The 57,671-nt window shown below is 42.7% G+C and carries 52 protein-coding genes, 1 pseudogene and 1 riboswitch (1 of these 54 running past the window's edge); of the genes and pseudogenes, 38 read left to right on the forward strand and 15 right to left on the reverse strand.

Annotated elements, in window-relative coordinates; all coding sequences use genetic code 11:
- Positions 1–93, forward strand: a pseudogene (locus AWW72_RS19805) (SDR family NAD(P)-dependent oxidoreductase); the annotation flags it as partial.
- Positions 94–150: 57 nt separating this feature from the next.
- Here AWW72_RS19805 and AWW72_RS01695 read toward each other — a convergent pair.
- Together AWW72_RS01695 and AWW72_RS01700 are read right to left on the reverse strand one after the other, a co-directional pair.
- Positions 151–354, reverse strand: a complete 204-nt coding sequence (locus AWW72_RS01695) for a DUF3565 domain-containing protein (protein ID WP_062846242.1) — start codon at positions 352–354, stop codon at positions 151–153.
- Positions 355–807 carry a MarR family winged helix-turn-helix transcriptional regulator gene (locus AWW72_RS01700; RefSeq protein ID WP_062846243.1) on the reverse strand — a complete coding sequence of 151 codons (453 nt, stop codon included), beginning with the start codon at positions 805–807 and terminating at the stop codon, positions 355–357.
- Positions 808–985: 178 nt separating this feature from the next.
- Between AWW72_RS01700 and AWW72_RS01705 the strand changes: the two genes are divergently transcribed.
- The 9 genes from AWW72_RS01705 to lpxC all read left to right on the forward strand — a co-directional run bounded on the left by AWW72_RS01705 (position 986) and on the right by lpxC (position 10,942).
- Entirely contained in the window at positions 986–1,468 is a 483-nt protein-coding gene (locus tag AWW72_RS01705) for a glutathione peroxidase (RefSeq protein WP_062846244.1), read from the forward strand.
- Between the two features lie 224 nt (positions 1,469–1,692).
- The gene (gene gshB / locus AWW72_RS01710) at positions 1,693–2,637 is read left to right on the forward strand and encodes a glutathione synthase (protein ID WP_062846245.1); all 945 of its coding nucleotides are present in this window, start codon (positions 1,693–1,695) and stop codon (positions 2,635–2,637) included.
- Between the two features lie 226 nt (positions 2,638–2,863).
- Complete coding sequence (gene murG, locus AWW72_RS01715; protein ID WP_081410353.1) at positions 2,864–3,961, forward strand: undecaprenyldiphospho-muramoylpentapeptide beta-N-acetylglucosaminyltransferase; 1,098 nt, start codon at positions 2,864–2,866, stop codon at positions 3,959–3,961.
- Positions 3,962–3,974: 13 nt separating this feature from the next.
- On the forward strand, positions 3,975–5,420 hold the full coding sequence (gene murC, locus AWW72_RS01720; protein ID WP_062846246.1) for a UDP-N-acetylmuramate--L-alanine ligase: 1,446 nt from the start codon (positions 3,975–3,977) through the stop codon (positions 5,418–5,420).
- Positions 5,421–5,467: 47 nt separating this feature from the next.
- A complete protein-coding gene (locus tag AWW72_RS01725; protein WP_005260164.1) occupies positions 5,468–6,394 on the forward strand; it encodes a D-alanine--D-alanine ligase in 927 nt (308 codons plus the stop codon).
- Positions 6,395–6,400: 6 nt separating this feature from the next.
- Positions 6,401–7,258, forward strand: a complete 858-nt coding sequence (locus AWW72_RS01730; RefSeq protein WP_062846247.1) for a cell division protein FtsQ/DivIB — start codon at positions 6,401–6,403, stop codon at positions 7,256–7,258.
- A 61-nt stretch (positions 7,259–7,319) separates the two neighbouring features.
- Positions 7,320–8,582 carry a cell division protein FtsA gene (gene ftsA / locus AWW72_RS01735; RefSeq protein ID WP_004776251.1) on the forward strand — a complete coding sequence of 421 codons (1,263 nt, stop codon included), beginning with the start codon at positions 7,320–7,322 and terminating at the stop codon, positions 8,580–8,582.
- A gap of 164 nt (positions 8,583–8,746) precedes the next feature.
- On the forward strand, positions 8,747–9,928 hold the full coding sequence (gene ftsZ, locus AWW72_RS01740) for a cell division protein FtsZ (protein ID WP_004776250.1): 1,182 nt from the start codon (positions 8,747–8,749) through the stop codon (positions 9,926–9,928).
- Between the two features lie 111 nt (positions 9,929–10,039).
- Complete coding sequence (lpxC, locus tag AWW72_RS01745; protein WP_004776249.1) at positions 10,040–10,942, forward strand: UDP-3-O-acyl-N-acetylglucosamine deacetylase; 903 nt, start codon at positions 10,040–10,042, stop codon at positions 10,940–10,942.
- 98 nt (positions 10,943–11,040) lie between these two features.
- Here the strand turns inward: lpxC and AWW72_RS01750 are convergent, their stop codons facing one another.
- Entirely contained in the window at positions 11,041–11,481 is a 441-nt protein-coding gene (locus AWW72_RS01750) for a DciA family protein (RefSeq protein ID WP_062846248.1), read from the reverse strand.
- 105 nt (positions 11,482–11,586) lie between these two features.
- Between AWW72_RS01750 and AWW72_RS01755 the strand changes: the two genes are divergently transcribed.
- The 11 genes from AWW72_RS01755 (at position 11,587) to recJ (ending at position 25,339) form a co-directional block, all read left to right on the forward strand.
- Positions 11,587–12,288, forward strand: a complete 702-nt coding sequence (locus AWW72_RS01755; RefSeq protein ID WP_004776247.1) for a M23 family metallopeptidase — start codon at positions 11,587–11,589, stop codon at positions 12,286–12,288.
- A 204-nt stretch (positions 12,289–12,492) separates the two neighbouring features.
- Entirely contained in the window at positions 12,493–15,210 is a 2,718-nt protein-coding gene (gene aceE / locus AWW72_RS01760; protein ID WP_005260155.1) for a pyruvate dehydrogenase (acetyl-transferring), homodimeric type, read from the forward strand.
- 2 nt (positions 15,211–15,212) lie between these two features.
- Positions 15,213–17,177: a 2-oxo acid dehydrogenase subunit E2 gene (locus AWW72_RS01765; RefSeq protein WP_062846249.1), complete on the forward strand. Its 1,965-nt coding sequence runs from the start codon at positions 15,213–15,215 to the stop codon at positions 17,175–17,177.
- Positions 17,178–17,315: 138 nt separating this feature from the next.
- Complete coding sequence (locus AWW72_RS01770) at positions 17,316–17,603, forward strand: hypothetical protein (protein ID WP_062846250.1); 288 nt, start codon at positions 17,316–17,318, stop codon at positions 17,601–17,603.
- Positions 17,604–17,637: 34 nt separating this feature from the next.
- Positions 17,638–17,779: riboswitch (yybP-ykoY riboswitch) on the forward strand.
- 83 nt (positions 17,780–17,862) lie between these two features.
- Positions 17,863–18,438, forward strand: coding sequence for a TMEM165/GDT1 family protein (locus tag AWW72_RS01775; protein WP_062846251.1), 576 nt, complete (start codon positions 17,863–17,865; stop codon positions 18,436–18,438).
- Between the two features lie 163 nt (positions 18,439–18,601).
- Positions 18,602–19,408 carry an oxygen-binding di-iron domain-containing protein gene (locus AWW72_RS01780; RefSeq protein ID WP_062846252.1) on the forward strand — a complete coding sequence of 269 codons (807 nt, stop codon included), beginning with the start codon at positions 18,602–18,604 and terminating at the stop codon, positions 19,406–19,408.
- A 127-nt stretch (positions 19,409–19,535) separates the two neighbouring features.
- Positions 19,536–19,901, forward strand: coding sequence for a YkgJ family cysteine cluster protein (locus AWW72_RS01785; RefSeq protein ID WP_047430045.1), 366 nt, complete (start codon positions 19,536–19,538; stop codon positions 19,899–19,901).
- Between the two features lie 141 nt (positions 19,902–20,042).
- Positions 20,043–21,509 (forward strand): IMP dehydrogenase, encoded by a 1,467-nt coding sequence (guaB, locus tag AWW72_RS01790; protein WP_005260148.1) that lies wholly within the window; start codon positions 20,043–20,045, stop codon positions 21,507–21,509.
- A 128-nt stretch (positions 21,510–21,637) separates the two neighbouring features.
- Positions 21,638–22,975, forward strand: a complete 1,338-nt coding sequence (gene glmM, locus AWW72_RS01795; RefSeq protein WP_004776236.1) for a phosphoglucosamine mutase — start codon at positions 21,638–21,640, stop codon at positions 22,973–22,975.
- A gap of 12 nt (positions 22,976–22,987) precedes the next feature.
- Positions 22,988–23,638, forward strand: a complete 651-nt coding sequence (pdxH, locus tag AWW72_RS01800) for a pyridoxamine 5'-phosphate oxidase (RefSeq protein WP_062846253.1) — start codon at positions 22,988–22,990, stop codon at positions 23,636–23,638.
- Positions 23,639–25,339 carry a single-stranded-DNA-specific exonuclease RecJ gene (recJ, locus tag AWW72_RS01805; RefSeq protein ID WP_062846254.1) on the forward strand — a complete coding sequence of 567 codons (1,701 nt, stop codon included), beginning with the start codon at positions 23,639–23,641 and terminating at the stop codon, positions 25,337–25,339.
- Positions 25,340–25,385: 46 nt separating this feature from the next.
- Here the strand turns inward: recJ and AWW72_RS01810 are convergent, their stop codons facing one another.
- Positions 25,386–26,243 (reverse strand): putative porin, encoded by an 858-nt coding sequence (locus AWW72_RS01810; RefSeq protein WP_062846255.1) that lies wholly within the window; start codon positions 26,241–26,243, stop codon positions 25,386–25,388.
- Between the two features lie 199 nt (positions 26,244–26,442).
- On the reverse strand, positions 26,443–27,255 hold the full coding sequence (locus tag AWW72_RS01815; RefSeq protein WP_004776230.1) for a putative porin: 813 nt from the start codon (positions 27,253–27,255) through the stop codon (positions 26,443–26,445).
- 418 nt (positions 27,256–27,673) lie between these two features.
- On the opposite strand from AWW72_RS01815, the gene prfB reads away from it, so the two are divergent.
- The 5 genes from prfB to AWW72_RS01840 all read left to right on the forward strand — a co-directional run bounded on the left by prfB (position 27,674) and on the right by AWW72_RS01840 (position 32,460).
- Positions 27,674–28,769 (forward strand): peptide chain release factor 2 gene (gene prfB, locus AWW72_RS01820; protein WP_123775406.1). Its coding sequence is split into 2 segments (ribosomal slippage): positions 27,674–27,745 and positions 27,747–28,769, totalling 1,095 coding nucleotides; the frame shifts between segments, so codons are not numbered across the junction.
- A 162-nt stretch (positions 28,770–28,931) separates the two neighbouring features.
- A complete protein-coding gene (locus AWW72_RS01825) occupies positions 28,932–29,234 on the forward strand; it encodes an ArsR/SmtB family transcription factor (RefSeq protein ID WP_017196833.1) in 303 nt (100 codons plus the stop codon).
- 26 nt (positions 29,235–29,260) lie between these two features.
- A complete protein-coding gene (locus AWW72_RS01830) occupies positions 29,261–30,325 on the forward strand; it encodes an alkene reductase (protein WP_062846256.1) in 1,065 nt (354 codons plus the stop codon).
- A gap of 108 nt (positions 30,326–30,433) precedes the next feature.
- Positions 30,434–31,753: a 3-deoxy-D-manno-octulosonic acid transferase gene (locus AWW72_RS01835; protein WP_062846257.1), complete on the forward strand. Its 1,320-nt coding sequence runs from the start codon at positions 30,434–30,436 to the stop codon at positions 31,751–31,753.
- Positions 31,750–32,460, forward strand: a complete 711-nt coding sequence (locus AWW72_RS01840; protein ID WP_062846258.1) for a 16S rRNA (uracil(1498)-N(3))-methyltransferase — start codon at positions 31,750–31,752, stop codon at positions 32,458–32,460. Before AWW72_RS01835 ends, AWW72_RS01840 begins: the two co-directional genes overlap by 4 nt.
- Here AWW72_RS01840 and AWW72_RS01845 read toward each other — a convergent pair.
- Together AWW72_RS01845 and AWW72_RS01850 are read right to left on the reverse strand one after the other, a co-directional pair.
- The gene (locus tag AWW72_RS01845) at positions 32,440–33,420 is read right to left on the reverse strand and encodes a mechanosensitive ion channel family protein (protein ID WP_004776220.1); all 981 of its coding nucleotides are present in this window, start codon (positions 33,418–33,420) and stop codon (positions 32,440–32,442) included. The two genes, AWW72_RS01840 and AWW72_RS01845, sit on opposite strands and share 21 nt — an antisense overlap.
- Positions 33,421–33,545: 125 nt before the next feature.
- Complete coding sequence (locus AWW72_RS01850; protein WP_062846259.1) at positions 33,546–34,115, reverse strand: DUF805 domain-containing protein; 570 nt, start codon at positions 34,113–34,115, stop codon at positions 33,546–33,548.
- A gap of 329 nt (positions 34,116–34,444) precedes the next feature.
- On the opposite strand from AWW72_RS01850, the gene acs reads away from it, so the two are divergent.
- Positions 34,445–36,388 (forward strand): acetate--CoA ligase, encoded by a 1,944-nt coding sequence (acs, locus tag AWW72_RS01855; protein ID WP_062846260.1) that lies wholly within the window; start codon positions 34,445–34,447, stop codon positions 36,386–36,388.
- Between the two features lie 58 nt (positions 36,389–36,446).
- Here acs and AWW72_RS01860 read toward each other — a convergent pair whose 3' ends face one another.
- Positions 36,447–36,989, reverse strand: coding sequence for a cysteine hydrolase family protein (locus tag AWW72_RS01860; RefSeq protein ID WP_047430075.1), 543 nt, complete (start codon positions 36,987–36,989; stop codon positions 36,447–36,449).
- Positions 36,990–37,093: 104 nt separating this feature from the next.
- Here AWW72_RS01860 and AWW72_RS01865 point away from each other — a divergent pair, with 104 nt between their 5' ends.
- Positions 37,094–37,507 carry an Lrp/AsnC family transcriptional regulator gene (locus AWW72_RS01865; RefSeq protein ID WP_047430078.1) on the forward strand — a complete coding sequence of 138 codons (414 nt, stop codon included), beginning with the start codon at positions 37,094–37,096 and terminating at the stop codon, positions 37,505–37,507.
- A gap of 79 nt (positions 37,508–37,586) precedes the next feature.
- Here the strand turns inward: AWW72_RS01865 and sfnG are convergent, their stop codons facing one another.
- Both sfnG and msuE read right to left on the reverse strand, forming a co-directional pair.
- Positions 37,587–38,693: a dimethylsulfone monooxygenase SfnG gene (gene sfnG / locus AWW72_RS01870; RefSeq protein ID WP_062846261.1), complete on the reverse strand. Its 1,107-nt coding sequence runs from the start codon at positions 38,691–38,693 to the stop codon at positions 37,587–37,589.
- Between the two features lie 26 nt (positions 38,694–38,719).
- Complete coding sequence (gene msuE / locus AWW72_RS01875; RefSeq protein ID WP_005260136.1) at positions 38,720–39,460, reverse strand: FMN reductase; 741 nt, start codon at positions 39,458–39,460, stop codon at positions 38,720–38,722.
- Positions 39,461–39,812: 352 nt separating this feature from the next.
- On the opposite strand from msuE, the gene AWW72_RS01880 reads away from it, so the two are divergent.
- Positions 39,813–40,463 carry a response regulator gene (locus AWW72_RS01880; protein ID WP_004776208.1) on the forward strand — a complete coding sequence of 217 codons (651 nt, stop codon included), beginning with the start codon at positions 39,813–39,815 and terminating at the stop codon, positions 40,461–40,463.
- A gap of 121 nt (positions 40,464–40,584) precedes the next feature.
- Here the strand turns inward: AWW72_RS01880 and omp33-36 are convergent, their stop codons facing one another.
- Entirely contained in the window at positions 40,585–41,505 is a 921-nt protein-coding gene (omp33-36, locus tag AWW72_RS01885) for a porin Omp33-36 (protein ID WP_062846316.1), read from the reverse strand.
- A gap of 732 nt (positions 41,506–42,237) precedes the next feature.
- Between omp33-36 and blaOXA the strand changes: the two genes are divergently transcribed.
- Positions 42,238–43,074, forward strand: a complete 837-nt coding sequence (gene blaOXA / locus AWW72_RS01890; protein WP_062846262.1) for an OXA-294 family class D beta-lactamase — start codon at positions 42,238–42,240, stop codon at positions 43,072–43,074.
- 532 nt (positions 43,075–43,606) lie between these two features.
- Positions 43,607–45,328 (forward strand): GGDEF domain-containing protein, encoded by a 1,722-nt coding sequence (locus AWW72_RS01895; RefSeq protein ID WP_062846263.1) that lies wholly within the window; start codon positions 43,607–43,609, stop codon positions 45,326–45,328.
- A gap of 17 nt (positions 45,329–45,345) precedes the next feature.
- Here AWW72_RS01895 and AWW72_RS01900 read toward each other — a convergent pair whose 3' ends face one another.
- A complete protein-coding gene (locus tag AWW72_RS01900; protein ID WP_062846264.1) occupies positions 45,346–46,188 on the reverse strand; it encodes an AbiJ-NTD4 domain-containing protein in 843 nt (280 codons plus the stop codon).
- A gap of 126 nt (positions 46,189–46,314) precedes the next feature.
- Entirely contained in the window at positions 46,315–49,146 is a 2,832-nt protein-coding gene (gene uvrA, locus AWW72_RS01905; protein ID WP_062846265.1) for an excinuclease ABC subunit UvrA, read from the reverse strand.
- Between the two features lie 244 nt (positions 49,147–49,390).
- On the opposite strand from uvrA, the gene AWW72_RS01910 reads away from it, so the two are divergent.
- The 3 genes from AWW72_RS01910 (at position 49,391) to AWW72_RS01920 (ending at position 51,398) form a co-directional block, all read left to right on the forward strand.
- The gene (locus AWW72_RS01910) at positions 49,391–49,993 is read left to right on the forward strand and encodes a TetR/AcrR family transcriptional regulator (RefSeq protein ID WP_062846266.1); all 603 of its coding nucleotides are present in this window, start codon (positions 49,391–49,393) and stop codon (positions 49,991–49,993) included.
- A gap of 3 nt (positions 49,994–49,996) precedes the next feature.
- Positions 49,997–50,974, forward strand: coding sequence for a zinc-binding dehydrogenase (locus AWW72_RS01915; RefSeq protein ID WP_005260121.1), 978 nt, complete (start codon positions 49,997–49,999; stop codon positions 50,972–50,974).
- Positions 50,975–51,044: 70 nt separating this feature from the next.
- Complete coding sequence (locus tag AWW72_RS01920; RefSeq protein WP_005260113.1) at positions 51,045–51,398, forward strand: DUF1304 domain-containing protein; 354 nt, start codon at positions 51,045–51,047, stop codon at positions 51,396–51,398.
- A 152-nt stretch (positions 51,399–51,550) separates the two neighbouring features.
- Here the strand turns inward: AWW72_RS01920 and tenA are convergent, their stop codons facing one another.
- Complete coding sequence (gene tenA, locus AWW72_RS01925) at positions 51,551–52,225, reverse strand: thiaminase II (RefSeq protein ID WP_062846267.1); 675 nt, start codon at positions 52,223–52,225, stop codon at positions 51,551–51,553.
- A 172-nt stretch (positions 52,226–52,397) separates the two neighbouring features.
- Between tenA and AWW72_RS01930 the strand changes: the two genes are divergently transcribed.
- The 4 genes from AWW72_RS01930 to AWW72_RS01945 all read left to right on the forward strand — a co-directional run bounded on the left by AWW72_RS01930 (position 52,398) and on the right by AWW72_RS01945 (position 57,487).
- Entirely contained in the window at positions 52,398–53,480 is a 1,083-nt protein-coding gene (locus tag AWW72_RS01930) for a DUF475 domain-containing protein (protein WP_062846268.1), read from the forward strand.
- Positions 53,481–53,638: 158 nt separating this feature from the next.
- Positions 53,639–55,000 (forward strand): MFS transporter, encoded by a 1,362-nt coding sequence (locus tag AWW72_RS01935; protein WP_062846269.1) that lies wholly within the window; start codon positions 53,639–53,641, stop codon positions 54,998–55,000.
- A 51-nt stretch (positions 55,001–55,051) separates the two neighbouring features.
- Positions 55,052–55,627 (forward strand): single-stranded DNA-binding protein, encoded by a 576-nt coding sequence (gene ssb / locus AWW72_RS01940; RefSeq protein WP_004776192.1) that lies wholly within the window; start codon positions 55,052–55,054, stop codon positions 55,625–55,627.
- A 423-nt stretch (positions 55,628–56,050) separates the two neighbouring features.
- Positions 56,051–57,487 (forward strand): amino acid permease, encoded by a 1,437-nt coding sequence (locus tag AWW72_RS01945; RefSeq protein WP_062846270.1) that lies wholly within the window; start codon positions 56,051–56,053, stop codon positions 57,485–57,487.
- 64 nt (positions 57,488–57,551) lie between these two features.
- Here the strand turns inward: AWW72_RS01945 and pdxR are convergent, their stop codons facing one another.
- On the reverse strand, positions 57,552–57,671 hold the end of the coding sequence (gene pdxR, locus AWW72_RS01950; protein WP_062846271.1) for a MocR-like pyridoxine biosynthesis transcription factor PdxR. Its footprint extends 1,380 nt past the window's final position; 120 of the gene's 1,500 nt are visible here — the last part of the coding sequence; its start codon lies beyond the right edge, outside the window; it ends in the stop codon at positions 57,552–57,554.

Genomic DNA, 57,671 nt, shown 5'->3' on the forward strand with positions numbered 1-57,671 from the left:
AAATTGACAGTGTATACACCAGGTAAATGGGCAATCATTATGATGATTATCCGTAATTTACCTTTCTTCTTATTTAGAAAAATGGATATCTAAACTAGAAAGATAATTAAAAAGCTCAATCATATATTGGGCTTTTTTAGTTATCTTGGTTTAAAAGCACTCACCATTTATCCCCTCACATTTCTTGCATTCCAACATCACTCCTAATTTCTCATGGCGCCCTTGTTCGGTTAACACCCAAGGACGATTTTGCCACGGTGGATCATGGCGGACATGCTGACCATGCCCACAGGCGAGATCAGCAACATAATGTCCTTCTTCATCGAGATGAAAACCCACAATCGCTTGCTGCATTTAACTTTCCATAGACTCGAGTTTCGCTTGTTCCAAACCCTTTAAAAAACGATGGCATAAGTTATGAATCGCCAGCAGATCATTCTGCTCCATGCCTAAAGCGCAGGCGAGTTTAAACGGAATTGCGATAATCTCATCTTTTGTCGCCAGCGCTTTTTCCAGCAAAATCACTTTTTTCATTCGCTCGTCTTCTTTGACTGCGACACGTTTTAAAAACTGTTTTTCTTCTAGTTTTTTAATAATGGGTGTCAGCGTTCCAGAATCAAAAAAAGTCTTTTGTCCAATCTCTGACAACATCACATTGTCCTGTTCATACAAAGCCAGCAACACAATAAATTGTGGATAGGTCAGATCGTATTCCTGAAGCAACGGACGATACTGGCGAATCATGGCATTGGTCGCGGAATACATGGCAAAACACACTTGGTTATCCAAAAATGAAACTTCAGCCATGATGTTTTTTGCTCGACTTGATTGTTGAACATTCAGTATAAATTGGATTGTTTAAAAAGTACATTGCACATAATTAACTTGTACACAATATAATTGTGTGCAATATTAAATAAGCAAGCTGAATGATTCAGCAATATATTTCGAGTAATTCCACCATTGGATAAATGAGAGAACACCTATGAGCAAAATTTATGATTTTCAGGCTGAACTGTTAGAAGGCGAGCAAAAGAAGCTTTCTGATTATCAAGGTAAAGTGTTATTAGTCGTGAATACGGCGAGCCAATGTGGTCTCACGCCACAATTTGAAGGTTTGGAAAAGTTATATCAGGACTATCAACAACAAGGACTGGTGATTTTGGGTTTCCCATGTAACCAATTTGCCAATCAAGATCCATCCAGTAATGAAGAAATCGGCAGCTTCTGTCAGCGTAATTATGGCGTGTCATTTCCAATGTTTGCCAAGATTGATGTGAATGGCCCAACAGCACATCCCTTGTATCAATATTTAACTTCTGAAGCCAAGGGGATTCTGGGGAGTGAAAGTATTAAATGGAACTTCACCAAATTCCTGATTAATCAAAATGGTGAGGTAGTAAAACGCTACTCGCCGATCACCAAACCTGAAAAAATTGCCAAAGATATTCAAAAACTTTTGGCTTAAGTTGAATTTAAAATTTGATGTTTTACAAATTACTGGCGATCGATTCATTTGCCAGTAATTTTTTAATTTCTTATCCATAAGAAAATCGTTTATTCAAATAAATCGAATCTAGTGATTTGAATAAATTGGAATTTTTTAGATTTAATAATTACATAACTTGTTTAAACATCATCAGTAAACTTCGTTATACTTTTTGCCAAGATTAAAAATACGAGCGTCAGATTATGCGTGTACTTGTAGTGATGGACCCGATTGAAACTGTGAATCTTAAAAAGGATTCAACCATGGCGATGTTATGGGCGGCCAGCCGTCGCGGACATGAATTGGGTTATGCATTACAGCACGATTTATATATCGACCAAGGCAAGGCTTTTGGTCTGATCTCTCCTTTGAAAGTATTCGAAGATTACAATCATTATTACGAGTTGGGTGAGAAGCGCAAAGAGTCGTTAGCGGATTACGATGTAGTATTAATGCGTAAAGACCCACCGTTTGACATGAACTTTGTCTATACCACCTATATTCTGGAGCAGGCAGAGCGAGAAGGGACGTGGATTATCAATAAGCCGCAATCGCTACGTGACTGTAATGAAAAGCTGTTTGCTACCCAGTTCCCAGAACTACAAGTCCCAACTTTAGTGACGTCTCAACAAAGCCTGATTCGTGAATTTATTAAAGAACATGGCGATGTGATTGTGAAACCACTTGATGGAATGGGCGGCATGGGCATTTTCCGTTTGTATCAAGATGGGGTAAACATCGGTTCGACTCTGGAAATGCTCACAGAAATGGGTACACGTCCGATCATGGCACAACGTTATATTCCTGAAATTGTAGAAGGTGATAAGCGTATCTTGATGGTCAATGGTGAACCGATTCCATATTGTCTGGCACGTATTCCACAAAATGGTGAAGTGCGCGGTAATCTGGCGGCAGGTGGTTTAGGACAGGCTCGTCCACTGACTGAAAATGATAAATTGATTGCAGCAAAAGTTGGCCCATTCTTACGTGAAAAAGGTTTGGTTTTCGTTGGTCTGGATGTGATCGGTAATTATGTGACTGAAATTAATGTGACCAGTCCAACCTGTATCCGCGAGATTGACGCACAATTCGGTACCTCGATTGCAGATGATTTATTTGCCGTACTGGAAGCTGGGCTTAAAAATTAAATAATTCTTATTTTTTGACCAAAATGCCCGTTTGTATTTACTCAAATTTTGGATGCAAATGGGCTTTTAGATATCGGCAGTCTCTTGTTTTTAACAAAGAATCGAAAAAAGCTCAGCTTTCTGTTGTAAACAAGTGAAATTCGCTTTTCGTGAATGAAGCTTTAGGATTAAAATAACGCTCGAAAACAATAGACGATAACCTTTTTTTGAGTTGAAGAATTAAACCGTGACCAATTCACCACAGAACAAACCCAAACATGTCATGATGATGGCCGCTGGTACAGGTGGACATGTTTTTCCTGCGCTTGCTGTTGCCAAACTACTGCAACAAGAAGGCTGTCAGGTCTCTTGGTTGGCGACGCCGACGGGAATGGAAAACCGGTTACTCAAAGATCAAAATATTCCAATTTATCAGATCGATATTCAAGGTGTACGTGGCAATGGTCTGTTACGTAAGCTCAGTGCACCATTTAAAATTCTAAAAGCAACCTTAAGCGCAATGCGCTATATGAAACAGCTTAAAATTGACGCTGTCGCTGGTTTCGGCGGTTATGTTGCAGGGCCAGGTGGTTTGGCTGCACGTTTGCTGGGTATTCCTGTGTTGATCCATGAACAGAATGCGATTGCAGGTTTTACCAATACCCAACTGGCACGTATCGCGAAAACCGTATGTCAGGCTTTTCCAGATACTTTCCCAAGTAGTGATAAAGTGGTGACCACAGGAAATCCTGTGCGTGCTGAAATCACTGCGATTTTGAATCCATCATGGCGTTACCAAACCCGTGAACAGGAACAATTGCCACTGAATATTTTAATTGTGGGCGGTTCATTAGGGGCGCAAGCGTTAAATGAGCGTTTGCCAGAAGCATTAAAGAAAGTCAGTGTACCGCTGAATGTATTTCATCAATGTGGTCAAAATAAGCAAGATGCGACGCGTGCACTTTATCAAGGTGCATCTGAGCAATTAAATATTCAGGTTGAGCCATTTATTCATGATATGGCCAAAGCGTATAGTGAAGCTGATTTAATTATTTGCCGCGCTGGCGCGTTGACTGTGACTGAAGTTGCAACAGCGGGTCTGGCAGCGGTTTTTGTTCCTTTACCTATTGCGGTGGATGACCACCAGACTGCAAATGCTAAGTTTTTGGCAAATGCAGGTGCTGCAAAAATTTGCCAACAAGCAGAAATGACACCTGCTGTTTTAGATGAGTTATTTGCCAGTTTGCTCAATCGCCAGCTACTCTCTGAAATGGCAATTAAAGCACGTCAACAAGCACAACCGAATGCGACGCAGCATGTGGTTGATCTGATTAAAAAATTGTAATTCGAGTTTATCTATGTCTCCTACAAATCCAAACCAAGCCAAAAAGCTGATTAAAGTGCCAGAAATGCGCCGTATTAAAAATATCCACTTTGTTGGTATTGGCGGTGCGGGGATGTGTGGTATTGCTGAAGTGTTGAGTAACCAAGGTTATAAGATTTCAGGTTCAGATATTAAAGCGTCGAAAACGACAGCTCAACTCGAAGCAAATGGCATCAAGGTGTTTATCGGCCACTCGGCAGACAATATTAAAAATGCCAATGTACTGGTGGTATCGACTGCGATTGATCCTGAAAATCCAGAGATTAAAGCTGCAATTGAACAACGTACGCCGATTGTGCGCCGTGCGGAAATGTTAGGTGAGTTGATGCGTTATCGTCATGGTATCGCGGTTGCGGGAACGCATGGTAAAACGACAACGACAAGTTTATTGACCACCATGTTGGCGGAAGAAAACCTTGATCCAACTTATGTGATCGGTGGTTTGCTGAATAGCACAGGGGTCAATGCTGCGCTGGGTGAAAGCCGTTTTATCGTGGCAGAAGCGGATGAGTCGGATGCTTCATTCTTGTATTTGCAGCCAATGGCCGCCATTGTGACCAATATCGATGCAGATCACATGGATACCTATGAAGGTAGCTTCGATAAGTTAAAAGATACGTTTATCCAGTTCTTGCATAACCTGCCATTCTACGGGTTGGCAGTTGTCTGTGGTGATGACGCCAATATTCGCGAGATTTTACCGCGTGTAGGCCGTCCAGTATTAACTTACGGTTTCGATGAAGGCAACGATATCCGTGCAGTTGATGTGGCTCAGGAAGGCATGCGTTCGCACTTTACCGTATTGCGTAAAGACCGTGAGCCATTACGTGTCACTATCAACCAGCCTGGCTTACATAATGTCCTAAATGCGCTTGCTGCAATTGGTGTGGCAACCGATGAAGGCGTTTCTGATGGTGCGATTTGCCGTGCCTTAGAAGGCTTTAGCGGTGTTGGTCGTCGCTTCCAGGTTCAAGGTGAATATGAAGTTGGCGAGGGCATGGTGAAATTGGTGGATGACTATGGTCACCATCCAAAAGAAGTTGAAGCAACCATTAAGGCTGCACGTGCCAGCCATCCAGATCGTCGTTTGGTGATGTTGTTCCAGCCGCACCGTTTTAGCCGTACGCGTGACTGTTTTGATGACTTTGTGGATGTATTATCACAAGTCGATCAATTGTTATTGTTAGAGGTTTATTCAGCAGGCGAAAAACCAATTGTGGGCGCTGATAGCCGTGCTTTGGCGCGTAGTATTCGTCTGCGTGGTGAAGTGGAACCGATTCTGGTTGATCCAGTGGAAGGGAATTTACCAAGCGTTTTACAAAAAGTGTTACAAGCTAATGACCTGTTATTAACACAAGGCGCGGGTAACGTGGGTGCAATTTCGGTAGAATTGGCTCAGCATCGTTTGTATGCCCAATAATTTTGTTTTTTGAATATTAAAAGTTTTACAGTTTTAAGGATATAAACGTGTCAAATGCTGCGAAATTCGGCAAAGTTGCTGTGTTATTTGGTGGGAAATCGGCTGAGCGTGCGGTGTCATTGGACAGCGGTCAGGCCGTTTTAGATGCATTGTTGCGTTCGGGTGTGCAGGCAGAAGCATTTGATCCGCAAGATCGTAGTGTGACTGAGCTGGTGGGTTACGATCGTGCTTTTATCGTATTGCATGGTCGTGGCGGTGAAGATGGCCAAATTCAGGGTGTACTGGAATGGTTGAATATTCCATATACTGGTACTGGCGTGCAAGGTTCTGCAATTGGTATGGATAAAGTCAAAACCAAGCAAATCTGGCAAGGCAGTGATTTGCCGACTGCGCCTTACCGCATTATCACCAAAGATACCGATCTTGATCCGGTGATTGCTGAATTGGGTCTGCCAGTCATTATCAAACCTGTACATGAAGGCTCAAGTGTCGGCATGAGTAAGGTTGAGAAAGCAGAAGACTTTGCAGCGGCCATTGAAAAAGCGACCCAGCATGATGCTGTGGTTATGGCAGAAAAATGGATTACAGGTCGTGAATTTACGATTTCATTCCTGAATGGTCAGCCTTTGCCAGTGATCCGTTTACAACCACCGGCAGATGTTGCTTTTTATGACTATGAAGCAAAATACCAACGTAATGATGTGGAATATGGTATCCCTTGCGGCCTAACTGAAGCGGAAGAGAAGAGCTTGCAAGCATTGTGCTTACGCGCTTTCCAAGCCGTGGGTGCAGAAGGTTGGGGCCGTATTGATGCGATGCAGGACGAACAGGGTAATTTCTGGTTATTGGAAGTTAATACCGTTCCAGGCATGACCAGCCACTCTCTCGTACCAAAAGCAGCGCAAGCCGTTGGTTATAATTTTGATCAGCTCTGTGTTGCGATTTTAGAGCAAACTTTAGCAAAGTCGGCTTAATTATTTATGGCTCAACTTCCTGCATCTATGCGTCGCAAAACGCGACCAGCCATTAGCTCGATTCACGAGAAACCGCCTACGCCTAAACAAAAGATGGTGAATGCGGGGGGCTGGGCATTACTTGTTATTGCATTCGCTGTACTGGCATTAGGTCTGTTTGGTTTATATAAAGTCATGACGGATGCCAAAGTTGCAGAGTTGCAGGTGGTGGGAACCAATTCTGAAGTTGAAAATCAGCAATTAGTTAAATACCTAAATCCTGTCATTAAAGATAATTATTTCACTTCGGATTTAGAGCAGATTCGGGATCAGGCGTTAAAAGTATCTTGGGTTGATCGTGTAGTGGTATCACGAGCTTGGCCAAATGCAATTCGGGTGCGGGTGATGCCGCGTCATGCGATTGCACGTTGGGGAACAGGGCGTTTGCTTAGTGATAATGGTGAAGTGTTTAGTGAGGCTGTTCCTCGAGCACATCCAAATTTGCCACTGTTACATGGGCCAGCCAGCCAATCCAAAATGATGATGCGTCGCTATAATGAAATTAACCAATTATTTCATCCAGCGAATTTAAGATTAAAAGAACTGTATTTAACTGAGCGTATGACCTGGTTTATGCAGTTTGATTCAGGTTTACGGATTATCGTGGATCAGGATCAAACCATGAACAAGCTCCAGCGCTTAAGCCATTTGGCACAAACAGATCTAAAACCTGTATGGTCGAAAATCACGGCAATTGACCTGCGTTACCGGAATGGTTTGGCCATTCAATGGAAAAATGCAGCTCCGCCAAAGATTGTCAACGGTCAGTTAGTTGTAACGATTGATGACACAAGCCTTGCAGGGGCAATTCAGGCAAAGCCATAATACGTGGCTTAAAATAAAGGGCAGTGGTCCTAAACAACACTAAAGATATGGTATTGAAGTAATGAGTGAAGCTGTTCCCTCAGTTGTTGCGATTGATATTGGGACTCATAAAGTCTCAGTTTTGATTGGTAAGGTCCATGCACCGGATAAGATACAGGTCATTGGCATGGCAACTGCTCGCAACCGAGGCATGGTTAAAGGCAAGATTGTCAGCTTGGACAAGGTCATTGCTGCGATTAAAAATGCAGTATCCGAAGCAGAGGATATGGCAGAGTGCCGTATTCATAGTGCATGGGTGTCTATCCCGAGTACTGAATTACAAAGTTTTTATGCATCAGGTCGTACCCCTGTAGCCAACCACGATCATATTATTACGACAAATGAAGTGGTGCGCGCATTAGAGTTGGCCAAAGCCAGCCATTTATCACCTGATTATTATCTTGCCAGCGCTGTTCCATTAGGCTTTGAGCTCGGTGATTCGGCTGAGTGGGTGCAAAATCCTGTGAATATGTCTGCACATAGCATGACAGGTCATTATCAGTTGATGATGATGCCAATCAGCACCATGCAAAACCTTGATCGTGCCATGAAAGGGGCGAATATCGGGGTGGAGAAAATGGTGGTGTCTTGCTTGGCAACGGCTGAAGCAAGTTTGCTAAAAGACGAAAAAGAATATGGTGTATGTCTGGTTGATATCGGTGCAGGCATTACCAATATTGCAGTATATCTGGATGGTCGATTGGCTTTAGCACGTACCTTGCCACGTGGTGGTGAGAATGTGACCCGTGATATTGCAGCTGTTTTACAAACCACGACTGAAGAAGCTGAACGCATCAAGATTTTACATGGTTGCGTCGATCTTAGTGTAGTAAAACCAGATCATATGATTCAGGTACAAGGCATTGATGGCACACAAACCATCAGTCGTATTGAACTTGCAGAAATCATCATTGCGCGTTATGAAGAAATCTTTAGCTTAATTCGTGAAGAACTGGAGCATAGTGGTGCGATTCATGGTTTATATCATGGTGTGGTACTGACTGGCGATGCGTGTCAAATTGAAGGTATGGTGAATTTGGCGCGTCGTACGTTAGGCGTATCTGCGCATCTGGGTAACCCTCCATTGCAAGTGTATGCGGATGATCAGCACTTACCAGCATTGCGTCGTTCAATGTACGCTACTGCGGCAGGTCTGTTGATGTTTAGCCAGAGTGATTTGCAAGATACGGTTGAAGAACCAGAAGAGGCCAGCGATCGTAGTTTTGTTGATCGGGTTGCCAATGGTTGGAATGCATTAAATAGCAAATTAAAGGCCATCTTTTAAGTTGTAGTTATTTTTGAGAAAATTTGTTAGGAAGTTGTTCTAAATCACCCACTGTACTTGACAATCTGGTGATTATTGAACAGCATCCTAAACATCAGTTGTTTAAAAATCAGGGCAGTAACGGGCTGAAGTAACTGCCATTAATATTAGGAAATCTAAAGGTCATGGCCTCATTTGAATTTATAGAAGATGAACTAGACAATGGCAACGGTCAAGCCCGTTTCACAGTATTTGGTGTGGGTGGTGGTGGCGGTAATGCCGTTCAACACATGGCACAGTCAGATATTCAAGGTGTAAAGTTCGTTTGTGCAAATACAGATAAACAAGCACTGGACAGCATGAACGCGCCATTCAAAATTCAATTGGGTGAACAAAGTACGCGTGGTTTAGGCGCTGGTGCGAATCCAGAAGTGGGTCAAATCGCAGCCGAAGAAAGCCGTGATGTGATCCGTCAGCATCTTGAAGGGACTGATATGGTCTTCGTAACCGCTGGTATGGGTGGTGGTACGGGTACAGGTGCTGCACCAGTTGTTGCTGAAGTTGCTAAAGAAATGGGTATCCTGACTGTTGGTGTGGTGACAACCCCATTCAACTTTGAAGGCCGTCGCCGTCAAAAGTCTGCTGAAAAAGGTATTGATGCCTTAGAAGCACATGTTGATTCATTGATTATTATTCCGAACCAGCGCTTACTCAGCGTATATGGCGATATCTCAATGAAAGATGCCTATAAAAAGGCAGATGATGTATTGTTGAACGCAGTTCGCAGTATTTTTGACCTTGTGGTCAATCGTGGTCACATTAACCTCGACTTCGCTGACTTGAAAACAGCGATGAGTACACGTGGTTATGCAATGATGGGTGCTGGTTTAGGCCGTGGAGAAGATCGTGCCCGTCAGGCAGCTGAACAGGCGATCCGTAGCCCATTGCTTGATAATGTGAATATTATCAACGCGAAAGGTGTGTTGATTAACATCACTGGTGGCGATGATATTACCTTGCGTGAAACCGAGATCATTACAGATGTCGTGAACCAGATTGTCGATCTTGATGAAGGTGAAATTTTCTACGGTACGGTATTCGATCCAGATGCGCGTGATGAACTTCGTGTTACGGTTATAGCGACTGGTTTAACGCGTAATGCAAGTGAAGTTGATCAGAAGAGACGTACTGCAGCTTCGCATGTCAGCGCTTCTCAAGTGGCACAACAACCTGTTGATGAAGACGACGTTCCAGCGATTAGTAAACGTGCAAATGTAGATGCTCCAGCAAGTGCTACAGCAAGTTCTACGCCACGTTCATCGCCAATGAGCATCCAAGACTACCTGAAAAATCAGCAACGTAAATAATAAAATCAGATATTTAGAGAAAGGAGGCAATTAATTGCCTCCTTTTTTATTTTTTTAAAATGGCAAAATATGCTAAGTTATATCGGTTTTTGCAAATGAAGTTGGTATGGCATGTTGAAACAACGTACTCTCAAGCGTGTGGTGAAAGCGAGCGGGATTGGTTTGCACAGTGGTCAAAAGGTGCTGATCAATTTTGTTCCACACCATATTGATGGAGGTATTGTCTTTCGCCGTATCGACTTAAATCCCCCTGTGGATATCCCAGCCAATGCCTTGCTGATCCAAGAAGCATTTATGTGTTCAAATCTGGTACGTGACGACATTAAAGTGGGTACCATTGAACATGTCATGAGTGCGATTGCTGGATTGGGAATCGACAACCTGATTGTCGAAGTGTCTGCTTCAGAAGTTCCGATTATGGATGGTAGTGCAGGGCCATTTATCTATCTTCTCATGCAAGGTGAGCTGGCAGAGCAGGATGCGCCAAAGAAGTTCATCCGCATTTTAAAGCCAGTTGAAGCTTTGATTGATGATAAAAAAGCGATTTTCACGCCACATTCAGGTTTTCAGCTCAACTTCACCATCGATTTTGATCATCCCGCCTTTGCCAAAGAATACCAGTCAGCAACCATTGATTTTTCGACAGAAATCTTTGTGTATGAGGTAAGTGAAGCGCGAACGTTTGGCTTTATGAAAGATCTGGATTATCTCAAAGCCAATAATCTGGCCTTGGGGGCAAGTCTGGATAATGCCATTGGTGTAGATGATACGGGTGTGGTCAATGAGGAAGGATTGCGCTTCGCCGACGAGTTTGTTCGACACAAGATTTTAGATGCCGTAGGTGATTTATATTTACTTGGACATCAGATTATTGCCAAGTTTGATGGCTATAAGTCGGGTCATGCTTTGAATAATCAGTTATTACGCAATGTTCAAAATGATCCAAGCAGCTATGAAATTGTAACATTTAATAACGAGAATGATTGTCCGATTCCTTATGTTAGTGTGACATAAGTCCTTGTCTTTTATTGGCTATGTTATATTATAACAAATGAAAATGAGAATTTTGTCACAAAATATAATTATGTATTTCGATACTTAATGTATGAAGTTTACTTTTTATTGCTTGCCAAACGTAGTAGAGCTTGGCTAAGCTTAGGGTCGCTCACATATTCAGCGGCGCTACGCAATTGCTCTTGGGTCTCTGATGTAAGTGCTTTTGTTGGGGGAGAGGGTTCACGAGAGACAACCTTTTTGTTTCTTAAGCGAACTTGGATTTTTCGTAATTCCTTGAGTCCTTCGAGCTGAGCTAACTGCGCAACATAGTTGCTTTGTAAATAGCTGAGTTGACTAATCATGGCCTGATTTTCACCAGTTATGATCAAAACGCCATGTTGATAACAAACAACTTGCCATTGCTCTGGTTGGGGTAATAACGGTTGAATAATTTTCGTAAGTTGTTTCCATTGCGTAACTTGCGTTGTCAGAAACGTTAAGTTTCCAGTTTTTATGTGTTGTCCTTTCTGTTGGAAAACGTTGTTAGGCTCAGACATAGAACTTCCTCGGAGGTAATGTGTCCATCTTAAGCGTTTGGTTCAGCTGTTATCAAGGAAGAGATGATAAAGGAACGTTTGAAGGACGGTTTCAAGAGGTTTTTTATGCATCATACGCGTCGTATTTTACTCGCATTTTCATTGGCTGCTTCAGCTGCTTCGGTTGCTTTTGCAGACTACCAGAACATTGGTCAGTCAACAGGTGATGACCGTTTAGAGCAATTATCAAAAACCTTGGCTCAAGGTTCTTATACTCATTCTGCTGATATGGATTTGCCAGCCGTTTCGAATGTATCGGTTAAATTACGTGAAAAAACCATTGAATTGAATAATGCGACGATCGAGAAAAAATACGGTCGTTCAGCGATTTCATCTCAGGATAATGCGCCTTCATTTTCTGCCAACACGGGTTATTCTTGGTTGGTAAGCCATCCTTTACAAGAAGGACGTGTGAGTTCTTCTTGGGGTAACCGTACTCTGCTCGGTTCAACGCGCCACCACTCTGGTCTTGATCTTGCAGCACCATCAGGTACACCAATTTATTCAACAGGCCCTGGTGTCGTGACTAAATCAGGCTGGGGTACAGGTTATGGTCAATATGTTGAAATTGATCATGGCAATGGTTACATCACTCGCTATGCACATGCATCACGCTTAATCGTGAGTGCTGGTGATCGTGTAAGCGCAGGCGAGCATATTGCCAATGTTGGTTGTACAGGTCGTTGTACTGGCCCACATTTGCATTTTGAAGTTGTGAAAGATGGTCAACGTAAAAACCCATCAACTTACCTCGCAATGTTGCCTTAATGTAATTTGTTAACAGTTGTATATAAATATTCAGAAAAATCGCCTTTATTGGCGATTTTTTATGTGTTTTGTTTCAATTCGGTCAATGACTATTTTGTCAGAAAATAATAAGGCGTTTTCCATTCAGCTAAGGCCATACCCCTTATAAAGCAAAACATGATAAAAATAGGGTCGACAAATAACTTAAGGGAAAAGGTGAATTGTATGGCGTTTTATGGCGACTCTGACGCGCAAGAAACCCAAGAATGGCAAGAAGCATTTGATTCTGTATTACAACACATGGGCACGGAACGAGCTGCTTTCTTACTAGAAAAACTCTATCAACGGGCTATTGCGAAACATGTGCCAATCCAGCGCTTAAACACACCTTACCTCAACACCATTTCAGTTGAAGAGCAACCAGCGATGCCTGGCGATCAGGATATGGAACGTCGTATCCGCGCATTGATCCGCTGGAATGCTTTGGCAATGGTATTACGTGCGAATAAAACGGGCGATGACCTCGGTGGTCACCTTGCAAGTTTCGCATCGTCTGCAACATTGTATGACGTTGGTTTTAACCATTTCTTCCGCGCAAACAGCGATAACTTTGGCGGCGACATGATTTATTACCAAGGTCACTGCGCGCCTGGTATTTATGCACGTTCTTTCCTTGAAGGACGTTTAAACGAAGAACAGTTAAGTAATTTCCGTCGTGAAGTTGGCGGTAACGGTTTACCAAGCTATCCGCATCCTTATTTAATGCCAGACTATTGGCAGTTTCCTACTGTATCGATGGGCCTGGGTCCAATCATGTCGATTTATCAGGCGCACATTCAAAAATATTTAATGAATCGTGGCTTGATCAAAGAAGAAGATCGTAAAGTCTGGGCTTATCTGGGCGATGGTGAGATGGATGAGCCAGAAAGTACAGGTGCAATTTCACTTGCTGGTCGTGAAAAGCTTGATAACCTGATTTGGGTGGTGAACTGTAACTTACAGCGCCTAGATGGTCCTGTACGTGGTAACGGTAAAATTATTCAAGAATTAGAATCTTTATTCCGTGGTGCGGGCTGGCGTGTCATTAAAGTCGTGTGGGGCCGTCATTGGGATCCACTTCTTGCAAAAGACAGCTCAGGCGCTTTAAAAGCGGTTATGGATGAAACAGTTGATGGTGAGTATCAACGCTATCAAGTGAAAGGCGGTGCATATACACGTGAGAAATTCTTTGGCAAGTACCCAGAAGCTGCGGAACTTGTAAAAGATTTAAGCGATGAAGACATCGACAATCTTAACCGTGGTGGTCATGACCCATACAAAGTTTTTGCTGCCTATGCAGAAGCAATGAAAGCCAAAGGTCAACCAACCGTTATTCTTGCGAAAACGGTTAAAGGTTATGGTTTATCTGAAGAAATTGAAGCGGTGAACAAAACTCACCAAATCAAAAAAATGCAGATCGACTCTTTGAAATATGTACGTGACCGTTTCAACTTGCCATTTACAGACGATAAGTTAGAAGAACTTCCATTCTACCGCCCAAGTGAAAACTCTCCAGAAATGAAGTACATGAAGGCGCGTCGTGAAGCATTAGGTGGTTACCTACCTGCACGTCGTAAAGAGAGTGAAACTTTAGCGATTCCTGAATTATCTGTATTTGATGCTGTATTAAATGGTTCTGGTGGTAAAGAGCAATCGACGACGATGCTGATGGTACGTTTAATTGCTGCTTTACTGAAAGAAAAAGCAATTAAAGACCGCGTAGTTCCAATCGTTCCAGATGAAGCACGTACATTTGGTTTAGAAGGGATGTTCCGTCAGCTTGGTATTTATGCTGCTCACGGTCAAAAATATACCCCAGAAGACCAAGAACAGTTAATGCATTACCGTGAAGCAAGTGACGGTCACATGTTGCAAGAAGGGATTAACGAAGCGGGTGCGATGAGCGCTTGGGCTGCGTTGGCAACTAGTTATTCAACCAATAACTTGCCAATGATTCCAATGTACATGTACTACTCAATGTTCGGTTTCCAACGTATTGGTGACATTGCATGGGCTGCGGGTGATGCACAGGCACAAGGTTTCTTGTTAGGTGCTACTGCTGGCCGTACCACATTGAACGGTGAAGGTTTACAGCACCAAGATGGCCATTCACATATCTTGGCGAACACGATTCCAAACTGCGTATCTTATGATCCATGTTTTGGTTATGAATTGGCTGTGATCGTACATGACGGTTTACAACGTATGTATGTGAACCAAGAGCGTGTGTTCTACTACTTAACCGTAATGAACGAAAACTACGAGCATCCTGCAATGCCAGAAGGCGCTGAGGAAGGCATTAAACGTGGTATGTACTTGTTCGAAAAAGATGAGAAAGCAACGGTTCAATTACTTGGTTCAGGTGTCATTCTGCGTGAAGTGATTAAAGCTGCGAAAATCTTACGTGATGAATACCAGATCCACTCAAACGTTTGGAGCGTAACAAGCTTCAATGAGTTGTCACGTGACGGTATGGCATGTGAAGAATACAACCGTTTACACCCACTGACTGAAGAAGTGAAAGAGTCTTGGGTATCTAAACAGTTACGTGGTACAGAAGGTATCGTTGTTTCAGCAACAGACCATATGCGTGCGTATAGCGAACAAATCCGTGCATATCTTCCAGATGGTCGTCCATTTGTTGCATTAGGTACAGATGGTTATGGTCGTTCAGATACACGTGCAAACTTACGTAGTTTCTTTGGTGTTGATGCTGCGCATATCGTGGTTGCGACTTTGAAAAAACTCGCTGACGAAGGTGAAGTAGACGCACGTTTAGTCAAAGATGCAATTTCTAACTTTGAGTTAGATACGGATCGTCCAGTTGCATGGGCACCACAAGCGCATCCAGAAGTTCAGGCCGTTGCTGAATACAATGAAACACAAACAGGTGAGGGGAAATAATCATGCAAATCCAAGCACCTGATATTGGCGTAGATAAAGCGCTCGTTGCAGAAATCTTGGTCAAAGTAGGCGACCATGTTGCAGTTGACGATAGCCTTCTGGTTTTAGAGTCAGATAAGGCAACGGTAGAAGTACCAAGCACTGCGGCAGGTATCGTAAAAAGTATTCTGGTTAAACAGGGTGATGAAGTCACTGAAGGCGTTGCATTGATCGAACTAGAGTCGGAGTCTGCTGTTGAAGCCCCTGTGAACGAAGCGCCGAAAGCGGAAGCGCCAAAAGCAGAAGCCAAACCTGTCGAAGCTGAAACAAAAGTACAACCAGCTGCCGCTCCAACAGCGACAGCTAGTCAGGTTGTGGATGTAAAAGTTCCAGATATTGGTGTGGAAAAAGCTTTGGTTGCAGAAGTGTTGGTCAAAGTCGGTGATCAGATTGAACCTGAACAAAGTATTGTTGTGGTTGAATCGGACAAGGCGACTGTAGAAGTACCAAGTTCGGTTGCGGGGATTGTGGAAGCGATTCAGATTAAAGAAGGCGATAGCATCAAAGAAGGCGTAGTATTGATTCAGGTCAAGACTACGAGCGCTGCAACGTCATCTGAACCGCAAGCAGCCCCTGCTCAAACAGAAGCGCCAGTCGCAACGACTGAAGCACCAGCTGCAAGCAATACCTCAACAGGTAATGTTGAAATTGAAGTACCAGATTTAGGTGTAGAAAAAGCACTTGTTTCAGAAATTTTGGTCAATGTCGGTGATCGCGTTGAAGCTCAACAAAGCCTATGTGTGGTTGAGTCAGATAAGGCATCTGTTGAAGTGCCAAGCTCAGTAGCAGGGATTGTGAAAGCAATCCATGTCTCTGCTAATCAAGAAGTTCGTCAAGGCGTGGCTTTGGCAACGATTGAGGTGAGTGGTCAGGCTGCTGCTCCAGCAGCACCAAAAGCTCAACCAGCCGCTGCACCTTCTGCTCAAGCAGCACCAGCAAAACCACAGGCAGCAGAGACAGCAGCTCCAAGTGCGCCAGCGCAAGTTGAGAAGCTGACCAAAGAGCAAGAAGCAGAAAATGCGAAGGTTTATGCAGGCCCTGCCGTGCGTAAACTGGCACGTGAATTAGGCGTTATTCTCGGTCAGGTGAAGGCTTCAGGTGAACATGGTCGCGTAATGAAGGACGATGTTTTTGCTTATGTAAAAGCACGTCTCACGACAGCGCAGCCAGCATCTTCTGCTCAAGCAGCACCCGTGGCTTCGGGCTTACCGAAATTGCCAGACTTTGGTGCATTTGGTGGCGGTGAAGTGAAAGCAATGACGCGTTTACAGCAAGTGTCTGTACCGCAGTTGTCATTGAATAACTTTATTCCTCAAGTCACACAGTTCGATTTGGCTGATATCACAGAGCTTGAAGCGTGGCGTGGCGAGCTTAAAGACGGCTTTAAAAAGCAGGGTCTGAGCTTAACCATTTTGGCCTTTATTGCCAAAGCAGTTGCGCACTTGCTGAAAGAAGAACCTTATTTCGCAGGCCATTTGGCTGATGATCAGAAGTCAGTATTGTTACGTAACGAAATTCATATGGGTATTGCTGTGGCGACCCCAGATGGTTTAACTGTTCCAGTACTGCGTAATCCTGACCAGAAGTCAATTAAGCAAATCGCGACAGAACTGGCTGAACTGAGCCAGAAAGCGCGTGACCGCAAATTGTCACCGAAAGATTTGCAAGGTGCTAACTTCACGATTACCAGCTTAGGTAGTATTGGTGGTACTGCATTTACGCCGTTGGTGAACTGGCCACAAGTTGCGATTCTAGGTATTTCACCTGCAACCATGCAGCCTGTATGGAATGGTAAAGACTTTGATCCGCGCTTAATGTTGCCATTGTCATTGTCTTATGACCATCGTGTCATTAATGGTGCGGATGCAGCACGCTTTACCAATAAGCTGACCAACTTACTCAAAGACATTCGTAGCTTATTGCTCTAATCGTTTTTGAATCTAGAAAACCTCGCATCAGCGGGGTTTTCTGTTTTTAGGGTGACAAAATTGTGGCTTTATTTGTAAATACTTTTCTCTAGAATACGGTTCTATCTATAAGAAATTTCTTTGAGATCAGGAGCAAGGATGTTGATGATTTATCGGCTAATGTTGCCATTATTGCTGGTTGTTTTTGTATTGATGGGCTTATGGGTGAGTTTCTTGCATTTTCCCTGGGACTGGGTCATGTACGCCGTCATGGGGCTGGAAGTGCTGGTCGCGACCGTGGTGATGGCAATGGAATATCAGGCACAGCATGTCGGTGGTGCAAGTGGCTGGGGCAGTTTTGGTTTTCTTGGTCTCAGTGCCTATTTGGCATTTTTTCTGGGGCTTGTCCGTATCTTGGTTTGGAGTTACCAAAAATTTTGGGCTTAACGATTCAAAAGCATTTTATTGTTTGATAGAATGGCGTTACTTCATTGGGGAGTAGCCGCTCTTTACGCAAAGTAAAGAGGTGATGATCAACATAATTGTTCAACAGAACATGGTCATCATAGCAAAGAACCAAGAACAGCTTTTCAGCTGTGCTTTTGTTGGCAAGACCTTTGATTTACCACTCTGCATCAATCTATTTGATTTTGGCTAGCAGGAGGGGTAGGTCATCGGTATATTTTGCTAGCCAGAGCATTCAACTATGTATGAATTCCTCATCTCCACATCAATTGTTGCCCTTGCTGAAATGGGCGATAAAACTCAATTGCTTGCATTATTACTTGCTGCCCGTTTCCGTAAACCCGTTCCGATTTTAATTGCGATCTTGCTTGCTACCACCATTAACCACGGTATTTCGGCTGTCTTAGGTCAATGGATTACGACCGTCCTGAGCCCTGAAATCCTGTTATGGATTCTCGCACTCGGCTTTATTGGTATGGCAATCTGGATGCTGATCCCAGATGAGTTGGGCGATGAAAGTGAGAGCATTAATAAATGGCAGAAATTCGGCGTCTTTGGTGCAACCTTCATCTTATTCTTTTTGGCTGAAATTGGTGATAAAACTCAAATTGCAACAGTGGCGCTGGCGGCACGTTTTGACAGTGTGCTCTGGGTCATGTGTGGAACAACGTTTGGTATGATGATTGCCAATGCACCTGCGGTCTTTATTGGCGATAAGCTGGCAGATAAATTACCGATTTCCCTGATTCATAAAATTGGTGCCGCAATCTTCTTGGTGGTGGGTATTTCAACTTTGGTTCAGCATTATTTCTTTTAATTCTTCCCTGCATTTATTGTTTAAAGACCCATCCAGATGTGATGGGTCTTGTTTTATAAATCATGATAAAAATCCAATATCAGATTGAAACCCGAATCAAATCCCATTATTTTATTATGGAATTAAAAATATTTCATATTTAAAGAATTTTTCAGGGGTCGCTATGAGTTTCGAACGGACAACATCACAAATATTATTTGATAATGGCACACATAAATGCATCAGTTTTACCAGTCTGGTCAAAGGGGAAGGTATTCAGGCCAATCAGTTTTTAATTATTGACCATGATCGGGCCGCAGTTTTAGATCCAGGTGGCGACTTGACTTATGTGCCATTAACCATGGAGCTGAATCGCTATACCAAACTGAAAAATCTGGACTATGTGATGGCCTCACACCAAGATCCCGACATTATTACTTCGATGCCCCGTTGGTTGGTGTATACCGATGCCAAAGTCGTAGCCTCTAAACTGTGGGCACGTTTTTTACCGCATCTGAACTCTGCCTTTATGAGTGATCGTATGAAAGGCAATTGGGAAGAGCGCCTGATCGAGTTATCGGATACGGGACAAATCATTCCTTTGGGTGAATCTGCCATTGTTGCCGTGCCTGCACATTTCCTGCATTCAGTTGGCAATTTTCAGTTCTATGATCCGACTGCAAAAATTTTATTTTCAGGGGATATGGGGGCTTCGATTGTTGACGATGCCAGCTGGCCAATTACTGACTTTGATGCGCATATCAAAAAAATGAAAGGCTTTCATCAGCGCTATATGTGTTCCAATAAAGTGATTCGTTTGTGGGTCAATATGGTTCGGCAGATGGATCTGGAGATGATTGTGCCACAGCATGGGACAGCTTTTATTGGCAAAGAGATGATCAATCAATTTCTAGACTGGATCGAAACGCTGGAATGTGGCGTAGATCTGATGAATGAATATGTTTTTAGTTTGCCGACTGAAATGAGCTAAATGTGAAGTCAGGAGAATGACTGAAAAATACATAAATTGCTGATTCAGCACTCTTGTCGCCACCAATAAATTTTCTTAGGATATCATCGGATAAAGGATTGAATTTGATAACGAGAATCTTAAGAAAATGTTGTCTCAAATTGCGACACCAGATGCGTGTGTCAGTTGCGGTGCGTGCTGTGCAAATTATCGTGTTTCTTTCTATTGGGCCGAGGCAGAACAGATCCCTGAGCACATGGTTGAACCACTTACAGCAGTCTATTCCTGTATGAAGGGAACCAATCAGGCACAAGTTAGATGCGTGGCCTTGCAAGGCGAAGTGGGACAGCAAGTAAGCTGTTCCATCTATCCATTTCGGAGTTCAAGTTGCAAGGAAGTGCAGATTGCTGATTCACATTGTAACAAAGCACGGCTGGCCCATAATCTGATTCCACTGGTCACGATTGAGCAGCAGTCCTCTGAAAATAATGACAATTTCGATCAGGTTTGCTAACAGGATTTATTGGGTTCGGAAGCAATAAGCATCCATCAGACAGCTTTTTAAGCAATGATTGAAATTATTTTCATCATAGAAAATGAAAATCACATCGAAATTTGTTTATAATAGCTCACGGAAATTACCAGTGAGATTGTTATGCTGACCATCGTTCAAGAAGCGTTAACCTTCGATGATGTCTTATTACTTCCTGCCTACTCAACTGTTCTCCCAAAAGATGTCTCCTTAAAGACACGTTTAACTCGCGGAATTCAACTTAATATCCCTCTCGTTTCTGCTGCAATGGATACAGTGACTGAATCACGTATGGCGATTGCAATGGCGCAAAACGGTGGTATGGGTATTTTGCACAAAAACATGGATATTGCAGCACAAGCCGCTGAAGTCCGTCGTGTGAAAAAATTTGAAGCAGGTATGGTGAAAGATCCAATCACCGTGACACCTGAGACAACAGTTCGTGAACTTATCGCGATCACTCAAGCGAATAATATTAGCGGTGTGCCTGTTGTAAAAGATGGCAAAGTAGTGGGTATTGTCACAGGTCGTGATACACGCTTTGAAACCAATCTTGAACAGCCTGTAAGCAACATCATGACCGGTCAAGACCGCTTGGTGACTGTTCGTGAAGGCGAATCAAAAGAAAATATTCAAGCTTTATTACAGAAGCATCGTATTGAAAAAGTGTTAGTGATTGGTGAAAACCATGAGCTGAAAGGCTTAATTACGGTCACTGACTTCCGTAAAGCTGAAAGCTATCCAAACAGCTGTAAAGATGATCTTGGCCGTTTACGTGTTGGCGCTGCAGTCGGTACAGGTGCTGAAACACCAAGCCGTGTAGAAGCATTGGTTGATGCGGGTGTCGATGCAATTGTGGTTGATACTGCACATGGTCACTCAGCAGGTGTAATTGAACGTGTACGTTGGGTAAAAGCAAACTACCCGCAAGTTCAAGTGATTGGCGGAAACATTGCAACAGGTGATGCAGCATTAGCATTGCTTGATGCAGGTGCAGATGCAGTTAAAGTGGGTATTGGTCCTGGTTCGATCTGTACGACACGTATTGTTGCTGGTATTGGTATGCCACAGATTTCTGCCATTGATAGCGTTGCCAATGCATTGAAAGATCAGATTCCTTTGATTGCCGATGGTGGTATCCGTTTCTCGGGTGACATGGCGAAAGCGATTGGCGCAGGTGCGAGCACGATTATGGTCGGTTCACTCCTAGCTGGAACCGAGGAAGCACCTGGTGAAGTTGAATTCTTCCAAGGCCGTTACTACAAAGCATACCGTGGTATGGGTTCATTAGGCGCGATGGCAGGGGTAACTGGTTCTGCTGACCGTTATTTCCAAGACTCTAAAGCGGGTGCTGAGAAATTAGTACCAGAAGGGATCGAAGGCCGAGTTCCATATAAAGGTCCAATGGGTAACATCGTACACCAAATGATGGGCGGTTTACGTTCATCAATGGGTTATACGGGTTCATCTGTGATTGAAGATCTTCGTCAAAATGCGAAATTTGTGAAAATTACTTCAGCAGGTATGTCTGAATCGCATGTGCATGATGTGACCATTACCAAGGAAGCGCCAAACTATCGAGTTGGTTGATTTTTGGTAATTTTGCCGATCGAAAAACCGTCAGTGTACTGACGGTTTTTTTTGTTTTGGTGTAAAGTGAACAAGATGAAGAAAGATATGGTTACAGGCCATATAAAAGATAAGAAAGTGAGTAAAACATGAGCTATTTTGGTACTGATGGAATTCGAGGCAAGTTTGGACAAATGCCAATTACCCCAGAGTTTGCATTAAAACTAGGTTTTGCTGCGGGAACAGTATTAAAAAGAAATAGTCCTAAGAGTAAGCCGATTGTTGTTTTAGGGAAAGATACACGTTTATCTGGTTATATCTTGGAAGCTGCATTACAGGCAGGTTTAAATGCAGCAGGTGTTTATGTGCATCTGTTGGGGCCTTTGCCGACACCAGCGATCGCACATTTAACGCGTGCGCTACATGCACATGCAGGTATCGTGATCTCAGCTTCACATAACCCATATTTCGATAATGGGATTAAATTCTTCTCAAGCGAAGGGAAGAAATTACCCGATGCCATTCAGGATCAGATCAATCAGGAATTAGAGAAAGACCTGATTATTGATGACACAGCGAATCTAGGTAAAAGCGTACGTGTCAAAGATGCCAATGGTCGTTATATCGAATTTTGTAAATCGACATTCCCATACCATTTTGACCTACGTAACTTAAAAATCGTGGTGGATTGTGCCAATGGTGCTGCTTATAGCGTAGGTCCATCAGTATTCCGTGAATTAGGTGCGAAAGTTATCCCACTGTTTAATGAGCCAGACGGTTTAAATATCAATGAAAACTGTGGTTCAACCCATCCTGAACAATTGCAAAAAGCAGTGATCGAACATCAGGCGGATCTTGGTATTGCTTTTGATGGTGATGCAGACCGTGTGGTGATGGTTGATAAAAATGGTCAATTGGTTGATGGTGACCATATCCTGTATATCCTTGCGACACAGGCAAACCACAAGCCAGCAGGCGTTGTCGGCACAGTGATGAGCAATATGGCACTGGAACTTGCCTTACAAAAGGCTGAAGTTGGCTTTGTCCGTGCCAAAGTGGGTGACCGTTATGTGTTACAGGCGTTAGAAGAAAATAACTGGGTGACAGGTGGCGAGCCTTCAGGCCATATTCTAACGCTGGATAAGAGTACCACTGGTGATGCGATCATTGCTGCGCTTCAGGTCTTAACCGTAATGGTCGAGCAAGGTAAGGCCCTACATGAGCTGGTTGCAGGCTTTGAACTGTTCCCGCAAGTTTTGGTCAATGTCCGTTTACAGGACATGATTGACCCATACTCGATTCCTGCACTGGTTGCAGAATTTGAAAAAGCAGAGCAACAACTGAAAGGCCGTGGTCGACTGTTGATTCGTAAGTCAGGTACAGAGCCTGTTATCCGTGTCATGGTGGAAGGCGATCAGCAGCAAGAAGTTGAAGCACTGGCAAATCATCTGGCTGATGCGGTACGTGCTCACGCCCAAGCTGCTTAAGAGAGTCCCAGCATGAATGATGTGATTAAAGACCTGAGCGAATTGCGTTTAAGTTACGAGCAAGGTGAATTACATGAAACCCAAGTGAGTAATGAGCCTCACTTGCAGTTTTTGAACTGGTTTAATCATGCCCTTGCAGCGAATTTGCATGAACCTTATGCCATGTCTTTAGCAACAGCAAATGCACAAGGCCGCCCGCATGTGCGTACGGTTTTGTTGCGTGGCGCGACAGAAGCGGGTTATGACTTTTATACCAATTATGACAGTCAGAAAGGATTGGATCTTGCTGAAAATCCTTATGCTGAATTGTTATTTTACTGGCCTAGTCTAGAACGTCAGGTACGAATTGGTGGCAAAGTCGTGAAGATTTCTGAACAGGAATCGATTGACTATTACCATAAACGTCCGCGTGATAGTCAGATCGCAGCGCATATCAGCACACCACAGAGTGGCGTGATTGAGAGTCGTGAAGTACTGCAACAACGCTTTCAAGAATTACAGAGCCAAGCCCAAGCTGAACTAGATAAACCTGAGTTTTGGGGCGGTTACCGCTTAGAAGCTGATTATTATGAGTTCTGGCAGGGGCGACCAAATCGCTTACATGATCGTTTAAGTTATGAAAAACAAAATGATCACTGGGCCCTACAACGTTTGATGCCATAAATGACGCAGATTCAAATTCAAAAAAGACCTTTAATTACACGCCCTGAACAGTTTCAGGGCGTGCCTGCTTTTATTGCTGAAATTCTGGCAAGACGGGGCGTGCAATCCGAACAAGAGCTTGAACTGAAACTGAAACACTTGTTACCTCCGGCGTTGAAAGGTTTGGAGACGGCAGTTGAGTTGATGGATCAGGCGATCGATCAACAAAAACAGATTGTGATTGTCGGGGATTATGATGCAGATGGGGCAACCAGTACTGCATTGATGGCGCTGGTTTTAAAAGAAATGGGCGCCAAAGTGGATTATCTGGTGCCTGACCGCTTTAAATACGGTTATGGACTCACTCCTGTGATTGCAGAACTGGCCCAGCAAAGTTATCAGCCTGATCTTTTGATTACTGTGGATAATGGTATTTCCAGCCATGCAGGCGTGGAAACGGCACAGGCATTGGGGATGCAGGTGATCATCACCGATCACCACTTAACCACTAAACCGACACCAACTGCTGAAGCTGTGGTTAATCCAAATCAGTTAGGTTGCGACTTTTCCAGTAAAGCACTGGCTGGGGTAGGTGTCGCCTTCTATGTGCTGGCTCGACTAGCAAGTTTACGTACTCAGCAAGGTAAAACAACCAGCAAGGTCACGCAGTATCTGGATCTGGTGGCATTGGGAACCTACGCCGATGTTGCGACACTGGACTATAATAATCGTATCCTGATTGATGCTGGATTGAAGCGGATTCAGCAACATCAATGTCGTGCGGGCATTTTAGCTTTACTGGATATTGCTGGACGTGATCCTGCCAGTCTGCGAGCACAAGATTTAGGTTTTGTTGTCGGGCCTCGCATTAATGCCGCAGGTCGCATGGAAAGCATGCGTATCGGAATCGAATGTCTGCTTGCCGCAGACATGGAAACGGCTTATCCACTTGCACAGCAATTGAATCAATTGAATATCGAGCGCCGTCAGGTGGAAGGTGAGATGAAGCAACAGGCCATGCAAGCCTTGCAACATATTCAACTGGAAACTACACATTTGCCTGCTGCGCTGGTGATGTTTGATGAACAATGGCATCAAGGTGTAATTGGAATTGTTGCAGGGCGTTTAAAGGAACAGTTCCATCGTCCGAGTCTGGTGTTTGCACCTGATGAAGATGGTGTGCATATCAAGGGTTCAGCACGGTCGATTGAAGGTATTCATATTCGCGATACCATTGAGCAGGTGGCTGAACAATATCCTCATCTGGTCAGTCACTTTGGTGGTCATGCTGCGGCAGCGGGTTTGACCCTGAAAAAAGAACATTTTGATACCTTCAAAACCGTATTTACCCAGTCAATTGCAGAAATGGATGAAGATTTATTTCAGGCGACTTTGTGGACAGACGGTGAGTTGACTGATGCGGATTTACACTTAGGTACGCTGGACTGGATCGAGCAATTGGGACCGTGGGGACAAAAATTTCCATTACCGCAATTTGAAGGACGTTTCAAAGTCATTGATTATCGCTGGTTGAAAGAGCAGCACCTGAAATTGAAACTGGCTGTCGGGCCGCATTCTGTGGATGCCATTGCCTTTAATGCAAAAGATCGTTTTGGATTTGATCCAATGCTAGGCTATGTCGATCTGGTTTATACGTTGGAACGTAATGTATTTAATGGCAATACCAGTCTGCAATTGCAAATCGCCCATTTAAAACAATAAAAAAATCCGCTCAATTAGAGCGGATTTTTAAATTCATAGGTTGTGATTAGAAACGAGCTGTTCCATTGAGACCATATGAGTCTGCACCATCTGTCGTGGTATAACCGACACCTACAGCAAATTGCGGATTAAGGAATTTTTGCGCACGAATATTGAAAATACTGTCTGAATCTTTCAGCGTCGAATCAGCAAATGAGATACCGATGCTCAAAGTTGGATCAAGATATAAATCTGCACCTAAACGATATGTTGTTTCATCGCCAATATAGCTGAGTGCTTCAAAATTGGTGTAGTAGCCGCCCACTTGCGTGACATATTTGGCACGTAAGGAAATAGCAGTATCATCCTTTTCTTCAGAAACAATGGCAGAGTTGGCAATATTCGTCATAAAGCCATATTGGGCAATTTGTATTGGATCAATACTATCTGACAGATCTGCAACACCCGCCGCAAGTAATAAACCATGAACTGGCAGGAAACCCGCTTCTAGATGATAGCCATGACCATTTTCAGAGTGAGAACCTACTCCATTAATAGTTGCTTTAACATTGGTACGGTGTAAAGCACCAGACAGATAGAATTGAGAATCCGGAATATATAACTCACCTTGCAGACCTAAGATATTAAATTGTAGGTCACCAAAACCTTCGTCATCTTTCAGTTTGCTATAGGCATAGCCGCCGCCAATATTGGATGCTCTATCCAGAAAAGCTGCTTCTGCTAAAGGTGCATTACGGGTTTGTACGGGATTAAAATAATATTTTCCCGTAACGACAGCGCTATTTCCTTTGCCATCGTCCATGTTGATCCGTTCATATGATCCCTTCGTTTCGGTCTGATAGGCATGGGCATTGATTGCAAAACACGCACCGATCAGTGCTGTAAGAAGACTTAATTTTTTCATTGCTACTTCCCCTCGATTAAAAAGAATACAAATTTTGTTACGGGCTGTAGTGTATTCAAAAATCTGAAAGCGTCAATTCTTAAAGAGGGAATAAAAGCATAAGCAAAAGAAAAGCTGATGCTGTTAAAAAAACTGGCCCAATAAAAAACGCCCTGAATATTCAGGGCGTTTCTTGTGTGTTGCTACTGGGCTTCATGTATTAGAAGCGGTATGCACCACGAAGACCGAATGAAGTGTAGTCATTGTCAATATACGATTTATCGTTACCGAAGCCTACACGACCTTCTAAACTTACTTGTTGATTGAAGAATTTCTTCGCAGAAATACCCCATTCATTTGAGTTAACGATTGTGTCGTCATACTTAAGTTTTTGATAATCCACACCAACGCTTAAAGTTTTGTCGATGAAGTAATCACCTTTTAATTTCACTTCTTTGTTGTCACCAAAAGCAGTGTAAGCTTCCAAGTTCACGTCATTTTGACCAACTTGAGTTACATATTTGGCACGAAGTGTTGGGCTAGTTTCACGGTCGCCGTCTTTTACGTCAACAGTTTTTGCACCCGCAGCAACTAATAAGCCTGGAGCTGGTAAGTAACCAACTTCACCTGAGTAATGGTTAATTTTTAATTTGTCTTCGTCAGTTGCATATTTAGAATTTGGTTTGATTTCTTCACGGCCAATATTACCGCTTAAATAGAAATCGCTGTTTGGAACAAAGTATTCAATACCTGCGCCATACTGGTTGTTTTTGAATGCATCATCTTCTTCATGAGCGTACTGTGCTTTCACGTTGCTAGCACGGTCAAGGAAAGCTGCTTCTGCAAGTGGTGCATTACGTGTTTGTACTGGATTAAAGTAATACTTACCATCTACGCTGAAACGATCATTATCACCAAAACGATCTTGGTCTTTATAGGTATAAGAACCACCGACTTCAGCTTGATAAGCATGAGCAGTGCCTGTTACTGCTAAAGCAGAGAGTAGTGCTGATGCAATTGCTAATTTTTTCATGGTTATGCCCCTTTTGAGATAATGAACCAAATGAATGTTGATTACATGTTTTGTTACAACTCCCAGTCTAATTGAAATAACAAGAGCGTCAATCGTAGGAACGTAAGTGGACTGTACGAATGTAAGTGACTTGTAAAATTGACAAAGCATATTATTGATATTTAATTATAAATTTGAATTGTTTTGAATTATTAAAACTTAGGAGAGATTGTGTTTATGGCTATTTTTAAGACAAATTTAGATGAATTGTTAAGCAATTTAAACTCAAATAAGGGGAATTCAGCCAATTGTTTATGCTGAATAGCTAACTTGAAATATTATTTTTTTAAACAAATAAAGCCAAAATAAGGGTGCTGTGTCGACCAAAACAGTTATGTTAAAATAGCGGATTAAGTGAAAAAGTTGTGAGAAAACACGCGTGGAAATTAATCCGTATTTAGTCCAATTGAAAGATTTATCTGATCGTAGCCAAACACTACGGGGGTATCTTTGACTACGATCTAAAAGTTGAACGTTTAGAAGAAGTTTTAAGAGAATTAGAAGACCCTGCGATTTGGAATGATCAAAACCGTGCTCAAGCCATCGCAAAAGAAAAGGGCAGTTTAGAAAATACCATTGGTGTATTTGATCGTCTTGCAGAACAGCTCGATGATGCTAAAGCGATGCTTGATCTTGCTGTTGAAGCGGATGATGAAAGCTTGCTTGTCGATGTACAGGCTGAATTAGACAGTGCTGAACAGGCTTTAGGTAATCTTGAATTCCGCCGTATGTTTAGCAATCCGATGGACCCAAATCCTTGCTTCCTTGAAATCCAGTCAGGTTCTGGTGGTACAGAGGCACAAGATTGGGCGTCGATGTTATTGCGTATGTATTTGCGCTGGATTGAACGTCACGGCTTTAAAGCGGAATTGATGGAAGTTTCTGATGGCGATGTTGCAGGGATTAAATCTGCGACCATTCGCGTAGATGGCGAGTTCGCTTATGGCTGGTTACGTACCGAAAGTGGTGTTCACCGTTTAGTACGCAAATCACCATTTGATAGTAACAATAACCGTCATACTTCATTCTCGGCCGTGTTCATTTCACCTGAGATTGATGACAATATCGAAATTGATATCAATCCTTCGGATGTCCGTACCGATACTTACCGTGCTTCGGGTGCGGGTGGTCAGCACATTAACAAAACCGACTCTGCGGTACGTTTAACTCACGCACCAACAGGTATTGTGGTGGCGTGTCAGAACCAGCGTTCTCAACATGCTAACCGTGATCACGCATGGAAACAGTTACGTGCCAAACTCTATGAATTAGAGATGAGCAAACGTAATGAAGCTGCGCAAGCGCTGGAAGATTCCAAGTCTGATATTGGTTGGGGCAGCCAGATTCGTTCTTATGTTTTAGACGATTCACGTATCAAAGACTTGCGTACCAGTGTGGAAACTTCGAATACCAAAGCCGTTTTAGATGGTGATCTCGATAAATTTATCGAAGCAAGTTTGAAGCAAGGTTTATAAGTTTTAATCCAATTAAAACGGCAATCTCGTTCAGCATCGTCCAGTTAATCGAAAAAATATGATATTAATATCGGAAAAAATAGATATTAATATTTAAAAATTTCGATATACTGGGTTTAGATGCTGAACAAAGCTTTGCCTGTTGAGAAGCGTGGTGAGTCTATGGATATTGATGTAATAAGCAAGGCCTTAGCCAATCCATTACGTCGACAGATTTTGCAATGGTTGAAAGAGCCTGAGCAATTTTTACCGGTACAAGAATGTGGTGGCAGTTTCGAACGGGGCGTATGTGCAGGGCACATCGAACGTTTAGGAAAGGTTGCACAGTCGACCATGTCGAATCATTTGTCTGTGTTACAGCAGGCAGGTTTGATTAATGTCGAAAAATATGGGCAATGGTCCTATTTTACCCGCAATGAAGCTTTGATTCAGCAATACATCGAACATTTAAAACAAACACTTTAAATCAAGAAGTGTAAGTTGAGGCGATCATGGCTGAACTAAATTCTGCGTTACAAGTAGGTGATTTTACAATTAAAAACCGTCTGGTTTTAGCACCTCTAACCAGAGCACGTAGTGGTGCACAACGTATTCCGAACGATTTAATGGTGGAATATTATCAACAGCGTGCCAATGCGGGCTTAATTCTTACTGAAGCGACTGTCATCAGTCCCAAAGCAGCAGGTTATGCCAATACCCCGGGCTTATGGTCACAAGAACAGGCGCAGGCATGGCACAAAATTGTAGATGCTGTGCATGCACAAGGCTCGAAAATTGTGGTTCAGTTATGGCATGTTGGACGTATTTCACATCCAGATTTACTGGATGGCGATACACCTGTCGCACCAAGTGCGATTCAGCCTGCAGGTGAAGTGAGTCTGCTTCGACCAAAACGTCCTTTTGTAACCCCTCGTGCTTTATCGCATGAAGAAATCCAGGAAATTGTTGCGCAATATAAACATTCTGCAGAACTGGCAAAAGCGGCTGGTTTTGATGGTGTTGAATTGCATGCTGCCAATGGTTATTTGATCGATCAGTTCCTGCAAAGCACCACCAACCAACGTGATGATGAATACGGCGGCCCAATTGAAAACCGTGCGCGTTTATTATTGCAAGTGGTCGATGCATTCATTGAAGTATGGGGTGCGGGTCGTGTTGGTGTACATCTTGCACCACGTGGTGATTCACATGATATGGGTGATGAAAATCCATTGGCAACGTTTGGTTATGTGGTTGAGCAACTGGATCAACGCAATATTGGCTTTATTTTCACTCGTGAATATGAAGCAGAAGACAGCTTAATGCCAAAATTACGCCCTAAATTTAAAGGCGTATGGATTGCCAATGAAAGCCTCACTGCTGAATCAGCGAAACGTATTTTGGCAACTGGACAGGCGGATGCCGTTTCATTTGGTAAACAATATATTGCAAACCCAGATTTACTGGATCGTTTGCAGCATGACTTACCATTAAATCCGCTTCAGCCACAAACATTATATGGTGCAGGTGCGGAAGGTTATACTGATTATCCTGTATTTGAAAAGTTAGAAGCTTAATCAGCATTCAATGCTAAAAATGACTCATGTGATTTACCAAAATTGCATGAGTTTTTTATTTAAATTCCGCATAATGAGCGGGAATCAAATTGTGAATTATGGTCTCGGATGGCGCAGCAAAACGCAGTACAGCAAACCCCGTTCTGGTATAACTTTTTACTGACATGTATCAAGCCGTTATATCGTTGGAAAATCAAGCAGCGGGCGGAAAGTGATGCACTGTTTCAGCAAGAATGTCTTGAGCGTTTTGGGCCATTTCAGCCCGTCAAAAATAGTGGAGCTATCTGGTTTCATGCGGTATCCGTTGGCGAAACCAATGCAGCCCAGCCCTTAATTGAACATTACTTAAAATTAGGCCATCCCGTTCTAGTGACCAATACCACCAAGACAGGACAGGCACGGGCAAAGTCACTTTTTCAAAAAGCACCTTATTTAGATTTATTTCAGGCGGTCTATCTGCCTGTCGATCAGAAGTCGTTACTCAAACAGTTTTTTCAGCGTTATCAACCGAAAATATTGGCTTTGGTCGAAACTGAAATCTGGCCAAATCTGATTGCAGAAGGAAAACAACAGCAAATTCCCTGCATTCTATTAAATGCCCGCCTTTCTGAAAAATCTGCCAATGGTTACGCTAAAGTTCGCCGTTTAACCCAGCCAATGTTGCAACAGTTAACGTGGTTACTGGCACAGGATGTGGCTACGCAGCAACGTTATGTCAGCTTGGGGCTTGATCAAGCCAAAAGTCAGGTGGTGGGCAATATTAAATTTGATATTACTGCGCCAGAACATTTTGTAGCGCAGGCACAGCAACTCAAACAGGAATGGCATTTGGCGGGTCGGCAGATCATCACGCTGGCTAGTACCCATGCACCTGAAGAACACAGTCTGCTACAACAGTTGCAGCCACATTTAAATTCAAATCCAAACCTTCTCTGTATCGTGGTGCCACGGCATCCAGAACGCTTTGATGAGGTGTATCAAGTCTGCCAAAGTTTAAATTTAAAAACTCAACGCCGTAGTCTGCAACAGCCGATTGAGGCGGATACCCAAGTTTTCCTTGCTGACAGTATGGGCGAAATGTGGCTATGGTATGGCTTGAGTCAGGCCTGTTTTGTCGGTGGTTCACTGAATGAGCCAGGTGGGGGACATAATATTCTGGAGCCTATAGCACTGGATGTTGCCACCGTAATTGGCCCGCGTTACTTTAATTTCCAGAGTATTGTGGATGAATTCGTTGCTGAACAAGGTATCTTGATCGGTGATGATGCCGCGCAGGTGGTACAGCATTTATTGAGTTGTCTAGATGATTCTGCACACGCCTCGCAACTGGTTGAACGTGCGCAACGAGTCTTGCAACGTAATCAGGGTTCGTTACAAAAACATATTCAGTTACTTGATCATTACCTCGCACAAACCACTTTGCCATGAATATTGTTTTACTTAAACCCGACCAGATTGTTAACAATGATGTATGGCAAATTGACAATCCACGCCAACTTCAACATTTACGGCAGCATCTTGAATTAAACGTAGGTGATAGCTTGAAAGTGGGGATACGCCAAGAATTGCGTTATCTCACCGAAGTGTTGGAGATTTCAGAACAGCACATTATAGTGAGACCGATTCAGGCAGATACAGTGCCTGAAAAATTGCCTGTGCATTTGATTCTCGCCTTGCCACGGCCCAAAGTGTTGCGTCGTATCATCATGGATGCAGTGACGGTTGGCGTTGAACGAATCAGCCTGATTCATAGTTATCGAGTTGATAAAAGTTACTGGCAAACGCCATTTTTACAACAACTCGATGATTATGTGACGCTTGGTCTGGAACAGGCAGGCGATACCATTGCACCAGAGATCCAGCTTTATAAACGCTTTAAGCCCTTTGTTGAAGATGTCTTGCCGACATGGATCAATGCCGAGCGACCTGCTTATGTGGCGCATCCTTATGCGGAACAACACATGCCTTATGCGATTCAGCATGGCTGTAGCCTGATTATTGGGCCAGAAGGTGGCTTTATTCCGTATGAAATTGAGCTGCTGAAAAAAAACGGCTGCCAAGCAATGAGCATAGGCAACCGAATTTTGCGCACTGAAACAGCCGTATCGAATATTTTAGGTCGTTTGTTTGTCTGAAGAATCAGCCTGTTCAGATTGATCGCCACGATAGACTTTTACTTCCTGTACTGGATATGGAATAGAGATGCCTTTCTCATCAAATGCCGTCACCACGAGTTCCTGAATTTCACTGATTGAGGTCGAGGTCGATGTTTCAGTGGTATTGACCCACCAGCGTACCGTCAGGTTAATTGAGAAATCTGCAAGCGCCGTGACATTGACGGAGAATCCCGGCTGACTCAATACGTTTAGATTGTGATCCAGAATATCCATAATAATCTGCTTGGCCTTTTGCATATCATCTTCATAGCCAATGCCGACCACAAATTCGCAACGACGACGCTGATAGGCATTATTGACCGTGACTGCGCTGGTATAGACGGTCGCATTTGGAATCACGATACGACGACCATCCGGAGAGCGTAAAAAAGTCGCACGGATCTGAATGTCTTCGACATTGCCTTCCATACCATTAACGACAATATCATCGCCAATACGAAATGGTTCACTGATCAGAATCAGGATACCTGACAGTAAGTTCTGGAAAATATCCTTGAAAGCGAAACCAATCGCAACGGAACCAATCCCCAAAGCACCAATCAGCTGGCTTGGCGTGAAGCCAGGAATAGCGATCACCAATGCAATTAGGAAACCGAAGAAGATAATAAAGGTACTGCCGACGCGATTAAGCACCAGTACCAGATTCTGTCGGGTATAGCTGCGATTTTCTAAAGTCTTGCGAATAAACAGTTTAAATAATTTGGTAAGTAGCCAGAAAATAACGAAAACTGTAATCGCGATCCCGATATAGGGCAGACGCTCCCAGAAGCTATCCATGATTTTATCAATCGTGGTATAGGCATCGTGATATTTTTCAGTATGGGCGAGTACGGTCTGGGTCGTTTTTGTCCCTGCTTGATGAATCAGCTCACCCGTATCTCTCGCGACTTCAGTCAATGTTGTTTGTTCATTCGCCACAGGAAAATCTCTATTTCGCAAAGGAAGGAGTCAATGAGGGAAGCAATCATAATGAATTTCTTGCGAATACGCATGCAAAATTCATCGATGCGATCTCTCCATTATCCAGTAAGTTTTGTTGTGTTCTAGAAATATTCAGTTGTGTTTTGAATCATTTGTGTTGGCATATCCAAAAGGTCTGGGCTGGCAAAATAATAAGCAAATGTGAATAGGCCAAACATCATCAGAACTGTGATGAGAATCATGATCCAAGCCAGTATTTTTTCCCAGCCACGTGAAGGACGCATATCACCATAGTCATTACGATGTGGTGTACCTGGTGCAAGTAGCACATATAAGGTAAAGAAGAATTGCAGGATAGGCACCAGTAAGATCAGGCATAGCCAGCCCGTTTTATTCAGGTCATGTAAGCGACGGATCAAGAACACAATTTGACAATACAGCGCCACTAACCACAGTGCAATCAGGGCAAAAAACGAGAGGCCTGAAAATACTGACATGATAGCCGCATCAACATTCGCCTGATTCATGCTAAAAAATCCAGTGAATGCAAAAATGCCGATAAAAGCAGCCATACACACCAGACTCAATAATCCGTACCAGCCGATATAACTCAGACGATTAAAACGTCCATTTGGCGATAATGGATGATCATTGATCGGTAGAGGAGATGTGGGTGTTTCGGGGTTAAACATAGGTGATTCCTGTTCTTTTGTTTATTAAATCTTTTAAGCTCGATGCAATGATCAAAATAATCACTTATTTTAAAAAGAAAAAGCATAGACAAGCAGTTCAGATTTAAATTATTTTGAGTAAATTTTTGAAAATAAATTAGGGGCTGTTGACATTTCAGCCATTGTGAAATGTTAACAGCCCCTAGTCGTAACAGAATAACATTCCTACGACCAAAGCCGCATTGTTTGCGCTTGTAAATGGTGCCCATACTGCTAGAGAGAACAAAACATATCCAGAAGAATAGATGAGAGCATCTAGGATATGAGATAAAAGACCAAGGAAGTAAGCTATGAAAGACATCTACCCAGTGCCTGATAAATTCAAAGAAACGGCAAGAATCTCGGAAGCAGACTATTTCAAACGTTATCAGGAATCGATTGAGCAGCCTGAAGCATTTTGGGCAAAAGAAGCAAAAAATATTGACTGGATCAAGCCGTTTACGCAGGTGAAAAATACCAGTTTTCATCAAGATAATTTTAAAATTGAATGGTTTGCAGATGGTGAACTGAATGTCTCTGCAAACTGTTTAGACCGTCACCTTAAAGATAATCCATTAAAGCCTGCGATTATCTGGGAAGGTGATCACCCGTCACGTCACAAGATCATCTCTTTTGTTGAACTGCACGATGAAGTGTGCCGCTTTGCCAATGTTTTGAAAAAACAGGGGATCAGCAAAGGTGATCGTGTGGTGTTATATATGCCGATGGTGCCTGAAGCTGCGATTGCCATGTTGGCCTGCGCACGGATTGGTGCAGTGCATTGTGTTGTATTCGGCGGCTTCTCTCCAGACTCCTTGGCTAGCCGTATTGAAGATAGCCAAGCGAAACTGGTGATTACTGCTGATGCTGGAATGCGTGGCGGTAAATTGCTTCCATTGAAAGAAAATGTCGATGCCGCATTAGAGATTGCGGGAACAGAAAGCGTCCAGAATGTGATTGTGGTACATCGTACCGGCAACCCGATTCAGTTCAATGCACCACGTGATATCTGGTATCACTTGGCGATCATGGAAGTTGATGAGCATTGTCCTCCTGAGCCAATGAAAGCGGAAGACCCGTTATTCATTCTTTATACCTCAGGTTCAACTGGTAAACCTAAAGGTGTGTTGCATACTACAGGTGGTTATCTGGTCTACGTCAACAGTACCTTTAGAGAAATCTTTGATCTGAAAGAAGATGATGTGTACTGGTGTACCGCGGATGTGGGCTGGATTACAGGGCATAGTTATCTGCTTTATGGCCCGCTCAGCAATGCCACCACAACAGTGATGTTTGAAGGCATTCCACAATATCCGACATGGGCGCGTATTGGTCATGTTATTGATAAGCACAATATTACTATTCTCTATACTGCACCAACCGCGATTCGCGCCATGATGCGCGAAGGCGATGCTTATGTGCGTGAAAGTGATCGCAGTAGCTTACGCTTACTTGGTTCTGTAGGCGAGCCGATCAACCCAGAGGCATGGAACTGGTATCACGAAGTCGTTGGTGAGGGGCGTTGTCCAATTGTCGATACATGGTGGCAAACTGAAACAGGCGGAATTCTGATTTCGCCATTACCTGGTGCTACTGCGCTCAAACCTGGTTCGGCGACACGTCCATTCTTTGGGGTACAACCTGCGTTGGTGGATGGTGAAGGCAATGAACTTGAAGGTGCGACTGAAGGCAATCTGGTAATTAAAGATTCATGGCCAGGCCAGATGCGAACCATTTGGGGCGATCCAGAACGCTTTATTGAGGCTTATTTCTCAACCTTTAAAGGCAGTTATTTTACAGGTGATGGCGCGCGTCGAGATGAAGATGGCTATTACTGGATTACAGGGCGCGTCGATGATGTATTAAACGTCTCTGGACACCGTTTGGGTACGGCTGAAATTGAGAGCGCATTAGTGGCACATGAAGCAGTTGCTGAAGCTGCTGTGGTCGGTATGCCGCATGAGATCAAAGGGCAGGGCATTTGTACCTTCGTCACCTTACAGGCCGATGTGGCAGAATCGGAAGAGCTACGTAAGGAGTTGGTGAACTGGGTGCGTAAAGTACTTGGGCCAGTGGCGACGCCTGATGCCTTGCATTGGGCACCAGCCTTGCCAAAAACACGGTCAGGTAAAATTATGCGCCGTATCTTGAGAAAGATTGCTGCCAATGAACTGGATACGCTTGGCGATACTTCAACACTAGCAGAACCAGCGGTGGTTGATCATTTGATTGCGACGGTTTATCCAAACCGATAGAAACCATTTAAATTGAAAAAGAGCGTTTAAACGAACGCTCTTTTTTTATGTATATTACTTAATGATTTGCTAAAAAATCAGCCGTGCTTTGTACCGTGGCAAAGAAACCTAATGCCGATAAAAATGCGGTTTGGACATCCGCGGCTTTCACGGTTTTACCGTCATATTCGAGATCACGGGTTGCAGTCGCATCCGCAATCACGATAGGTTGGTAGCCGAGCTCTTTGGCAGCACGTGTTCCTGAATCAATACATACGTGCGTCATCATGCCAGTAATCACCAATTGCTCGACTTGATGCTGCTCAAGGATAGCTTTTAGATTGGTATCGACAAAGCTATTGGGGAAATGCTTTTCGACAATAATCGAGTGATTGTTTACTTTTAATTGTGGATGTAATTCAGCACCGACGGTATTTTCCTGAAAAAAGCTAGCAGTGGCTGGGCTAATATGCTGGATATAAATAATAGGCAAATTATTCTGGATAAAATAATCTTCTAATCGGTTGGTTTGCGCCAGTGCGTGGTCTGGATTGACCAGTTCCATTTTACCATTTTTAAAATAATCGTTCTGAATATCAATAATCAGGAGGGCTTGTTTCATCGTTTTTACTTCCAGTGTTAAGTTAAAACAAGAGTAGGGGAAGCGTGAAAAATCCGCTATATTCAGATGAAAGCATTGTTGCTGGTTTTCTTTCGTAATGAAAAATGAATATTGAACTTGATCCCATCGACTTAAAAATTATTGAACTTCTCAAACAAGATTCGCGTTTAAGCCATAAAGACATTGGTCAGCGAGTGCATCGTACAGGGCAAGCAGTGGGTGCGCGTATCGCCCAACTCATGGATGCAGGCATAATTAAAAATTATACGATTGCTGTTCATTATGAACATAAGCAGTTTATTCAACTGTTTATGAATGATCAGCAAGCTTTTATTGAAGTGGAACTGCTGGTGAAACAATATGAGCAGGTGGATGAGTGTTTTAAAATTCTTGGCAATGCCTGTTATATGATTGTCAGCCATTTTGATCCTGCACAGTTAAATGAGTTTATCGAGCAGTTATCCAAATGGTGCCGTTATTCGGTCGAGACGGTGATGCGAGAAATTGCAACGGCTTAAAATAAAAGACCCCAAGCCGAGTCTTGGGGTGAGAGTATGTGCCATGTCTTTTATTTTTCTTCTTTTTTGGTTCCAACGCTTAAGCTGATTTTTCGATCAATAGATGCTCCTGTTGTTGTTCAAGTTGACGAACCAGTGGCAAGACTTTTTCTCCAAAATATTCGACTTCTTCAATGAAATGCAGAAAGCCTGAAAGTACTAAATCAACGCCGACATTCTTCAACGCTACGATTCGTTCCGCAATTTGCTGGGGTGTACCAATCAGATTGGTTTTAAAGCCATCGTTATATTGCACCAGATCATCAAAGGTCGATTTCGCCCAGTTACCTTCAGCTTCAGGCGCTGCTGCTCCTGCTTCACGGGTCGCATCACCAAAGGCGTTGACGGCTTCTACATTGGCCTGAGCAATAATTTCATTCAAGACAGCTTTGGCTTCTTCTTCGGTATCGCGGGCGATAATAAATGCATTGACGCCAATCTTGACCTGACGATTTTCTAGCTTGGCCTTTGCCCGTACATCATCAATCTGTTTTTTGATTTCGTCCACACTGTTGCCATTGGTAAAGTACCAGTCGGATACACGTGCAGCCATATCACGTGCGGCGCGGGAACTACCACCCTGAAATACTTCGATATGAGGTTTTTGCAGTGGTTTCGGTTTTAGCGTGTAATTCTGGAACTGGTAATATTTGCCGTCAAAACTATAGTTGTCTGTAGTCCAGATCCCTTTGAGGGTGCGGATAAATTCTTCTGAACGCACATAACGTTCATCGTGTTCAGGCCACGGTTCGCCTATCGCATCAAATTCACCACGGAACCAGCCACTGACCACATTAATCGCAACACGCCCTTGGGTCAGATAGTCAATGGTGGCTAGCTGTTTAGCCGCAAGTGCTGGCTTCCAGGGGCCTGGTAAAATCGCAGCAATCACTTTGAGTTTTTCAGTTTTTGCCAGTAAGGCATGGCTAAAACTCACCGATTCATGCTGGTTTTCAGCACCGTAGCCCGCCGTAAAACGGATTTGGGTCAATGCATATTCAAAGCCACTTTTTTCTGCTGCCTGTGCGAGGCGAACATTGTAGTCGTAGCTCCAGTCGGTACGTTGTTCAATGTTACTTACAACGAGACCGCCACTGACATTGGGAACCCAATAGGCAAATTTAATTGCTGATGTTGTTATTGTCATCGTTGTAGCCTCCACAGAGATAGGGTTTATGCGACGTGGTTTAAATTTTTTGCAGACTTGGGATGAAGACGCGATTCGGCTGCATCCAGATTCGGTACAGCAGCGGAAGGCAAGACTTCTGCCTGTTCGATCTGTTTATTGATGCCAAGGTTTTGATTGGCTTGTTCAGTTTTGGTTTTAATTACAGCAGCACGCTGACCTTTGGCTGGCGCCCATTCCAAAATCGGTAAAGCACGTGCCACCGCAAGTGTGACGCGATCAGCCAATTGCTCACTTTTGACCGTATATTCAGGGGTGAAATCCCGATCGGTCGCATAGACACCAATCGGTAAGGTCTGGGCTTGAAAGAAGCTAAACAATGGACGTAACTGATGTTCAAGAACCAGAGCATGACGATCACTGCCCCCTGATGCAGCTAGCAAAACAGGGACATCAACCAGTGCAGTTTGTTCTACAAAATCAAAAAAATGTTTGAATAGACCAGTAAAGGAAGCACGATAAACAGGAGTACCCACAATGAGCGCATCTGCTGCTTCTACGGCTGCCAAATCATCCTGAACCCGTTGCGGAAGTTGATTACGGTAAATGGCACCGCCGAGTAAAGGGCCGATTTCGCTGAGTTTGACAAAATGCACCTTGATATCAATGGCTTCTGAGAGTTCATCCAGAATGGCTTGCACTAGACTTTCAGTTTTTGAAGGACTATTTAAACCACCAGAAACAGCAACAATATTGAGGGGAGTAGATACCGTATTGCGATTGGACATAATAACTGCCTAAAAAAGATTATTTCGAATTGCTATTTATTTATCTACATCGGCATGGGGGCTGTAAAATAAGGAAATGCTGCAAGCTTATCTTTTTTATAGATATATCAATTAATCAGCATCAATTAAAAATAATTTGGGTTTAATCGGCTGTTTCTATTCAGGATTTTTCATCCACCTTTTAAATTGAATATGATTTAAACGAGTTATATTAATATTTGATTTATTTTGCGGGAAAAGGAAATAAATCAATGCTTGTGCTTGACCTCGGCGCTAATTGAAAATAGGCTTAGACGGATTGAATTTAAATAAACATCGTACAGTGACGTACTTGCAGATAGCTTAAGCGCTTATGAATATTTTAATTGTAGACGACCACCCCCTCTTTAGACATGCCTTGATTCAAGCGGTTCGTTATAGTTTGCCTCAGGCACAGATTCAGGAGACGGCTGATGTTGATGAATTCTATGCACGCTTAGAACATGGTGCAGAACCTGATCTGGTTTTACTGGATTTAAATCTCCCTGGTGCTTCCGGTTTTTCCGCTCTGGTGTATGTCCGTGCACAATATCCTGCGATTCCAATTATTGTTGTTTCAGCACATGAAGAAGTTTCGATTATTCAACGTGCCATTGCACATGGTGCGATGGGTTATATCCCGAAATCTTCACATCCAAGTCATATTGGTGAAGCAATTAAACATGTTCTGGAAGGTGAAATCTGGTTACCACCGAATTTACCAAGCCATGCAGGTTTTGATCCAAGAGCCGCGGATGAAACTGCTTTGGCAGAACGCCTACAATCATTGACACCACAGCAATTCCGCGTGTTAATGATGGTGGCAGAAGGTTTATTAAATAAGCAGATCGCTTATGAACTGGAAGTCTCTGAAGCGACGATTAAAGCGCATGTCACCGCAATTTTCCGTAAATTGGGCGTACAGAACCGTACTCAGGCTGTATTGGCAATCAGTGCTTTAAATATTGAAGACAAAAAGATGTAATCTATTAAAGTGAGTGTATAGGCTCTCATTTTCTAAAATGACAGATGATAAAAAACCAGTTCTTTCGAACTGGTTTTTTATCATGAATTCGTTGTTCTATCGCTAGAACTAAAATCCAATATTAGAAACGGAACTTCGCGTTTACGCCAACAGTTTGTGTATCTACGTTTACAGTCTCACCATAGATATTTTCGAAGCCTTTAGCATTAGCATTTACATAGCTAGCGCCTACAGCAACAGCTGGAGTGATGAAGTAGTTAACGTTCGCGCCCCAAGCAGATTTGATTGGAGAGAAGTTGTCGCTAGCTTGGTTTTTGCTAAAGTTTGCTTCAGCATAAGAAGCACCAACGCTTAACTTAGGTGTTAAATAAAGATCAGTTTTTAAACCGTAAGCTTGGTTTTCGCCGTATGCAAGGCCAGTTTCAAAACCAATAGCCATGTTTGTACCGTCGATGTTACCAACGTATTTAGTACGTGCAGTTACAACGTCTTGTTTATCACCAATTGTTGCTGAATCAGCAACAGCGCTGAATACGCCATTTTCAACAGCTTTGTTTGCATCTAAAGCAATTTGGTCAGCAACGCGAGTATAACCTACAGCAACTAAGAAGTTAGGTAAAACCATAGCACCAAGTTCTACAGAGTAGCGGTCGCCATTGTCTTTTTCGCCTTCAGCTTTAGTTTGAGAGTGGCTATATGCAGCACTTGCGTAAGCAGGTACATAAGGAGTAGGAAGATAAACTTCACCTTTTGCACCGAAAGAGTTGTTCTTAACAGTTACTGACTCATCACCGCTTAATTTTGCATAGTTGTATGCAGCAGAAACATTAGAAGCTTGGTTTAAGAAAGCCGCTTCAGCTAAAGGACCTTTAGATGCGTCTACATTTTTGAAGTAGTAAGTACCTTTAGCAGCACCAGTAAAGTCTTTGTCATTTAAGTCTTTAGCTTCGATGAATTCAGATTGACCTTGAACTTCGAATTGGTATGCATGAGCGCCGGTCATGGCTAAAACTAGAGCAGTGGCTAAACCGAGTTTTTTCATAATGATTTCCAGCTTTAAAACAAGAAAGAGTAAATTTGGAGTCATTGTATTGTAACAATTTATGAAGTCAATGTAATAAATTCGCCCTTCCGATAAGCGATCAAAATGTGACTTGCCATCGTGCAAAAAGTGAACGTTTAATTAAATTGTTGTCAACCTTTTATAAATTATATAACTAACAAATAGATAAGCTTACATTTTGTCTTTTTATAGAATGTAATCGCTATGTCACAGTTGAATAGTTTGATTGGTTTGTTCGATTATTTTAATCGTTTTTTTCGTTGATAAAGGTCTTTATTTTGTCATAAAAAGACAGCTAAAAGCGTGAGCTGAAATGACCTTATTTGTATTTTGTGCGATGAAGTATGCAAAAAACTGCTTCTTCTGGCCAAATTAATATAACCGAAAATACCCAATAAGTCTGATTTTTAATAACCAATTAACAAAAACGATTGGAAATTTAATTCCGATCTATTTAATCGACTTTACTTTCCGAGAAGTACTTCACATAATACTAAACAAGAGGTATCTAATTTGCATTTTAGTATCTCATAACATTTTCTTGAGTATTTCGATGTTTTAAACATCAATGTTTTACTAGCTCGGCTTTCCCCAAGGCTGAGCTTTTTTTTGTCTGCAATTTCTATTTGTACACATAAATAATGCTACAGCACCGAGAGAAGAAACAATTTATAGTCATTATTTCTCTATGTATTATTCAATTCTTTCATTATGTCTAAAAAATTAAAATTACTCGCGCTATGTGCAACTGTAATCTCAGTTGCAACACTGGTCGGTTGTCAAAATATTCAGTCCCAAGCTCAACCTCTAGTCTTAAAGAAACAGACGCAGGATCAGATCGCAACTGCATTCGAAAATATCCAGACAACTGGTGTATTGGTCACCTATGATGGCAAAAATTTTCAAAAATATGGCAATGATCTCAGCCGTGCAGATCAGCGTTACATTCCGGCCTCAACTTTTAAAATGCTCAATGCCTTGATTGGTATACAGCACCATAAAACCTCACCTAATGAAGTGTTTAAATGGGATGGACAGAAACGGGCTTTTCGTAGCTGGGAGAAGGACTTAACGCTTGCTGAGGCAATGCAGGCTTCGGCTGTACCTGTCTATCAGGAGCTGGCGCGCCGTATCGGTCTAGAATTAATGGCAAGTGAAGTAAAGCGGGTTGGCTATGGTAATCAAAATATAGGGACGCAAGTTGATAGTTTTTGGTTAGTGGGGCCTTTGGAAATTACGCCAGTTGAGGAAGTAAAATTTGCTTATGCCTTAGCCAAACAGCAACTTCCATTTGATCCTTCAACACAGCAGCAAGTTAGAGATATGTTGTTGATCGAAAATGTTCAGGGAATCAGAATTTATGCCAAAAGCGGTTGGGGAATGGATGTAAATCCTCAAGTCGGATGGTGGACAGGTTGGGTCGAACAACCAAATGGTCAAGTCACTGCATTTTCGCTGAATATGGAAATGAAAAAAGCAGAACATGCGGATGCGCGTAAAGCCATTGTTTATCAAGCTTTACAACAGTTAGGTTTATTACCTCAATAAAATTCTGATAAAAAAAGACCCAGCTTTTATGATAAAGCTGGGTTCGAAAAGGATGTTTCACATTGGGGAGAAAACATCCTTGAGGGTTTCTGTGTAAAACAAAGAATCTCAGTGCTTGATGAAATTATGTTCTTTGGAAAGTAATTTGTGAAATTGATAATTTTTATTTTAAAGATAGAGTTTTTCGATCAAAAATAAAATGATATTTAAAAGTAAAAGGTGAATTTGGGCTAATCAGTTGACTTAAATTAATTTAAAAATATTAGCTATCTTTTTGACTTTTATCATTTATATTTTAAGTTTTAAACACTATCAATATGATTTAATCCAGTAAATATAAATAAAACTTATTCTCAATAAATAATATTTCTTTTCATTGTTTGCTTGGAAATCTGGGGAACCTTGCTGTTGTCGCTTAATACGCACAAAAAACTCTGCATAATCGTAGTCGTGTGATTTAAAATTCAGGTAAAATTATTATCTGTTTAAAATGCAATCGAGACCTTTTTTTGAAAAATAGTCAGGTGTGTTAATGGGGCAACACTTAAAAAGCTCGAAATTACGTTCTGAGCAAATTAGTCGGCGCCTATTTCTTTGCATGCTCGTTATTATTTTTTCTATCTCCTATCTTTCTATTCCTTTAATTATTAATAGTTATCAAGAGTATATAAGAACAAATCAAACACTGACCGAAATTATTAGTTTGCGTAGCCTAGTCAAGACCGCAAATAAAATTTCCAAAGAGCGCGCGCCTTCAAATAAGGTGATGTCGAGTCAGCCTCAAGATCTGGCTGAAAATCGTCAGGAATTGCTGGAATACCGCAAGCTGGTCGATATGCAAATTGATCGGACCATTGAAGTTTTAAAACACAATGGTTTTGAAATGATTGCCGAGGACCTAGATACAGATCTTAAAACGAAATTGGCTCAGGCACGTACTGTCGTGGATGCGTATGCGGATACTCCGAAGCATCAGCGAACATCGGTCCAGTTTGATCGCGCTATTTTGTCCATGTTTGATGTTTGGGATGAAAGTCGTGAGTTTTTAAAATGGTTGATGGTTCAGTCTAATAGCAAAAATAGCAAAATGTCGAACTATTTCACCTCGATCCTGATTTTAACCGATATGCGGGATCAGGCAGGTCGCGTGGCTTCAAATATTATGGCACCTGTGACCTTTGATGAAAAAATTTCTGATGAGAATCGGGCGCGTTCATTACAGACTCAGCACCAAGCCATTTATCTTTGGGGGCTGATTGATACCATCCAGCCTGAACAATCAAAATCACCTGAATATGTTCGACTCTATTTACGGGTAAAAACAGAATTTCTGGATAAGGGACTGCCCATCATTTCGCAGTTACTGGATGAAAGTAAAAATAATGAAGCTTATTTTATTTCAGGGACGGAATTGACCGATCAAATGGTCGGAAAATTTACCACTGTGATGGATTTGCAGAATTATATTCTGAACGACAGTATTGAAGTTGCAGAAGATCAAAACCGACGCGCAAAACTACAGTTTATCTTTACCCTTTGTATTTCCAGTTTATCGTTGCTGATTGCCATCTTTACCATGATTTATGCCAAGAGAAGGGTATTTGGGCCATTAATCAATGCACGAAATATGATTTTGCGTCTTTCGGGGACTTCTGATGAGCTTTCTCATATGACCAAAAATAAGGAAGAGTTTTTTTCCTTGTTTGAAGCCATAGATAAACTCAAAGGTATGTTGAAACAGCGCGATACGATGGAGTTGCAATTAAAGCAAATCGCGAATTCTGATGTACTGACAGGCGTGGCAAACCGATTGGCACTAGAAGAATATATTGCTGCGCTGGAAGCTAAACCTGAGGGCTTATCACAAACGTGTGTGATCGCGATTGATATTGATAATTTCAAGTTTGTAAATGATCAGTACGGGCATATTGTCGGAGATCAGGTCATTACCATGATTGCGGATCAGCTTAAACGCAATGTGCGGGCTTCTGACCTGATTGTGCGTTATGGTGGTGATGAGTTTCTGATTGTTCTTGAAAACATTCAAATAGACGCTGCCAAAGCCATTGCAGAGAGTATTCGTTTAGGCGTCATTCAGGAAAATATTATGATTCCGAGTTTGGCTAAAGAGATTCAGGTTTCGGTGAGTATTGGTATTGCGATTGGGGCAAATAGTTGGTTAGCGTTGTTAGAAAAAGCAGATCAATCGTTGTTAAAAGCGAAGGCAAAAGGGAAGAATGTGGTGGAGGGGTAAACTCTCTTACCCCCAACCTATTTTGTCTTCTCAATTAAATAGTTTATGAAGTTTGTACAAGAAACTAGCATGAACTTAGCATCGATATAAGATAAATTCGATTCTTCTAGCATCGCATGTCGTATACCATCTCCATCCGAGGCATAACCATAAAGTTGGCTTAAACTACTTTTTAGGGCAGCATGTAAGCTATATCTGTCCTCAATGATTTTTAGTGCTTTACCCAAAGTCGCTTTATCATCTTGCGTGATAATTTTACAAATTGATTCGACAGCACTAATGGATTCTTTAATTGAGTTTCTATAGTCAGGGCTTTGTCTATCTGACATGAGTTTTAATGCCTGATTTAAATGCAGTTGAACACCTGAATATTGGTTAGTATTTTCTAATGCTTGTTCAATAGACTGTATTTCTTGTTCACTTGTAATTTCAAGTATATTACCGTTTGATAAGCGATAAGCTGATAAATATTTTTCGAGGCAAAGATTAACTGAGTTAGAAAATGAATCTGAGCTATATCTGATATTAGGATAGTTATCTAACGTAACCTCAATAAAATCATAAACTTCATACCATTGGCACATCATAAAATATTTTTTTAATGCTGATATACCTTCACTTCTCCCAAATGGTATTTCATCGGTAGGTTTATGAAAAAGGTTCATATAAATATTAAGGAAAAAGCCTTCTAAATTGCTTCCCAAAATACGGGAGCTACCAGGCTGGACTACATTGTTAAAATTAGAAAAAAGTATTCTGTCATACAGAGACCATAAAGCATTTCTGAGTTCTTGATCAATTGACTCTTTTTGAATTATTTCTCGAACAGGTTTATATCCATATCTTTCTGAGAATCGCATTATTTACCTAAAAATTATAAAAATTTTCTTTTTATTCAATCTAAAAATCTCCCCTAGCCCCTCTTTTGAAAAGAGGGGAAGTCTTCCTTTTGATACGAAATACGAAGTCTAGGGTTAGCGGATAAATTACTTCAACATCGGCTTTAAGAAGCGCCCTGTATGTGAAATCTCGACTTTAGCTACTTGCTCAGGTGTGCCTTCGGCAATGATTTGACCACCACCAGAACCACCTTCAGGGCCTAAATCAATGACCCAGTCAGCGGTCTTGATCACATCCAGATTATGCTCAATCACCACAATGGTATTACCCTTATTGCGTAGCTCATACAAAATGTCGAGTAACTTGGCAATATCATGGAAATGCAGACCTGTAGTCGGTTCATCCAAGATATATAAGGTTCGACCCGTATCGCGTTTTGCCAACTCACGTGCCAGTTTCACACGTTGTGCTTCACCACCTGAAAGCGTTGTTGCTGCTTGTCCTAAACGAATATAGCCAAGACCGACTTGAGTTAAAGTATCTAAACGGCGATGAATCACAGGAATGGCACTAAAGAATTCAGCTGCATCTTCCACTGTCATTTCTAATACATCAGAAATATTCTTGCCCTTATAACCGACTTCTAAAGTTTCGCGGTTATAACGCTTGCCATGACAAGCATCACAAGGCACATACATATCTGGCAGGAAGTGCATTGCGACTTTGATCATGCCGTCGCCTTCACACGCTTCACAGCGGCCGCCTTTCACGTTAAACGAGAAACGACCTGCGCTATAACCACGCGCTTTGGCTTCAGGTGTTTGTGCAAATAATTCACGAATCGGCGTGAATAAACCCGTATAAGTTGCAGGGTTCGAACGTGGGGTACGACCAATAGGACTCTGGTCAATATCAACCACTTTATCCAAATGCTGTAAGCCATCGATTGAATCAAATTTTTCAGCAGTCAGTGTGGTTGCGCCATTGAGCTGAGTCGCCGCCAAAGGCAACAAGGTACGATTGATCAGCGTTGATTTACCAGAACCAGATACCCCAGTCACACAGGTCATAATACCTAATGGAATGGTTAGATCGACATTTTGTAAGTTGTGTCCGCTGGCGCCAGAGAGTTTGATCACTTCATCTGGGCGAGGAGATTGGGTACGTTGTTTGGGTACTTCAATCTTCAATTTACCTGACAGATATTGACCTGTAAGCGAGTCAGCATGATTGGCCAATTCATCATAAGTTCCTTCCGCAATCACGGCACCGCCATGAATACCCGCACCTGGCCCGATATCAATAATATGGTCAGCAGCACGGATGGCATCTTCATCATGCTCAACCACCAGTACGGTATTACCCAAATCACGCAAGCGAATCAGGGTTTGTAGCAAGCGGTCATTATCACGTTGATGTAGACCAATAGAGGGTTCATCTAGCACATACATCACACCCATTAAACCTGCGCCGATCTGAGAAGCCAGACGAATACGTTGTGCTTCACCACCTGAAAGGGTTTCGGCTGAACGTGCCAAACTGAGATAATTCAGGCCAACACTGACCAGAAAGTGTAAACGCTCACGAATCTCTTTAAAGATTTTATCGGCGATTTCACCTTTAGCACCTTCAAGATTCAGGTCTTGATAATAGTTTTCCGCATCACCAATCGACATCTTGGTGATTTGAGCAATGGTTTTGTCCTTAACACGAACATGACGAGAAATTTCATTCAAACGTGAACCGCCGCAGGCATCACACGCTGCATTCGATAGATATTGTGCCAGATCATCACGCACATAATTCGATTCAGTTTCACGGTAGCGACGTTCTAAATGCGGCAAAATCCCTTCAAAGGCTTGCACACGACTGTGCTTACGACCACGTTCATCGATATAACTGAGGTCGATTTTCTCTTTGCCTGTGCCTTGCAGGAATTTCTTTTGCGTATCTTTATCGAGTTTATTCCAAGGCTCATCCAGATCAATGCCGAAATGATCTGCGACTTTTTGCAGCATGGTGTAGTAATACGGGCGCTGTCTGTCCCAACCACGAATCGCACCTTGGCTAATTGAGATTTCAGGATTTGGAATCAGCTTATCTGAACTGAAATGGCTACGCGTGCCCAAACCATCACAGACAGGGCAGGCACCGAATGGGTTATTGAAGGAAAACAGACGTGGTTCAAGTTCAGCTACGGCGCGATCACATTCTGGACAAGAATGTTTTGCCGAAAACACACGCTCAGGATGTTCGCCATTCATCCATGATAAAACCGCAATATCACCGCCTAGACGTAATGCGGTTTCAAACGATTCTGCAATACGGTTACCGAGATCGTCACGCACTTTAAAACGATCGACTACCACTTCAATGGTATGTTTTTTCTTTTTGTCCAGTTCAGGCGGGGTATCAATATCAATGATTTCACCATCGACACGAGCACGAACAAAACCTTGGCCTTGTAACTGTTCAAACAGCTGGGTGTATTCACCTTTACGCTCACGCACCACAGGCGCAAGCAACATCAAAGCAGTGCCTTCTTCCAGACTTTTAACGGCATCGACCATTTCTGAAATGGTTTGTGCCACCATTGGCAAATCATGTTCAGGGCAATACGGTGTACCTACGCGTGCGTAGAGCAAACGCAAATAGTCATAAATTTCAGTAATGGTACCGACGGTCGAACGTGGGTTATGACTCGTTGATTTTTGTTCAATCGCAATCGCAGGCGATAAACCTTCAATCGAATCGACTTCCGGTTTTTCCATTTGTGACAGGAATTGGCGCGCATAAGCCGATAGGGATTCGACATAACGGCGCTGGCCTTCGGCATACAAGGTATCAAAGGCCAAGGATGATTTTCCTGAGCCAGAAAGTCCCGTAATCACCACAAACTTGTCACGTGGGATATCGAGTGACACATTTTTTAAATTATGAGTACGTGCGCCTCGAATACGGATATGACTTTGACTCATAAATACATCTCAATAAGCTGAACATGAAAACATGTATATGATAACGATTTAAAATTGTTCAAGTGGTATAAAAATATTTAAAACGACAAATTGTGACGGTTAATGAACTGGTTCACATTTGTCTTATGCAGTATGCCTTGTATTTTTAGCATTCAATGCCGCAGATTACTACCGATAAACAGAGGGAGAATAAAAATACACAAATTACTAGACGACTGGTCTAATATTAATTTATAGTGTGCTTATGAAACGATCAACGAAAAGTGAAGCGACCCGACAACACATTCTTGATACCAGCTTTGAACTGGTATTACGTAAAGGTTTTGTTGGGGTCGGCTTACAAGAAATTCTCAAGACCTGTGATGTCCCGAAAGGGTCCTTCTACCATTATTTTGCTTCTAAGGAAGCCTTTGGCTGTGCCTTACTGGAACAGTACATGGCGGACTATAAAGTTCGGGTAGAGCAGCTTTGGCAACAGACTGAACTAAATGCTCATGCGCGCCTGATGGCTTTATGGCAGGCATGGATTGATGATCCTGTGTATGGCAGTTGGGCGGAGAATTGTCTGATTGTGAAATTAGGTGCAGAGGTAGCAGATTTATCCGAAGACATGCGTGAGATTCTCAATCTCGGTGTCCATCGACTGACACAGCGAGTGGCACTGTTACTGCAAGAAGGGCAACAACAAGGCTCCATTCCACTACATCTTGACCCATTTAAAACAGCGCAGGTGATGTATCAATTATGGCTGGGTGCGGCCCTGATGACCAAGTTAGCTCAAGACAAAGCGTCGCTACATTTAGCTTTAGAAACAACACAACAGCTGTTACAACCGACCAAGGAATAAACCATGCAAAGTATTATCCATCAAAGTTTTGGTGAACCTGTAGACGTATTACAGCAGGCAGAAATGCCACAGCCTGAACCTAAAGCAGGTGAAGTTCGTATTAAAACCATCATGTCTCCCATGCATAACCATGATGTCTGGACTGTGCGTGGTAGCTATGGCTATAAGCCAACACTCCCTGCCATTGGTGGTAGCGAAGCGGTGGGTATTGTTGATGCGGTAGGTGAAGGTGTTGATGAAAGTAAATTAGGCCAACGTGTTGCGGTTGCTGGTGTACATGGCAGTTGGGCAGAATATTTTATTGCACCTGCACACGGTATTATTCCCTTAAATGATGCCATTGATAATGAAACAGCAGCTCAATTGATCGGCATGCCAATCAGCGCCTTGATGTTACTGGATTTTGTGAATGTACAGCCGGGTCAATGGTTGATTCAGAACACGGCAAATGGTGCGGTCGGTAAAACCGTGGCAATGATTGCTCAAGCACGTGGGTTACAAGTTATTAATCTGGTTCGCCGTACGGATGCGATTGCAGAAATGCAGGCACTCGGCATCCAGCATGTGGTGGCAACGGATCAGGATGATTGGAAACAGCAAGTTAAAAATATCCATGCAGATCAAGCCTTAATTGCAGGAGTAGATTCAATCGGTGGCAGTGCCAGTGGTGAAATGTTGAATCTACTCAGTGAAAATAGCCTATTGGTTTCATTTGGTAGTATGACAGGCGAAACCATGCAGATTTCATCGGGTGACCTGATTTTTAAACAGGCGACGGTAAAAGGTTTCTGGGCAAGCGTGGTGAGTAAAGAAATGCCAGCAGAGCGTAAAAAGGCATTGTTTGTAGAACTTCTGACACTGGCAGCGCAAAAGAAACTGGTTCTACCTGTTGAAGGTGTCTTTAGCTTTGACGAAATCAAAACTGCTGCACTCAAGGCAACCCAAGGTGCTCGTCAAGGTAAAGTCTTGTTGAAGCCCTAAGTTAAATCATCACTGCCAGCCGTGAGGCTGGTTTCATTCGCTATGTCGTCATTATAAAAAGGATAATCAGATGATTGGATCGTTATTGATTGGACTCATTGCCTTATTACACGTCTATATTCTTGTGCTGGAAATGTTTTTGTGGGACAAGCCTTATGGTTTAAAAGCCTTTGGCAATAGTCTGGAAAAAGCACAGCTCACCAAAGTGTTGGCACAAAATCAGGGGCTGTATAATGGTTTTCTTGCAGCAGGTTTATTCTGGTCATTACTGGCACCTGCAAGCTATGCCATTGCGATTGCCAATTTCTTTTTGGGCTGTGTGCTGATCGCTGGGATCTATGGTGGTTTGACTGCCAGCAAGAAGATTATTTACATTCAAGCTGTACCGGCATTGATTGCTTTAATTGTGGTGAATGTTTTTTAGTCGAGAGATATAAGTAGGCAACTGGACGGATTTATGTTTTAATGCGCCCAGTTTGAGATGAGCCTCATACAGTATATCGGACGATACGATATACGACTAAGCCCCTTAATTGGGGCTTTTTTATGCCTAGAGAAAAGTGCAGAGGAAGGGACTTAAGCCTGATCCAGACCTAGCCATTGACGTTGCTGATAAGCGCTATCCCAGAATAACCATTCCAGTTTTGCACCCATCGTATAGGCGGCATGCATTTTTGCTAATGTATCCTCATCACAACGTGCAGCCACTTTATCTACAGTTGCAATCACGTTACGTACTGCGGTATTAAATTCCTCACCTGCATAGGTATCAATCCATGCCTGATACGGATTATCTTCAACAGATTGGTTGATAATGTCTTTGCCCACTTCGGCATAAATCCAGAAACATGGCAGCAAGGCAGCCAAAATAACTGGATAGCTTTCTGACCATGCTGTTGCAGTGAGAAAAGAAGTGTAATGATGGCAAGCAAGCGTAAGCGGTGTGCTCTCAAACTCGGTTTTGCTCACATCAAATTCCTGCATAAAATCATTATGCAAACTGCGTTCTACAATAATGGCGATTTTTGCTGCTTCGGAAAACTGGATCACATCATCGGCTTCATAGGCTTTTGCCGCAGCCACAGCCAGTGCACGACCATAGGCCAATAGGTAATGTGCATCTTGAATGACATAGTGACAAAAGACTTTACGATCTAATGTCCCTGCTGCAAGTTCTTGATTAAAAGCCAATGCTAATATTTTTTGATATAAGTCTTGATTACGTTGCCAAACATCTTGAGAAAACGTCATGGATTGAACCTATTAAAAAACACGATAAATAAACCTGCCAGCACTATAGCAGAGTCTGCTGGAGATAAAATTTTCTTCAAAATAAGTGCAACAATCTTTTGTCTATTTCAACTCAAACTCGCCTACAATAGACACATTTTTATAACCCGACTATTTGAATAAAAGGCTGCTCATGAAGCATTTTCGTTTCTCAATTTTCTTTACGGTCGTGTGTCTTGCACTATCGGCCTACTGGGGCTATACGCACGGGCCTGAAGCAGGCGTAGCCACCATGCTCAAAGCCTTGACGATTACTGCGATTCTGGCGGTAATGGAGGTCTCTTTATCGTTTGATAATGCGGTTGTAAATGCCTCGGTTCTACGTGGCTGGGATCATTTCTGGAAGATGATTTTCTTAACCGTGGGTATCCTGATTGCCGTATTTGGTATGCGTCTGATTTTCCCTGTAGTGATCGTTGCCGTGACGGCAGATATGGGCATGATCGAAGTTGCAAAATTGGCCTTAAATGATCCAAAAACCTATTCAGAACGTTTAATGGCGCATCATGCTGAAATTGCAGCCTTTGGTGGAACGTTCTTATTGCTGGTATTTCTGAACTTCTTCTTTGATGATGGCAAAGAAACCCATTGGTTTAAATGGTTAGAAGCAAAACTGGCGCATTTGGCTAGCGTGCCTGCAATGTCGGTTTTCCTTGCCTTGATCGCGATGATTATTATGGCTGCAAACGTAGAAGAATCATCTCGTTTGGCCGTGACTATGGCGGGTATCTGGGGCATCGTGGTGTATATCGGTGTACAAGTTTTGAGTCATTTACTCGGTGGCGAACCTGAAATTGATGAAAATGGCAATGCCGTGACCCATGACTCAAATGGTGCAGCGACAGGTGTAGTGAAAGCGGGTTTTGGTGGTTTCCTTTACCTCGAAGTACTTGATGCATCGTTCAGTTTTGATGGGGTGATTGGTGCCTTCGCGATTACCAGCGATGTAGTGATCATCATGCTAGGGCTTGCGATTGGTGCGATCTTTGTCCGTTCGATGACGATTTATCTGGTAGAGAAAGGCACATTGGATGCTTATATCTTCCTTGAACATGGCGCGCATTATGCGATTGGTGCTTTGGCATTTATCATGATCGCTAGCGGTACTGGCTTGCACGTACCTGAAATCGTGACTGGTTTGATCGGTGTGGCCTTTATTGTCTGGGCGGTGATTGCCTCGATCCAGTACAGCAAGCGGGAACATCAGGCCTCTTAAGCTTGTTTTCAGCTTGAACAGCTATGTTAAGTAAAGGAGCGAATGTCGCTCCTTTATTTTTTCCCTGAAGAAAGATTGTGATTTTCATGATCTAACTTACAACCTTTGCAGGCGAATGGCTTATAATTCGCTGAGCCAGTTATAGTGTCTTATCAACAATGAATGCTTTAGAACGCCGTTCAACCTTTGCCTTAAGTAGCATTTTTGCCTTACGCATGTTGGGCTTGTTCATGATTATTCCTGTCTTTTCAGTAGCAGGACAATCCTATCAATACGCGACGCCAGCCTTAATTGGTCTTGCGGTCGGGGTATATGGCTTAACACAGGCAATTTTACAGATTCCATTTAGCTTATTGGCAGACCGTTTTAGTCGTAAGCCTTTGGTGGTGCTTGGACTGTTGCTGTTTGCAATCGGTGGGGCAATTGCAGGTTTATCGGACACCATTTATGGCGTGATTATTGGTCGCGCCATTGCAGGTGCGGGCGCAGTTTCAGCGGTGGTGATGGCATTACTGGCGGATGTCACTCGAGAAGAACAACGTACCAAAGCCATGGCCGCAATGGGCATGAGTATTGGTATGTCTTTTGTGGTGGCTTTCAGTTTGGGGCCGTGGCTCACCAGTCTGGTTGGTATTTCTGGTCTATTCTTTGTGACCACGATTATGGGCTTGGCAGCGATAGCAATGCTATTGCTTGTACCTAAAGTCACGCGACACCATCGAAACTACCAGCAAGGTTATCTGAATCAGCTGAAACAAGTCATCCAGATGGGCGAGTTAAATCGTCTACATGTCTCTGTCTTTGCACTGCATTTATTGCTGACTGCGATGTTTATTTATGTGCCTTCACAGCTCATTGAATATGCACAAATTCCATTGGCAAAGCATGGTTTAGTCTATTTGCCGCTCTTGGTGATCAGTCTGTTCTTTGCTTTTCCAAGCATTATCATTGCGGAAAAATATCGCAAGATGCGGGGCATTTTTCTCACTGCCATTGCTGGGATTATTGGCGGTTTGTTGATGCTGATTTTTGGCTACGAATCAAAATACGTGTTACTGGCTGGATTGGGTCTATTCTTTATTGCATTTAATGTGATGGAAGCGTTATTGCCATCATGGTTGTCTAAGGCCGCGCCGATCCAGTCAAAAGCGACTGCGATGGGGGTGAATGCCAGTAGCCAGTTCCTCGGCGCTTTCTTTGGTGGTACCTTGGGCGGGCAACTTTTGATGATGCAGAATACTGCGCTCGGGTGGAGTGTGTTGACGGGGATTGCTATAATATGGCTGCTGATTAGTTTTGGATTGGCACAGCCAAGATATCTATCCTCAATTGTATTGCCTTTACCTCAGACGGTACAAACTGACGAATGGACTTCAAAACTTTTGGCAATTCGTGGTATTGAAGAAGTCGTGGTGATGCCTGAACAACAAGTTGCTTATATTAAAGTCGATAAACAGTGCATAGATGATGCTGGGCGACAAGATTTAACGCACTTGATTGGCAAAGAGGTAGCCATTTGATCATAACTCTTATAAAGTGAAACATATAAATATATAGGATGAAGACAGCTAATGCGTGGTGTGAATAAAGTTATTTTAGTAGGTACTTTAGGACGAGATCCAGAAACAAAAACCTTCCCGAACGGAGGTTCTCTCACTCAATTTTCGATTGCAACGAGTGAGTCGTGGATGGACAAAAGTACGGGTGAACGTAAAGAGCAAACGGAATGGCATCGTATTGTATTGCATAACCGTTTAGGGGAAATTGCTCAACAATATCTACGTAAAGGCTCAAAAGTTTATATCGAAGGTTCATTGCGTACACGTCAATGGACAGACCAGAATGGTCAGGAACGTTATAGCACTGAAATCCGTGGCGACCAGATGCAAATGCTTGATACGCGTCAGCAAGGCGAGCAAAGCGGTGGCGATTTCAATCAACCACGCTTTAACAACAATAATAATCAAGGTGGCGGTTACCAAAACACGGGTTATAACAATAATAATAACCAGAATGGCGGCTTTAACGGCGGCAACCAAGGTAATTATGCGGGTAGCCCTCAAGCAGGTAATGGTTTTAATACACCAAAAGCAGCACCTCAACCGGCTGCAGCACCTGCAGACTTAGATGACGACTTACCGTTCTGAGCCCAAATCAGATGCTTAAAAGCGAGGATAACTTCGGTTATACCTCGCTTTTTTATTGGATAATTGCCTGCACCAGACATTCTTATAACGATCTTCGCAGCATCCATCTTGAGATGATTTCAATCATTTGATTCTAAAAACCAAATTAAATAGCACGCTTAAACATCAATTTGAAAATGTGCAACGTTGATTGTAAATCCTGCAATTGGCCCTCTCTTTTATTATAAAAATGGCTCTCGTTTCTTTGCTGTCGAACCGACAAATTAAGTGTATTGGACGTATGCATACGGAAGCGTCGGTTTAGTCATATAAATATCCATGAATGGATGATGAACAAAACGACTAAATTTTTTGAGGGTATTTTTTATTTCAGAATGCACTGTTCTGAGGTGGGGATATTCTCCTTAGATTAAGGAAAATAATATGGCAGCACATCCAGACTGTTCAGAGGCCAATCGGTCTCAAGGCTTACAAAGTGGATTGAAGTCGCGCCATCTAACCATGATCTCCATTGCAGGTGTGATTGGTGGTGCCTTATTCGTTGGCTCTGGTAACGTTATTTACTCCGCAGGCCCAGCTGTTATTCTGGCTTATGCCTTAGGCGGGTTGCTGGTTCTGTTCATTATGCGCATGCTTGGTGAAATGGCAGTGCTGAATCCCGATAGTGGTTCATTCTCGACTTATGCGGATCGTGCCATCGGACGTTGGGCCGGTTTCTCAATTGGCTGGCTGTACTGGTGTTTCTGGACATTGTTGATGGGATGGGAAGCCTATGTGGCAGGAAAGATTCTGCATAGCTGGTTTCCTTTTATTCCGATCTGGGGCTACATGTTACTGGTGATTGTGTCCTTGATCTGGGTCAATCTAAAAGACGTCAAAAGCTATGGGGAATTTGAATTCTGGTTTGCCCTGATCAAAGTCGTTGCGATTATTATCTTTTTGGTGATTGGCAGTTTAGCTATTTTACATCTATGGCCGTGGGGCGAGATTGCGCAGACGGCGAGTTCAGGAGGCTTATTTCAACAAGAATTTATGCCTAATGGCATCGCGCCAGTCATTACCGCTTTATTGGGTGTGATGTTTGCCTATGTCGGTGCTGAAATTGTCACGGTGGCTGCTGCGGAAGCCAAAAGTCCTGAAAAAGAAATTCGCAAAGCATCGAATTCTGTGGTCTGGCGTATTTTATTATTCTATGTCGGATCAATGTTGATTACGGTCTGTTTGATTCCACATGACAACCCTTTATTAAAAGATCCGACATGGGGAACCTATAGCGTTACCCTGACAGCACTTGGCATTCCTGAAGCACGTCATATTGTGAATTTCGTGGTGCTAACCTCTGTTTGTAGCTGCTTTAACTCGGCACTGTACACCTGTTCGCGTATGTTATTTTCATTGTCCAAACGCGGTGATGCACCAAAATGTCTGGCGGTGACCAATCGTCAGGGCAGTCCGTGGATTGGAGTGTTATTTTCCAGTTTATTTGCAGTCGTTGCCGTCTATTTAACTGCTACAGAAAGTATGAATGTTTATGACGTACTGATGATGGCGACAGGCACGGTTGCTTTATATGTGTATTTGGCGATTGCTTGTTCCCAGTTGCGAATGCGTAAAAAATACGAACGTGAAGGCAAGCATATCGACTTTAAAATGTGGCTTTTCCCGTGGATTACCTATGCCGTGATTTTCATTATTATTGGATCTCTGGTGGTGATGCTGATTGAAGGGACTTATTTTAAGGAAGTGACCTATACTTCAATGCTGGCCTTAGCGATTGTATTGGTGGGGGTGCTAGTACAGAAATTGGATAAGGGGAAAGTCGGGAAAAATGCCCTGATACAGGAAAAACAATCGATCTAAACATGCATGAAGCATAGTTTAAATCCATAGAGAATCTCGTGATTGAGATTCTCTATTTTTTTATTTAAGACAACGTTGCCACACCTGCTTCGCGTAGACATTGCAATAACACACCAAAGGCCATCACCATGTCTTTTTCATTGACACAGGCAAAGCCCATCAGCAGTCCACGCTGGGCATGGGC

This window comes from Acinetobacter sp. NRRL B-65365 (assembly GCF_001605865.1).
GTDB classification, from domain to species: Bacteria; Pseudomonadota; Gammaproteobacteria; order Pseudomonadales; family Moraxellaceae; genus Acinetobacter; species Acinetobacter vivianii.

Excerpts from the sequence above, each read along its gene's own strand:
- AWW72_RS01835 (WP_062846257.1), top strand. The coding sequence starts at position 30,434 with ATGGCGCAGCAAAACGCAGTACAGCAAACCCCGTTCTGGTATAACTTT.
- blaOXA (WP_062846262.1), top strand. The coding sequence starts at position 42,238 with ATGTCTAAAAAATTAAAATTACTCGCGCTATGTGCAACTGTAATCTCA.
- AWW72_RS01915 (WP_005260121.1), top strand. The coding sequence starts at position 49,997 with ATGCAAAGTATTATCCATCAAAGTTTTGGTGAACCTGTAGACGTATTA.
- AWW72_RS01850 (WP_062846259.1), bottom strand. The coding sequence starts at position 34,115 with ATGTTTAACCCCGAAACACCCACATCTCCTCTACCGATCAATGATCAT.
- AWW72_RS01815 (WP_004776230.1), bottom strand. The coding sequence starts at position 27,255 with ATGAAAAAATTAGCAATTGCATCAGCACTACTCTCTGCTTTAGCAGTA.
- AWW72_RS01755 (WP_004776247.1), top strand. The coding sequence starts at position 11,587 with ATGCATCATACGCGTCGTATTTTACTCGCATTTTCATTGGCTGCTTCA.
- recJ (WP_062846254.1), top strand. The coding sequence starts at position 23,639 with ATGACGCAGATTCAAATTCAAAAAAGACCTTTAATTACACGCCCTGAA.
- msuE (WP_005260136.1), bottom strand. The coding sequence starts at position 39,460 with ATGTCCAATCGCAATACGGTATCTACTCCCCTCAATATTGTTGCTGTT.
- guaB (WP_005260148.1), top strand. The coding sequence starts at position 20,043 with ATGCTGACCATCGTTCAAGAAGCGTTAACCTTCGATGATGTCTTATTA.
- aceE (WP_005260155.1), top strand. The coding sequence starts at position 12,493 with ATGGCGTTTTATGGCGACTCTGACGCGCAAGAAACCCAAGAATGGCAA.
- AWW72_RS01900 (WP_062846264.1), bottom strand. The coding sequence starts at position 46,188 with ATGCGATTCTCAGAAAGATATGGATATAAACCTGTTCGAGAAATAATT.
- ftsA (WP_004776251.1), top strand. The coding sequence starts at position 7,320 with ATGAGTGAAGCTGTTCCCTCAGTTGTTGCGATTGATATTGGGACTCAT.
- AWW72_RS01775 (WP_062846251.1), top strand. The coding sequence starts at position 17,863 with ATGTATGAATTCCTCATCTCCACATCAATTGTTGCCCTTGCTGAAATG.
- AWW72_RS01730 (WP_062846247.1), top strand. The coding sequence starts at position 6,401 with ATGGCTCAACTTCCTGCATCTATGCGTCGCAAAACGCGACCAGCCATT.
- glmM (WP_004776236.1), top strand. The coding sequence starts at position 21,638 with ATGAGCTATTTTGGTACTGATGGAATTCGAGGCAAGTTTGGACAAATG.
- gshB (WP_062846245.1), top strand. The coding sequence starts at position 1,693 with ATGCGTGTACTTGTAGTGATGGACCCGATTGAAACTGTGAATCTTAAA.
- uvrA (WP_062846265.1), bottom strand. The coding sequence starts at position 49,146 with ATGAGTCAAAGTCATATCCGTATTCGAGGCGCACGTACTCATAATTTA.
- AWW72_RS01865 (WP_047430078.1), top strand. The coding sequence starts at position 37,094 with ATGAATATTGAACTTGATCCCATCGACTTAAAAATTATTGAACTTCTC.
- AWW72_RS01770 (WP_062846250.1), top strand. The coding sequence starts at position 17,316 with ATGTTGATGATTTATCGGCTAATGTTGCCATTATTGCTGGTTGTTTTT.
- ftsZ (WP_004776250.1), top strand. The coding sequence starts at position 8,747 with ATGGCCTCATTTGAATTTATAGAAGATGAACTAGACAATGGCAACGGT.
- AWW72_RS01750 (WP_062846248.1), bottom strand. The coding sequence starts at position 11,481 with ATGTCTGAGCCTAACAACGTTTTCCAACAGAAAGGACAACACATAAAA.
- AWW72_RS01700 (WP_062846243.1), bottom strand. The coding sequence starts at position 807 with ATGGCTGAAGTTTCATTTTTGGATAACCAAGTGTGTTTTGCCATGTAT.
- omp33-36 (WP_062846316.1), bottom strand. The coding sequence starts at position 41,505 with ATGAAAAAACTCGGTTTAGCCACTGCTCTAGTTTTAGCCATGACCGGC.
- murC (WP_062846246.1), top strand. The coding sequence starts at position 3,975 with ATGTCTCCTACAAATCCAAACCAAGCCAAAAAGCTGATTAAAGTGCCA.
- AWW72_RS01920 (WP_005260113.1), top strand. The coding sequence starts at position 51,045 with ATGATTGGATCGTTATTGATTGGACTCATTGCCTTATTACACGTCTAT.
- AWW72_RS01945 (WP_062846270.1), top strand. The coding sequence starts at position 56,051 with ATGGCAGCACATCCAGACTGTTCAGAGGCCAATCGGTCTCAAGGCTTA.
- acs (WP_062846260.1), top strand. The coding sequence starts at position 34,445 with ATGAAAGACATCTACCCAGTGCCTGATAAATTCAAAGAAACGGCAAGA.
- AWW72_RS01825 (WP_017196833.1), top strand. The coding sequence starts at position 28,932 with ATGGATATTGATGTAATAAGCAAGGCCTTAGCCAATCCATTACGTCGA.
- AWW72_RS01695 (WP_062846242.1), bottom strand. The coding sequence starts at position 354 with ATGCAGCAAGCGATTGTGGGTTTTCATCTCGATGAAGAAGGACATTAT.
- pdxH (WP_062846253.1), top strand. The coding sequence starts at position 22,988 with ATGAATGATGTGATTAAAGACCTGAGCGAATTGCGTTTAAGTTACGAG.
- AWW72_RS01910 (WP_062846266.1), top strand. The coding sequence starts at position 49,391 with ATGAAACGATCAACGAAAAGTGAAGCGACCCGACAACACATTCTTGAT.
- sfnG (WP_062846261.1), bottom strand. The coding sequence starts at position 38,693 with ATGACAATAACAACATCAGCAATTAAATTTGCCTATTGGGTTCCCAAT.
- AWW72_RS01860 (WP_047430075.1), bottom strand. The coding sequence starts at position 36,989 with ATGAAACAAGCCCTCCTGATTATTGATATTCAGAACGATTATTTTAAA.
- lpxC (WP_004776249.1), top strand. The coding sequence starts at position 10,040 with ATGTTGAAACAACGTACTCTCAAGCGTGTGGTGAAAGCGAGCGGGATT.
- ssb (WP_004776192.1), top strand. The coding sequence starts at position 55,052 with ATGCGTGGTGTGAATAAAGTTATTTTAGTAGGTACTTTAGGACGAGAT.
- AWW72_RS01810 (WP_062846255.1), bottom strand. The coding sequence starts at position 26,243 with ATGAAAAAATTAAGTCTTCTTACAGCACTGATCGGTGCGTGTTTTGCA.
- AWW72_RS01895 (WP_062846263.1), top strand. The coding sequence starts at position 43,607 with ATGGGGCAACACTTAAAAAGCTCGAAATTACGTTCTGAGCAAATTAGT.
- AWW72_RS01765 (WP_062846249.1), top strand. The coding sequence starts at position 15,213 with ATGCAAATCCAAGCACCTGATATTGGCGTAGATAAAGCGCTCGTTGCA.
- AWW72_RS01780 (WP_062846252.1), top strand. The coding sequence starts at position 18,602 with ATGAGTTTCGAACGGACAACATCACAAATATTATTTGATAATGGCACA.
- AWW72_RS01935 (WP_062846269.1), top strand. The coding sequence starts at position 53,639 with ATGAATGCTTTAGAACGCCGTTCAACCTTTGCCTTAAGTAGCATTTTT.
- AWW72_RS01705 (WP_062846244.1), top strand. The coding sequence starts at position 986 with ATGAGCAAAATTTATGATTTTCAGGCTGAACTGTTAGAAGGCGAGCAA.
- AWW72_RS01830 (WP_062846256.1), top strand. The coding sequence starts at position 29,261 with ATGGCTGAACTAAATTCTGCGTTACAAGTAGGTGATTTTACAATTAAA.
- tenA (WP_062846267.1), bottom strand. The coding sequence starts at position 52,225 with ATGACGTTTTCTCAAGATGTTTGGCAACGTAATCAAGACTTATATCAA.
- AWW72_RS01930 (WP_062846268.1), top strand. The coding sequence starts at position 52,398 with ATGAAGCATTTTCGTTTCTCAATTTTCTTTACGGTCGTGTGTCTTGCA.
- AWW72_RS01840 (WP_062846258.1), top strand. The coding sequence starts at position 31,750 with ATGAATATTGTTTTACTTAAACCCGACCAGATTGTTAACAATGATGTA.
- AWW72_RS01785 (WP_047430045.1), top strand. The coding sequence starts at position 19,536 with ATGTTGTCTCAAATTGCGACACCAGATGCGTGTGTCAGTTGCGGTGCG.
- AWW72_RS01880 (WP_004776208.1), top strand. The coding sequence starts at position 39,813 with ATGAATATTTTAATTGTAGACGACCACCCCCTCTTTAGACATGCCTTG.